At 34.1% G+C, this 56,325-nt stretch carries 47 protein-coding genes; 19 read left to right on the plus strand and 28 right to left on the minus strand.

Annotated features, from left to right (window positions below; translation table 11 throughout):
* On the plus strand, positions 1–898 hold an 898-nt coding region (locus tag IC221_RS22820), incomplete at its 5' end, for a sulfate adenylyltransferase subunit 1 (RefSeq protein WP_188171163.1).
* Positions 899–1,059: 161 nt separating this feature from the next.
* On the opposite strand, the gene nirD is transcribed toward IC221_RS22820, so the two are convergent.
* Complete coding sequence (gene nirD / locus IC221_RS22825) at positions 1,060–1,434, minus strand: nitrite reductase small subunit NirD (protein ID WP_044204817.1); 375 nt, start codon at positions 1,432–1,434, stop codon at positions 1,060–1,062.
* An 81-nt stretch (positions 1,435–1,515) separates the two neighbouring features.
* Complete coding sequence (gene nirB, locus IC221_RS22830) at positions 1,516–4,005, minus strand: nitrite reductase large subunit NirB (RefSeq protein WP_188171164.1); 2,490 nt, start codon at positions 4,003–4,005, stop codon at positions 1,516–1,518.
* A gap of 477 nt (positions 4,006–4,482) precedes the next feature.
* Between nirB and cobA the strand changes: the two genes are divergently transcribed.
* The 3 genes from cobA to IC221_RS22845 all read left to right on the plus strand — a co-directional run bounded on the left by cobA (position 4,483) and on the right by IC221_RS22845 (position 6,484).
* Complete coding sequence (gene cobA, locus IC221_RS22835; protein ID WP_188171165.1) at positions 4,483–5,235, plus strand: uroporphyrinogen-III C-methyltransferase; 753 nt, start codon at positions 4,483–4,485, stop codon at positions 5,233–5,235.
* A gap of 191 nt (positions 5,236–5,426) precedes the next feature.
* Positions 5,427–5,834, plus strand: a complete 408-nt coding sequence (locus IC221_RS22840; protein WP_188171166.1) for a DUF4345 domain-containing protein — start codon at positions 5,427–5,429, stop codon at positions 5,832–5,834.
* A 104-nt stretch (positions 5,835–5,938) separates the two neighbouring features.
* On the plus strand, positions 5,939–6,484 hold the full coding sequence (locus tag IC221_RS22845) for a hypothetical protein (protein ID WP_188171167.1): 546 nt from the start codon (positions 5,939–5,941) through the stop codon (positions 6,482–6,484).
* A gap of 39 nt (positions 6,485–6,523) precedes the next feature.
* Here the strand turns inward: IC221_RS22845 and IC221_RS22850 are convergent, their stop codons facing one another.
* The 3 genes from IC221_RS22850 to IC221_RS22860 are packed head-to-tail and all read right to left on the minus strand — an operon-like array spanning position 6,524 to position 8,905.
* The gene (locus IC221_RS22850) at positions 6,524–7,162 is read right to left on the minus strand and encodes a class I SAM-dependent methyltransferase (RefSeq protein ID WP_188171168.1); all 639 of its coding nucleotides are present in this window, start codon (positions 7,160–7,162) and stop codon (positions 6,524–6,526) included.
* Positions 7,162–7,986, minus strand: a complete 825-nt coding sequence (locus IC221_RS22855) for a hypothetical protein (RefSeq protein WP_188171169.1) — start codon at positions 7,984–7,986, stop codon at positions 7,162–7,164. Before IC221_RS22855 ends, IC221_RS22850 begins: the two co-directional genes overlap by 1 nt.
* A gap of 16 nt (positions 7,987–8,002) precedes the next feature.
* Positions 8,003–8,905, minus strand: coding sequence for a DUF4835 family protein (locus IC221_RS22860; RefSeq protein WP_188171170.1), 903 nt, complete (start codon positions 8,903–8,905; stop codon positions 8,003–8,005).
* A gap of 162 nt (positions 8,906–9,067) precedes the next feature.
* Here IC221_RS22860 and IC221_RS22865 point away from each other — a divergent pair, with 162 nt between their 5' ends.
* From IC221_RS22865 to IC221_RS22875, 3 genes are all read left to right on the plus strand, one after another.
* Complete coding sequence (locus IC221_RS22865; protein WP_188171171.1) at positions 9,068–9,625, plus strand: TetR/AcrR family transcriptional regulator; 558 nt, start codon at positions 9,068–9,070, stop codon at positions 9,623–9,625.
* 69 nt (positions 9,626–9,694) lie between these two features.
* Entirely contained in the window at positions 9,695–10,570 is an 876-nt protein-coding gene (locus IC221_RS22870; protein ID WP_188171172.1) for a pyridoxamine 5'-phosphate oxidase family protein, read from the plus strand.
* A gap of 11 nt (positions 10,571–10,581) precedes the next feature.
* The gene (locus tag IC221_RS22875) at positions 10,582–10,836 is read left to right on the plus strand and encodes a hypothetical protein (RefSeq protein WP_188171173.1); all 255 of its coding nucleotides are present in this window, start codon (positions 10,582–10,584) and stop codon (positions 10,834–10,836) included.
* A gap of 64 nt (positions 10,837–10,900) precedes the next feature.
* Here IC221_RS22875 and coaBC read toward each other — a convergent pair whose 3' ends face one another.
* The 3 genes from coaBC to IC221_RS22890 form a co-directional block, all read right to left on the minus strand.
* Positions 10,901–12,106 carry a bifunctional phosphopantothenoylcysteine decarboxylase/phosphopantothenate--cysteine ligase CoaBC gene (coaBC, locus tag IC221_RS22880; protein WP_188171174.1) on the minus strand — a complete coding sequence of 402 codons (1,206 nt, stop codon included), beginning with the start codon at positions 12,104–12,106 and terminating at the stop codon, positions 10,901–10,903.
* A 174-nt stretch (positions 12,107–12,280) separates the two neighbouring features.
* A complete protein-coding gene (locus IC221_RS22885; protein WP_044204845.1) occupies positions 12,281–12,589 on the minus strand; it encodes a DNA-directed RNA polymerase subunit omega in 309 nt (102 codons plus the stop codon).
* Between the two features lie 596 nt (positions 12,590–13,185).
* A complete protein-coding gene (locus IC221_RS22890) occupies positions 13,186–13,416 on the minus strand; it encodes a hypothetical protein (protein WP_044204846.1) in 231 nt (76 codons plus the stop codon).
* Positions 13,417–13,602: 186 nt separating this feature from the next.
* Here IC221_RS22890 and IC221_RS22895 point away from each other — a divergent pair, with 186 nt between their 5' ends.
* Positions 13,603–15,003 (plus strand): hypothetical protein, encoded by a 1,401-nt coding sequence (locus tag IC221_RS22895; protein WP_188171175.1) that lies wholly within the window; start codon positions 13,603–13,605, stop codon positions 15,001–15,003.
* 77 nt (positions 15,004–15,080) lie between these two features.
* Here IC221_RS22895 and IC221_RS22900 read toward each other — a convergent pair whose 3' ends face one another.
* The 6 genes from IC221_RS22900 to IC221_RS22925 are packed head-to-tail and all read right to left on the minus strand — an operon-like array spanning position 15,081 to position 23,751.
* Positions 15,081–17,081, minus strand: coding sequence for a lamin tail domain-containing protein (locus IC221_RS22900; RefSeq protein ID WP_188171176.1), 2,001 nt, complete (start codon positions 17,079–17,081; stop codon positions 15,081–15,083).
* 12 nt (positions 17,082–17,093) lie between these two features.
* Positions 17,094–18,395, minus strand: coding sequence for a hypothetical protein (locus tag IC221_RS22905; protein ID WP_188171177.1), 1,302 nt, complete (start codon positions 18,393–18,395; stop codon positions 17,094–17,096).
* Between the two features lie 10 nt (positions 18,396–18,405).
* A complete protein-coding gene (locus tag IC221_RS22910; RefSeq protein WP_188171178.1) occupies positions 18,406–19,959 on the minus strand; it encodes a M14 family zinc carboxypeptidase in 1,554 nt (517 codons plus the stop codon).
* An 11-nt stretch (positions 19,960–19,970) separates the two neighbouring features.
* Positions 19,971–21,305 carry a porin gene (locus IC221_RS22915; RefSeq protein WP_188171179.1) on the minus strand — a complete coding sequence of 445 codons (1,335 nt, stop codon included), beginning with the start codon at positions 21,303–21,305 and terminating at the stop codon, positions 19,971–19,973.
* Positions 21,306–22,676, minus strand: a complete 1,371-nt coding sequence (gene dcuC / locus IC221_RS22920; protein ID WP_188171180.1) for a C4-dicarboxylate transporter DcuC — start codon at positions 22,674–22,676, stop codon at positions 21,306–21,308.
* Positions 22,677–22,701: 25 nt separating this feature from the next.
* Positions 22,702–23,751: a hypothetical protein gene (locus IC221_RS22925; RefSeq protein ID WP_188171181.1), complete on the minus strand. Its 1,050-nt coding sequence runs from the start codon at positions 23,749–23,751 to the stop codon at positions 22,702–22,704.
* A 203-nt stretch (positions 23,752–23,954) separates the two neighbouring features.
* Here IC221_RS22925 and IC221_RS22930 point away from each other — a divergent pair, with 203 nt between their 5' ends.
* Positions 23,955–24,770 (plus strand): alpha/beta fold hydrolase, encoded by an 816-nt coding sequence (locus IC221_RS22930; protein ID WP_188171182.1) that lies wholly within the window; start codon positions 23,955–23,957, stop codon positions 24,768–24,770.
* A 14-nt stretch (positions 24,771–24,784) separates the two neighbouring features.
* On the opposite strand, the gene IC221_RS22935 is transcribed toward IC221_RS22930, so the two are convergent.
* From IC221_RS22935 to IC221_RS22945, 3 genes are all read right to left on the minus strand, one after another.
* The gene (locus IC221_RS22935) at positions 24,785–26,617 is read right to left on the minus strand and encodes an ABC transporter ATP-binding protein (protein ID WP_188171183.1); all 1,833 of its coding nucleotides are present in this window, start codon (positions 26,615–26,617) and stop codon (positions 24,785–24,787) included.
* A gap of 145 nt (positions 26,618–26,762) precedes the next feature.
* Positions 26,763–30,398 carry a SpoIIE family protein phosphatase gene (locus tag IC221_RS22940; RefSeq protein WP_188171184.1) on the minus strand — a complete coding sequence of 1,212 codons (3,636 nt, stop codon included), beginning with the start codon at positions 30,396–30,398 and terminating at the stop codon, positions 26,763–26,765.
* Between the two features lie 212 nt (positions 30,399–30,610).
* Entirely contained in the window at positions 30,611–32,818 is a 2,208-nt protein-coding gene (locus tag IC221_RS22945) for an FUSC family membrane protein (protein WP_188171185.1), read from the minus strand.
* Positions 32,819–33,014: 196 nt separating this feature from the next.
* Here IC221_RS22945 and IC221_RS22950 point away from each other — a divergent pair, with 196 nt between their 5' ends.
* Together IC221_RS22950 and IC221_RS22955 are read left to right on the plus strand one after the other, a co-directional pair.
* Entirely contained in the window at positions 33,015–33,551 is a 537-nt protein-coding gene (locus tag IC221_RS22950; RefSeq protein WP_188171186.1) for a DUF4625 domain-containing protein, read from the plus strand.
* 77 nt (positions 33,552–33,628) lie between these two features.
* The gene (locus tag IC221_RS22955) at positions 33,629–35,248 is read left to right on the plus strand and encodes an IS1182 family transposase (RefSeq protein ID WP_188171187.1); all 1,620 of its coding nucleotides are present in this window, start codon (positions 33,629–33,631) and stop codon (positions 35,246–35,248) included.
* Positions 35,249–35,373: 125 nt separating this feature from the next.
* Here the strand turns inward: IC221_RS22955 and IC221_RS22960 are convergent, their stop codons facing one another.
* The 5 genes from IC221_RS22960 to IC221_RS22980 form a co-directional block, all read right to left on the minus strand.
* A complete protein-coding gene (locus tag IC221_RS22960; RefSeq protein ID WP_188171188.1) occupies positions 35,374–36,384 on the minus strand; it encodes a cytochrome-c peroxidase in 1,011 nt (336 codons plus the stop codon).
* Positions 36,360–37,142, minus strand: coding sequence for an MbnP family protein (locus tag IC221_RS22965; protein WP_188171189.1), 783 nt, complete (start codon positions 37,140–37,142; stop codon positions 36,360–36,362). The genes IC221_RS22960 and IC221_RS22965 overlap by 25 nt, the downstream gene beginning before the upstream one ends.
* 1 nt (position 37,143) lies before the next feature.
* Positions 37,144–37,680 (minus strand): dCTP deaminase, encoded by a 537-nt coding sequence (gene dcd, locus IC221_RS22970; protein WP_044204883.1) that lies wholly within the window; start codon positions 37,678–37,680, stop codon positions 37,144–37,146.
* 126 nt (positions 37,681–37,806) lie between these two features.
* Positions 37,807–38,991, minus strand: coding sequence for a class I SAM-dependent rRNA methyltransferase (locus IC221_RS22975; RefSeq protein WP_223241464.1), 1,185 nt, complete (start codon positions 38,989–38,991; stop codon positions 37,807–37,809).
* Between the two features lie 6 nt (positions 38,992–38,997).
* Entirely contained in the window at positions 38,998–39,792 is a 795-nt protein-coding gene (locus tag IC221_RS22980) for a glycosyltransferase family 2 protein (RefSeq protein WP_188171190.1), read from the minus strand.
* Positions 39,793–40,016: 224 nt separating this feature from the next.
* On the opposite strand from IC221_RS22980, the gene IC221_RS22985 reads away from it, so the two are divergent.
* The gene (locus IC221_RS22985) at positions 40,017–41,933 is read left to right on the plus strand and encodes an arginine--tRNA ligase (protein ID WP_188171191.1); all 1,917 of its coding nucleotides are present in this window, start codon (positions 40,017–40,019) and stop codon (positions 41,931–41,933) included.
* Between the two features lie 78 nt (positions 41,934–42,011).
* Here the strand turns inward: IC221_RS22985 and yciA are convergent, their stop codons facing one another.
* Positions 42,012–42,416 carry an acyl-CoA thioester hydrolase YciA gene (gene yciA, locus IC221_RS22990; protein ID WP_188171192.1) on the minus strand — a complete coding sequence of 135 codons (405 nt, stop codon included), beginning with the start codon at positions 42,414–42,416 and terminating at the stop codon, positions 42,012–42,014.
* A 373-nt stretch (positions 42,417–42,789) separates the two neighbouring features.
* On the opposite strand from yciA, the gene IC221_RS22995 reads away from it, so the two are divergent.
* The 3 genes from IC221_RS22995 to IC221_RS23005 all read left to right on the plus strand — a co-directional run bounded on the left by IC221_RS22995 (position 42,790) and on the right by IC221_RS23005 (position 46,112).
* Positions 42,790–43,128 (plus strand): RNA-binding protein, encoded by a 339-nt coding sequence (locus IC221_RS22995; protein ID WP_188171193.1) that lies wholly within the window; start codon positions 42,790–42,792, stop codon positions 43,126–43,128.
* A 146-nt stretch (positions 43,129–43,274) separates the two neighbouring features.
* Positions 43,275–45,038, plus strand: coding sequence for a mechanosensitive ion channel family protein (locus IC221_RS23000; protein WP_188171194.1), 1,764 nt, complete (start codon positions 43,275–43,277; stop codon positions 45,036–45,038).
* Positions 45,039–45,092: 54 nt separating this feature from the next.
* The gene (locus IC221_RS23005) at positions 45,093–46,112 is read left to right on the plus strand and encodes a hypothetical protein (RefSeq protein ID WP_188171195.1); all 1,020 of its coding nucleotides are present in this window, start codon (positions 45,093–45,095) and stop codon (positions 46,110–46,112) included.
* A 44-nt stretch (positions 46,113–46,156) separates the two neighbouring features.
* On the opposite strand, the gene IC221_RS23010 is transcribed toward IC221_RS23005, so the two are convergent.
* A complete protein-coding gene (locus IC221_RS23010; protein WP_156152325.1) occupies positions 46,157–46,330 on the minus strand; it encodes a hypothetical protein in 174 nt (57 codons plus the stop codon).
* Between the two features lie 173 nt (positions 46,331–46,503).
* Between IC221_RS23010 and hemB the strand changes: the two genes are divergently transcribed.
* The 4 genes from hemB to IC221_RS23030 all read left to right on the plus strand — a co-directional run bounded on the left by hemB (position 46,504) and on the right by IC221_RS23030 (position 51,652).
* On the plus strand, positions 46,504–47,478 hold the full coding sequence (gene hemB, locus IC221_RS23015; protein WP_188171196.1) for a porphobilinogen synthase: 975 nt from the start codon (positions 46,504–46,506) through the stop codon (positions 47,476–47,478).
* A 96-nt stretch (positions 47,479–47,574) separates the two neighbouring features.
* Positions 47,575–49,191: a M61 family metallopeptidase gene (locus tag IC221_RS23020; protein ID WP_188171197.1), complete on the plus strand. Its 1,617-nt coding sequence runs from the start codon at positions 47,575–47,577 to the stop codon at positions 49,189–49,191.
* A 117-nt stretch (positions 49,192–49,308) separates the two neighbouring features.
* Positions 49,309–50,625 carry a lipopolysaccharide assembly protein LapB gene (locus IC221_RS23025; protein WP_188171198.1) on the plus strand — a complete coding sequence of 439 codons (1,317 nt, stop codon included), beginning with the start codon at positions 49,309–49,311 and terminating at the stop codon, positions 50,623–50,625.
* Positions 50,626–51,340: 715 nt separating this feature from the next.
* A complete protein-coding gene (locus IC221_RS23030) occupies positions 51,341–51,652 on the plus strand; it encodes a hypothetical protein (protein ID WP_188171199.1) in 312 nt (103 codons plus the stop codon).
* 200 nt (positions 51,653–51,852) lie between these two features.
* Here IC221_RS23030 and IC221_RS23035 read toward each other — a convergent pair whose 3' ends face one another.
* From IC221_RS23035 to IC221_RS23050, 4 genes are all read right to left on the minus strand, one after another.
* Entirely contained in the window at positions 51,853–52,977 is a 1,125-nt protein-coding gene (locus tag IC221_RS23035) for an MraY family glycosyltransferase (RefSeq protein WP_188171200.1), read from the minus strand.
* A 225-nt stretch (positions 52,978–53,202) separates the two neighbouring features.
* On the minus strand, positions 53,203–54,147 hold the full coding sequence (locus IC221_RS23040; RefSeq protein ID WP_188171201.1) for a GDP-L-fucose synthase: 945 nt from the start codon (positions 54,145–54,147) through the stop codon (positions 53,203–53,205).
* An 86-nt stretch (positions 54,148–54,233) separates the two neighbouring features.
* Positions 54,234–55,346: a GDP-mannose 4,6-dehydratase gene (gene gmd / locus IC221_RS23045; RefSeq protein WP_188171202.1), complete on the minus strand. Its 1,113-nt coding sequence runs from the start codon at positions 55,344–55,346 to the stop codon at positions 54,234–54,236.
* 84 nt (positions 55,347–55,430) lie between these two features.
* Positions 55,431–56,325: sulfate adenylyltransferase subunit 1 (locus IC221_RS23050; protein ID WP_188171203.1), on the minus strand; the 895-nt coding region annotated here is incomplete at its 5' end.

Here is a 56,325-nt window from a genome sequence, read left to right on the forward strand (position 1 = left end):
AGTGGATGCTCGTAATGGTGTGATTGAGCAGACAAGACGTCACACTTACATTGCTTCTTTATTGAAGATCAAGCACATCATTGTTGCTGTAAACAAGATGGACTTGGTGGATTACTCTGAAGAGCAATTCAATAAAATCAAGAAAGATTTCTTAGAAATGTCTTCAAAGATTGGAATTGAGGATATCCGTTTTATTCCAATTTCAGCATTGAAAGGAGATAACGTTGTGGATGATTCTGAGAGAACGCCTTGGTATACAGGTGGTGCTTTACTAAGCAACCTTGAATCAGTGGAAATCAGCAATGATCACGATTTAGAGAACGGTCGTTTCCCAATCCAAAGAGTCATTGAAGCGGAAGATTTCAAAGGATTTGGCGGTAGAGTTGATGGTGGTATCATCAAAGTTGGAGATGAAGTAGTCGCTTTACCTTCAGGTGAGACTACAACAATCAAGTCGATTGAAACAATGGATGGTAAGATTGAAGAAGCTTTCCCTCCAATGTCAGTAGTAGTCACTCTTAATGAGGATTTAGACCTTTCAAGAGGTGAACTTTTAGCGAAGGCTGACAATCAACCTAAAAGCGTTACTGAATTTACAGCTACTTTATGCTGGATGAACAAAAATGCATTAGTACCAAACAATAAATACATTTTAAGACATACTTCAAACGAAGTGAGTGCAGAGGTTGCTTCTATTGATGATAAACTAGACATCAATACAATGGAAAGCTTAAATGATGTAGAAGATCTTAAGATGAACGAAATTGGTAAGGTAACAATCAAAACTTCAGAACAAGTGATGATTGATGCTTATACTAAGAACAGGGCTACAGGAAGTTTGATTCTGATTGATGAAGAATCAAATGAAACGGTAGCTGCAGGGATGATCACTGCATAAGGAAATAAAAAAGCGGAACCTCAAAAATTGAAGTTCCGCTTTATTTTTACTATCTGATCGCTCTTTCTTTTGATAGAAAAGAGTTTGGAATTTTAATCAAATAACTGACTAAGAGAGAAAACACCCCCATATGGAAGTGTTTTCAATTATTTACTTTTCACCTATTTTTCCTCTACAAGACCTACGAATACGGTATCATCTTCTATCTTTATCGGAAATGTAGTGATAGAATCCTCGCATCCGTTCAGGTTTTCACCTGTCTCCAGAGAAAAAGTCTTTTTGTGATAAGGGCATGCCACTTTAGGTGTCTGTTCCTCACCTTGTGTACCAATGATTCCTCTAGCAAGAATCATTTGTTTTTTATGAGGACATAAATTTTGTGTAGCGAACCATTTATTAATGGTAGTGAAGTTAAAAACGGCTATTTGTTGATCTTTATAAAGTATAGATGAACCACCGTCTTCTGGAAAGTCACTTACATGTCCTGCTTTGACCCATGTAGTAACTTGATCTAATGTATTATGTTCGAATGTCATAGTATTCTATTTTTAAGGAATGGGAAATAGAAGTGCAGTATTTCAAAGAATAATGCACTTCTTTTGTTTTGTCAACTTACTTTACCAAGCAACTGGGAAACGTTGACCTCTTTCTCTCTTGAATTTTTGCGTTGGATCATGAGAATCATCGTTGCTGAAGTGAGTAAATCTCTTTCTCATCTCAGGATCATTGATTGCTGCTTTCCACTCACAAGTGTAATGAGCAATTAAGATCTTCATGTCATTTTCCAATTGTTCGCCAATTCCAAGAGAGTCTTCACAGATTACTTGTTTTAAGTAATCAATACCACCCTCTAATTTCTCTTGCCATGGAGCAGTTCTTTGTAATGGCTCAGCAGTTTTGATATAGAACATTAAGTATCTATCTAAGTACTTAATTACAGTTTCCTTATCAATGTCACCTGCTAATAGAACAGCGTGCTTAGGATTTGCACCACCGTTACCACCAACGTACAAGTTCCATCCTTTCTCCGTAGCGATGATACCAAAATCTTTACCTCTAGCTTCAGCACATTCACGGATACAACCAGAAACACCACCTTTCAATTTGTGAGGCGATCTTAAACCTTTGTATCTGTTTTCCACTTCAATAGCAAAACCTACTGAATCGTGAAGACCGAATCTACACCAAGTACTACCTACACAACTCTTTACAGTACGAAGTGATTTACCATAAGCATGGCCACTTTCGAAACCAGCGTCTACTAATCTTTCCCAGATTAATGGAAGGTCATTTAGGCGAGCACCGAATAAGTCAATTCTTTGACCACCAGTGATTTTAGTATATAAATCAAACTCTTTTGCAACTTCACCAATAACAATCAGTTTGTCTGGAGTGATCTCACCACCTGGAATACGAGGTACTACAGAGTAAGAACCACCTTTTTGGATATTTGCTAAGAATCTGTCGTTTGTATCTTGAATTGTTGACTCTTTTAAGATCAAGTCATTCCAAATACTTGCTAGAAGTGAACCAACTAAAGGCTTACAAGTTTCGCAACCTCCGCCGCTACCATACTTCTCTAATAGCTCAGTATAAGATTTGATTTCATTTACTTTGATCAAATCAAACATCTCTTGACGAGTGTAAGGGAAATGTTCACAAATTTCTTTACGAACTACAGTACCCATTGATGCAAGTGTATCTTCAAGGATATTGTTAACCATTGGTAAACAACCACCACAGCCAGTACCTGCTTTCGTAGCAGCTTTGATGCCGTTGATGTCTGTTACACCATCGTCTTTGATACTACAGCAGATGTCGCCTTTTGATACGTTTTCACAAGAACAAACCTGAGCTGTATCAGGAAGAGCATCAACACCCATTCCAGCGCCACCTTCTTCACCTGAAGATTTGATGATTAAATCTTGTGGATGTGGAGGTAAAGCCATTTCATTGATAAACATCTGGTGAAGCATGTTGTAATCATCAGCATCACCGATTAGAATACCACCTAATAGCTTTTTACCTTCTAAATCAACATTGATTCGCTTGTAGATACCGTTTTTCTTATCATTGATTGAGATTGGATAATGTGGGATATTATCACAGAACGGATCACCAAAGCTCGCTACATCTACACCAATTAATTTTAATTTGGTAGACATATCACATCCAGTAAATGTATATTCTTTATTATCATTGGCTATTTGCTCAGCTACAACCTCTGCCATGTCGTAGCCAGGAGCAACTAACCCATATATCATATTTTCATAAGAAGCACACTCTCCAACTGCAAAAATCTTTTCATCTGAAGTTTGCATTAATGAGTTCACTACGAAACCGCCTCTTTCGGCAACTTCCAAACCTGCTTCTTTTCCTAATTCATCTCTTGGTCTGATACCTGCTGAGATAATTAGCATATCAACATCTAAAGAAGTACCATCAGAGAATGCCATTCCCGTCATTTCTTCTTCTCCTTCAATATTACTAGTCGCTTTTCCTAATAAAATGTCGATACCAAGATCTTCCATTTTATTTTTTAGCAAAAGACCACCTTCTTCATCAATTTGTCTTGGCATTAAACGAGGAGCAAATTCTACTACTGAAGTTTTTAAGTTCATGTCAATAGCTGCTTTCGCTGCTTCCAAACCTAAAAGACCTCCACCAAGAACTGCTGCAGATGATGCTTTTTTACCATAAGCCATCATCATTTCTAAATCCTCAATAGTTCTATAAACAAAAACGCCTTTTTTCTCCACTCCTTTGATAGGAGGGACAAATGCTGAACTACCAGTTGCTAATACTAAGTAATCATATTCGTACTTTGCATTAGTGTGCGTAGTCACATATTGTTCTTCTCTATTGATTTGAGATACTTTTTCGCTAGTGATGAGATTGATACCATTTCCGTTGTACCAATCTTTAGGTGCCATAGTAAGTTTGTCTGCATTTTCGTCCTCGAAATAAGCACTTAAATGTACTCTGTCGTATGCCGGACGAGGTTCTTCGCCTATGACAGTAATGGATGCGGATGAATTTTTCTCAACAAGCTTTTCACATAGCTTATAACTAACCATACCGTTTCCTACAATAACTATTCTTGCCATAATTGATTCTGTTTAATATTGATTTTAAGTAAAACTACGTATAAATACTGAAAAATCAATATTACTTACTTAAAAAATTAATTTTAGGGTAAAAAAAGTCATTGTTTAGATTAATTCTAAGTATTTTCAAAGGGTTAGTACGTATTTTTGGTCTAGCGTTTAACTTGATTTTAGAGTTGAAATTTCCTTTTCCATTAATAAGGTATAAACTCTAAGTAAAATTACGATAAACAATACTGTTGAGTGATATCACGATTTTGCCCTTATTTAGAGAAATATAATTTTATTGTTTAATAAATGTGTCTGGTCATTGTTATATTTTAAGTTATTATTTAAATATACAATTATATAAGAGTCTTACTTTTTACCTAAAAATGAGTATAAGTTAGGTGGGTTACTTAAAAATTACGTAAAAATGTTGTAAAAATAAGTATATATACGTAGTTTTGTTAAACAATTCACCTAAACACTAGAATTATGACACCATCTTTTTACTTAATCGGAGCAGGTCCTGGAGACGTAGAACTACTTACTTTAAAAGCAGTACGTATTTTAAAAGAAAGTAAAGTAGTATTGTATGATGCATTGGTATCGGAAGATATCTTAGCACTTATTCCTGATCACGTAGATAAGGTTTACGTTGGGAAAAGGGCTGGTGCACATCACCTTAAGCAGGAAGAAACAAATGAACTGATTGTTGAGAAAGCATTTGAATATGGTTCTGTAACAAGACTTAAAGGTGGCGATTCTTTTGTGTTTGGTAGAGGTCAAGAAGAAATCGAACATGCACAACAATTTGGAATTGAATGTGAAGTAGTGCCTGGTATTTCTTCTTCATTGGCTGCACCTACATTAGCAGGTATTCCTGTTACGAAAAGAGGGATTAATGAAAGCTTTTGGGTGGTAACAGCTACAACTTGTTCAGGTGGACTTTCAAAGGACCTAACGCATGCGGCATCTTCTTCAGCCACTATCGTAATTTTGATGGGAGTAGGAAAATTGGAATTGATTTCTCAATTGTTTTCTATGTACCGCAAAGAAGATGAACCTATCGCTTTGGTACAAGATGCGTCATTGCCTACACAAAAAATTGTGACAGGTACTCTAGGTGATATTGTAGAGAAAGCGAATGAAAAAGGAGTGAGACCTCCAGCGGTTATCGTAATTGGTGAGGTAGTGAAGTTGGCAGAAAAACAATCATTAGTTTCAATGGTAAAGAACTCTATATAACTCTATTTAATAATGTGTTTAAAATAATATTCTATTTCTCTGGCAAAAAGAACTAGAACAGAAAAAGCTCCAATATTTGGGGCTTTTTTTATTTTAAGTTGAATGTTAAACAATGTTCACGATGATTCGTTTTATTTCATTGATTTGGAAATTACATTTGCATAAATGTTTAATAACCAACAAAAACTATTATGAACCTAAAACAGATTTATTTAGCGTTTTTTTCAATCACATTGTCAATCATTGCTTTAATGTATGGAGTACAGCCTAATTGGTTTGCTGTAATGTTCTTAGAAAATGCGAGTATCACAACGAATGCATCTCATGTCCTGAGAGCAGTAAGTGGTTTATACTTATCCTTATTGACCTTCTTTGTGTATGGAATTGTTAATCCAAAATATACGGATACTGCAATTGTCATCACCGCGATCTTTTGTCTAGGATTAGCAATGGGTAGGACGGTAAGCATTCTCTTTGATGGTTTACCTTCCCCAATATTACTCGTTTATGTGGGGATGGAATATGCAATTGTACCGATAGCTTATTTTTTATTGAAGAAAGATAAGTTACATCAAAAATTGAAGTTTGAAAATATATAATTCATTAAATTAATAAGGTTGAAAGGAAAATAGAGGTTTTACTTTCAACCTTTTTTTGTGTTTTGTAATTTTAGATTATCAAAAAATAACTAACCGACTATTACATGAAAAAGCATATTTTCATTTTTACTTTTCTACTCTTGATTTTAAACGCTTGTAATGATCCTGATGTGGATCCAAGTGCTTTTCAAGAGATTTTTTTGAGACAGGAAAATATAAATATTGATCTTCCTGATGTCACGAACGAAACAATTGATGTGCAAGTATTACTAAATGCCAGACCTAACGCAGAGCGACTAATTTTAATATTGAAAGGTAAAGGTGAAGTAAACGGTACAATACAAGATTTGATGGTGGAAGTGAATGCTCAGATTTCTAACTTATTTTTAAATCCAGATTTTTCTTATTCATTCATTATTGAAGAGTCAACACCGATTATCACGTTGGTGAATTGTGATAGCAACAACCCTTTTTCTGATATTGAAGAATTGACTTCTATTATTGAAAGTGTGGATACTTTTAAATGGGATCAGGAAAATCAGCAATATTACATGGATTTAAGTGATTTGAATGAAGTTCTACCAGCTCTTCAATTACCTTCTCAAACAATATATCAATCAAAAGGTATATTAGAAAGGGGGTGTAATTAAGTGTGTTTTAAGTAGATGCTTAATTATACTTTAGGTATTCTATATTTTTCGTTTTTTAAAAATACTACTAAACATCATGTGCATGTAAGCGTATTTTTTGCTTTCTGCTTGAAAAAAGCGACTCTCATGAATTAGTGTATGGTAATTGAAAAGTGTTGTATTTTGAAGGTTTACAGTAACTTTAAAAAACGAAACCATACTAAAATGAATTAACTTGTGTAGAGATCTTAAAGGGAAGCGTTCATGAATTCTGAAATCAGTAACAATCCACTTTCCATTATCATTAAGCAGTGAATAAATAAATGGAATAAAATTTTGAAACTGCTTTTCATTCAACAAGTCCACAAAAAAATTGGTAATGATCAGATCAAACCGACCATAGTCTTTGGCATTTTCAAAAGACGTATTGATAAATTTTACAGGAGTTTTAGTTTTGATTTTCTTGGCTAAAGCAGTCATTTTAGGTGATTTTTCGATGTAAATAACCTCTGAAGCAATACCTAATTCATCAATTTTTTTTAGAATTTTTCCAGATCCTCCACCAATGATCAATACTCTACTTTTCTTTTTTATTTTTGGAAGGTGTTTTAACTGAATTTCTTGAATTGCTTTGCCAAAAACAATGGCCGCAATAAAGTCATAAAACTTTGCTATATAGTCGAATTGATCTTTGTTCATTATAAAACCCATAACACCGGATAAAGGAAGACAAAGTCTCCTAAAATCCTAAAATAATCATCTTTTGAGAAGAAATCTGACTTAATATAAATTATAAATAGGGATAAACCCATTAAAAAGAAGATTATTTGTGGAATAATATAGTCTAATCGCAGCCAAATAAAACTAATCAGAAACAATAATAGGAAAAGTGCAAATAGTATTTTTAACCTGAGATTGATTCCATCATAACCCAATTTTAATGCTCCCGACATCATTTTATCCTTTTTGTCTGACTCGAAATCAAATAGAGAAAACTCTAATAAATTAATGGTAGCTAAAATAAAGATACTTACACTAAAAAAGTGAAGTGCAGGATGATAGGTATCACTCAAACTGTACACCGGCAATGCTACTCCAAGTGTGTAAATTAAAGCTACGGTAGTTTCTTTAAAGGTAGAAAAAGGAACAAATTTTAGATTAATGATCAAAAGGTAGGCACCTACAATGATCATCAAAACTATTCCATGATAGAAAACGGTGAGAGGGAGATAAGTTACAGTAATAATAAAACCCACAAAAGCCAATATGGAACAAGCTGTAGATAATGCTTTTTTATATTTCTGATGAAAAGCATGTCTAAAGGTATGTGCAGTATGTTGGATAGAGAAAGCATCCATCAAGTGATCTAATGTGTAAATCACCCAAACGGCAATTCCAAGGGAAAAATATATGGGAGTTGGGATTTCAGTATTATTGATCTTACCTAAAAACATAGAGCATACTATAGCTCCAAGTGCTACATCTATGCTCAAGGCTTGTATATAGTGATAAAGTTGCTTCAACGAAGAAAGGTTAAAGTTATGGGGTTAATAATTTTTTATATTGACTCGAACGAGTAGGATCTAATTCCAATAATATTCGCCCTACTTGATCAGCCATCTCTGTAGGCGCTTTTGCAAAAAGGTTGGCGATTTCAACTCCTTTTGCTGCAAAGAAAACATCCATAGTTACTGAAATTGGAATGTTTTTTCGAACAATCTTAAGGTTATTCAATCCCTCTAAAATATTGGTTCTTGCCTCTTCAGGGTTTTCTTCAAAAATATCCAATCCCTGACGGTGATAAGTGTATAAGAACTCTCTAAACTTTTCAAATTGAGGATCCATAAAATCTCTTGCCAAGTAATAGCGGTCTCTTTTGTCTCCAAAAGCACTCCATCCAGCTCTTCCGTTTTGTTCAGAATAATTGGCAATTTCTAGTGCTTTCTCAAAATAGGCAGAGCCACCTTTTGGGGAAAATGTATCATAGTCAATTCCTAAAACAATATACGCATAGTAGCTCATTAATGCCACAATTTCAGTGCTATAGATGCCTTGAGAGTAAACCATTCTATCTGAAGCATTGTAATTGAATTGCCATTTTGTATCTAGAAAATTTAAAGTTGTAGTTTCAAAAGATGCTCCGTAAACTGGACGAATACTTTGTATCTGTACATCCGCCGTATAATTTTGTGCAGCAATGTCAGTATTAGAACTTAATGTTACTAGGATATTCATTTTGATTTTTTCAGCATCTTCAAACTGATCGTCAGTCCATTCTTGACCATTAATAAACTGTTGCATATTATTTTGTAGGTCATCAAATAGTTGTGTCTCATTGGTTTGCACTCTTTCTCCATTTACTGCAATGGTAGCATTAAGTTCTTGTGCATAACTTTTCGAAATGATAAGTAAACCAAAAAAGAATATAAGAAGTTGTTTCATAATGGACTGCTTTATAAGCAACAATAGCTTATTGAAAAAATACTATTCACGAATATACAATTCCTAAATTTTTCTTCAACATCTAAACTAAAATATCATAGAATTAGTTTTATAAATTTTATTTCTTAAATTTACCGAACGAACGGTAAAATACTATGTCATATGAGACCTCAAAAAATTAATGACGACGAATTGATCAAGAGTATATTTCAAAGTATTCGTTCTAAAGGGTATGATGGTGTGAGTATTCGAGACCTAGAGCAATGTTCTGGTTTGAAGAAAGCAAGCCTATATCATCGTTTTCCGAACGGAAAAATTGAAATGACTCAAAAGGTCATAACCTATGTAAGAACATGGTTGGATCAAAATGTACTTTCTGTACTGAAAGATCAAAATAGGGCAGTAGAGGAGAGATTGGCGAAAACGTTAGAAAGTATTCGACTCTTTTATAATAATGGTGAGTATACTTGCTTGTTTAAAGCCCTTTCTTTGGAAAATAGCTATTCCATATTTGAGAAAGAACTTGAACAAGGGATGAATCACTGGTTAACTGCTTGGGAAATTTTTGGAAAGGATAAAGGATTTTCTCCTGACGTTTCAAAAGAAAAGGCTTTGCAGGTCATGATAAAGATACAAGGTGCCTTAACGGTGGCTAAAGTGATGAAGAAGAATGAAATTTTCATTCAAGCACTTAAAGAAATAGCACAATTATATGACTAATAATAGATTTAATGAGCTCTCCATGATATAAAACTTTAAATCATTTTATAAACCCTAAACTTTTCAATTATGGAACTATTTCACGAAAAAGAACGCTATTTACAGGAATTATTAGAGTCGAATATTAATTATGATTTGGCTCATAAATGGATTTCTGATCAAATTGATGAACGAGCTTCCCGTTTTATTCGAAGCTTGAATTATGCCTTTTTAAGTTACCAAGATCAGGAAGGTTATCCTCAAATAATACCTTTGATAGGGGAGGGAATTGTTCGAAACCCTTCACCGACGACTCTTATTCTAAATTTAGAACAGCACCCTTACTTGTTGGAGATTTTTAAGATTGACTTTACCACAATTGAGAAGGTGGGTTTATTGTTTATAGATTTATTATCTCGTAGACGGTTTAGGGTGAATGGAATAGTGAAGTATCATGCTTCACAAATTGAAATACAAATTGTACAAGCATATACAAATTGCCCAAAATATATACAATCAAGAACCCTTGAGTTTAATTATACTCCTCAAAACAATAAGATTCAAAAAGGAACAAATTTGACAAAAGAACAAGTTTCCATGATCCAAAATGCCGACACATTCTTTTTAGGAACGAGCAATGCTGATTACGACATGGACGCATCTCATAGAGGAGGTAATAAGGGTTTTGTAAAGGTAGATAACAACGTATTAGAGGTGCCGGATTATCAAGGAAATGGCCTATATAATTCTCTTGGAAATATGCTTGACTATCCTAAAGTGGGGTTAATGTTCTTGGATTTTGAAAATTCTCAGTTGTTGCAAATATCAGGTACAGTGACTGTAATTTTTAATCAGCAGAAAGATAAAATTACAGCATGGAAGTTAGCAGTAGAGCAGTGGACACAATATGATCACGTATTTGAGCTTCAGTCAATATTTTTTGATGCTTCAATTTATAACCTTTAAATAAAATCGATATGCTACTATTAAAAATTAACCCAACAAGAAAAGAGGATCTTTTGATCAAACAAAAACTAGACGAAATGTTTCTGGCTAAGAAGGTAGAAATTATAGACACATTAGAAGTACCGATCATTTTACAAGGTAAAGAAGAGTACAAAGGCAAAGAACGAATTCAACAGTTTTTTGAAGAACTCAAAGTACTTTATAATGGTTGGTATGAAGATCGTTGTGATAAATATGAGAAAGAAGATGGAACTCCAATGTTTTGATTACATCTTGGTTTCTCGAAAAAAACAGGATAGATATGTGTTTCTACCCTGTTTTTTTATGGAATTAGAATCTTTCAATGATATTTTGAACCACGGTTGTTGCTACCTCTTTTTTGGTCATTAAAGGTAAATCCGTAACACCTTCTTTGGCAACTAAAGATACCTTATTTGTATCATGACCAAAGCCAGCGCCTTTATCATTTAGGCTGTTTAATACAACAAAATCGACATTTTTTCTAATCAATTTTGCTTTTGCATTATCCAGTTCATTATCTGTTTCAAGGGCAAAACCAACGGTAACTTGTCCTTCTTTTTTCTTTTCACCCATTGTTTTAGCAATGTCGAAAGTCCTTTTCATATCAATTTGAAGGTTTCCTTCTTCTTTCTTGATTTTAGAATTAGAGACTTCTGCTGGTGTGTAATCTGCAACTGCGGCGGTGAAAATACTAATATCAGCGTTTTCAAAACGTTCTTCTACCGCTTCATACATTTCTTGAGCAGAAAGGACATTGACTACTTTTACGGCAGTGGGTGCAGGAAGTAAAACAGGACCTGAAACAATAGTGACATCAGCACCTTGATTTCTAAGTTCCTCTGCAATAGCGTAACCCATTTTCCCGGTTGATCCGTTGGTAATATATCTTACAGGGTCAATTCTTTCTCTTGTAGGTCCAGCAGTTACAATTGCTTTTTTACCATACAAAGGCAAATCTTCTTTAGGTTGGAAAAAATCTTGGACAGCATCAATAATGTGTTCTGGTTCGGCCATTCTACCTTTACCAACTAGTCCACTTGCCAACTCGCCTTCTTCTGCATCTACGATAATGTGACCGTAAGAAGTAAGTGTATTGATATTTCTTGTAGTTGAGGGGTGGATAAACATATCCAAATCCATTGCAGGAGCGATCATCACGGGGCAACGAGCAGAAAGGTAAGTAGCCATCAATAGATTGTCGCACATACCGTTGGCCATTTTTGCCATTGTATTAGCAGTGGCAGGAGCAATTATCATTAAGTCAGCCCATAAGCCAAGTTTTACATGACTGTTCCACTCTCCAGTTTCTTCATTTGCATAATGGGTCAATACGGGGTTTTCTGATAGTGTAGATAATGTAACAGGAGTGATGAATTGTTTTGCTGCTTCGGTCATGATTATTTGAACTTCCGCTTTTTGTTTTTTCAATAAGCGAGTCAATAATGCAATTTTATAAGCTGCAATTCCCCCTGTAACACCGATTAATATTTTTTTTCCTTTAAGAATGCTATCCATTTGTTATGTTGATTCAGTTATTTTTTTGAGCGATTATAGCTGTACTTTCCCAAAAATAGGTTTTAGGTTTTCCTTCGATACTGCTCTAAGCAGTAAAAATAAAAAAAAAGAACTTCCAATTCTACTTAAATGTAAACTTGGAAGTTCTTATATCTAATAATAGTGTCCGATCAATTAGTATGATCTGTCTTCTACATTAGTAAAAAAGATCTTATCCTCAATCAACTCCTCAACAGCAAGAGTCGTTGCTTTAGGCATACGCTCGTAGAAACGAGAAATTTCAATTTGCTCACGGTTTTCTTGAACTTCTTCAAGGTTATCAACAGTGGTAGCAAACTCTGACAATTTTGCTTGTAACTCATCTTTTAAACGAGATGAGATTTGTCTTGAACGTTTTCCCGCAATAACAATTGACTTATAGATGTTATCTGTCTCTTTCGTCAAATCCGTTAAATCACGAGTTATAAGTGATGCTTTAGGCATTGATATATATTATTTATAATCGAATACTACTTACAAGTTCGCTAAATTATTGTTTTTTTGTGATAATCCCAAAAAATGGTTTTGAATCTATAAAAAATAAAACTTAATATAAGTTGAAGTAATTTTTTTGAAATCACAATATCAGAGATTTAGCGTACTTCAATGCTTTTATAGCCTACTTCTTAGCCACTACAAAAAGTGATAAAGTGACGTAGTTCTTGGGAATTCGAAAATGTTGATGATAGATTGTTATAAGTGCTCTTGATATAGAGACCACCAACTAAACAATTTATATCTCTCAACTCCCACATTAATTTTATTAGTGTGGGTTTTATTTATGGTAAAATAAACCTTAACTTCTAATCGATCTTTCTACCAGCTTTTATAGGGTTTATAATGATCTTCTAAAGTGCAGTGCTGTAGGGGCGTTGCATTGCAACGACCTCACGAACCATAATACATCGCTATTTACTATTTATAATTTGTGGTAGTTTACGAAAACTTAGTTTGCAAATTATTTGCATTAAGCAAAAAAATAAAGCCACCTTTTCTAGAAAAAAGTGGCTTCATCAAAAGATCGATAGTTAAACTATGACCTAGTTAGGAAATAACTGATTGCGAATGTCGTTGATTCTTAGACGTAATTCAGTGTCAGCGTCAGCGTATTCATTTTTCAGTTGATTTGGTTCAGCATCTCTGCTAGGACCATAAATTCTTTTGCTGTTTAAATTTACACCTGGGTTAGGAGCGTGATTGTGCTGTCCAAAGCACGAAGTCAAGGTTGCTAGAATTGCAATTACGCTGCTATAAATAAAAAACTTTTTCATAAACTTCTCTATAGTGTTTGTTTGACTTAATGCGCATAGTCATCGCAAAATTAACCTTTCAAAGTAGAAACACAAGAAAATCTTTAAGGATTCCTTAAATAAAAGACAAGACAATGCAAACTTTTTAGTAGATTTGATTAACAGACGTTATATTTCGTCTTATAATATTCTTCGACCTCTTTATTTATGAATAAAAAACCGAATTTATCCGCAATTGAAATTTATGCTGAGAAGGTAGCTGATGCAATATGCGATGACTTTTTCTCAGAGAACGACTATATTACAGGTATCCAAATTACTAAGTTAAGCTCTATACAGAGTATTAATCTATTCATATTAAAAAGAATTTTTGAGAATTGGCAGAAAGAGGCCGTAAGGATTCAAAGTCCTTATTTTGATTATTCTGCTGAAAGCGTTAGGTCATCTTTAGAACAATTGATGAATGCTCTTTCAAAAAATATTCATATCTCAAGACTTCATTTCTTACCATTATTACAAAAAGCAATTAGAGATGTCTTAATTCTGACTTTTGCCCCTGAGATCTTTTACGAAGAATTTTTTGGGTTACAAGGTATTAAAATACCAATGAAGAATTATTTGGTTCCAATGTTTGCCTACATTAAAATTCATCCAAAATTAGCGGCAGAAATATTAACTGCTCTTGAAGATGAGGCTGGGGTCAATATCAAAAGAAATGAGGCCATTAATATTACCAATAACATTATAAATCATCATCAAGAATTACAAGATGATCCAAAGGAAATAATAGCACTTTTTAATGAGATAGTACCTGTTGGTATTTTTGAACTTCATCCTAATTACCTTGATGAACCACCTGTAGCGGAAGAGTCGTCTTTTGAACCAAAAGATGTAGCAGATATTGATATTGAAAAATTATCAAGTGATATCGTAGGTTTTGATGTAGAAGAAGAAACTGAAGAAGTCGCAGCACCGACTTCTGAGCCTGTTGAAGAAGAAGTAACCCCGGAATTAAAAACAGAAGAGGAACCGAAAGAAGAAGTAGAAGATAATTTTGGTTTTGAGACGATTGTAATTGAGGAGCCAACTTTTGATGACCCTGTTGTAGAAGATAATATAGATGATGTAGTTGAGAGCTCTTTAGAGAGTTTTAACTTAGATGAAATCAATAAAGAAGAACCGCAAGAGGAATCAGTGGTAGAAACTGAAGAAGAGCCTATTGCAGTGGTAGAAGAAGAAATAGTAGAGGAACCAAAAGAAGAAGAGGTTACTGTAGAAGAAATTGAGCCTACTACATTACAGGATTCTTTAAAATCTGATGCAGAGGAACAAGAGGGGGTAACTTTGTTGGATAAATTACAAGGAAATACATCGTCTTCTGAAAGTATAAGAAGTCAAATGAGTATCAATCAGAAATTCCTATTCCAAAAGGAATTATTCGGAGGAGATGCTGAAGTAATGGAAGATGCAATCAAGCTAATTGACGGAAGTAAAGATTATACAGAGGCGATCAGTTTTATAAAAACACATTACGCTCAACAGTATGATTGGGATTTTACCTCAGAAGCTGTAATGAATTTTATCTCTTTAGTTGATATGAAATTCTAAAAAAAATATTCATTTAATAAATAGGCGACCATGAAAATGGTCGCCTATTTTTTTACTTTTAGAAGTTGAACAACTGTTTATTCTGATGGTACAGAGTCATCTGTCGGTGACCCAGCATTTCCATAATCTTCTTTTACGTTTGAAACGATCCATTCGGAATCCGTAGCATTAGTTCCTCTTGAATCATCCCAATCTGTATTACCATGAGTTGTGCCTTGTTTTCTCCAAAGAACAAAATCTACAGTGGCGTGAGTCACCCCGGCTACATCCCATGCAGTATCAGGCCTGTCATCTTCACCAATATAATCAATTGGAGTACCGTTTTTAGAAAGACGAATTGCATCGTCACCATTAGCGGTTAAGTCAGTCCACTCATAATCAATGGTGATTTTACTTGGGTCAACACCTGAACGACCAATCACATATACTTCACCATCTGCAAGCGTGCCAGATAGTGCTTCTTCATCTGTCCAAGGATCGTTATTTGAACGATATGCAATTGAATAATCGGATAAGTCAATTGATGCTCCTGTGTTGTTATGAACTTCAAAATATGTATTTCTAAATCCGTCTACGGCGTTAGAAGAACAAGCATACTCTGAAATAAACAAATCTGGATCTTGAGGAGTTGGTCCTCCTCCGCCTTCATCCACAACATTTCTACCTTGAGATTCAGTACTTAGTGTAGACCAAATATGGGTTGGAATTGTAAATGTTGCTTCCGTTCCTGCTGGATTACTCTGAAGATCTAAATCAACTAATACTGATCCATCTCCAGTATCCCACCAAGTAATATCACCATCTTCTAATTGATTTCTATACAAATAAATGTCTTCCAACTTACTGTTGTTGGATAGATCGATGGTTTGAATACCACCACCATCAGTCCATGCACTACCGGAGTTGGTATGACGAACTCTTAAGACTTTTAACTCCGTATTGGCTGACAAATCAAGATTGTCAATTTTGCCTTGTTCAGCAATGAAATATTGTAAACCAGTAAGAGGGCTTAGATTAATAGTCGCTAAGCCTGTTTTATTCATAGATAATGAATCAAGACCAGAGGGGAATGTTATAGTAGTCACAGTACTAAAGCCTGAAGCTTGATCTAAATTTAGAGCGATAAGGTTTACAGAAGTGCTTAAGTCCAAAGTCTCAATTACATTATCTGCTAAGTTCAATCTTTCTAAAGCAGTGAAATACGACAACTCTTCAACATTAGCAATACCTTTATCAGAGATATCAAGAGATGTAACGCCTTCGACGTCTTTTGGTATTAAATAGTATTCTCCAGTTGAAAGAGGTCCTTCAGCATGTCCTAGTTCCTTTAAGGCCTCACCAAAATTGTTGTCTTGTATCAAAACTCCATCATCAGGTAATTCTCCACCTGCTTGTTGTCTAACAACGCCGTTTCGTACTGTAAGTTGATCATAAATTACAGAGTCTATTGTGATAGGGTCTCCAGTGTTTTCAGAAACATCGATTTCTCTTAAGTTGATATTCTTAGAGACGTCAAGACTGGTTAAATCATGTTTTTCAAGCTCAAAAACAATCAGGTTTATATTATTGGTCAGATTAATAGACGAAACAAGGCCAGGTGCTCTTGACGAAGCACTGAATTCTATTTCTTCCAATAATTGAAGAGAATCTAAGTTTAGGGAATCTAGCCAGTTGTTATTAATGTAGATCCCTTTCATATTGGTACATTTCGAAAAATCTAGAGCAGTAAACTCATTGGAGGTGGCTCTAAAAGTTTCTAATCCGGTGAAGTAAATCAATTCTTCAAATTCGGTTAATTTTTCAGGAGAAAGAATATCTACATTCGATCCTGAACTATTTTTGGCAACATCCAGTTCTCTTACCCTCGCTACTTCATTAGGAATGATATAATATACAGTGTCGGTACCATCGATTTCTCTATGTCCATAATTCAAAGCGTATAAGTCAAATCCAAGAGTAGGATTATCAAATAAGTAAATTTTCTGACCTCCACCAGAATTAGAGTCTTCACCAACTTGACTTTTACAGCCAAATACAGCAATTATAATGAGGAGGGAAGTGATTAATTTATGTTTCATGTTGTTTGAATTTTAGAAAATAATTTGAGCGACCACTTGTACTTCATATCTGTCGTTGGATAAAGTAGACTGATCAGTAGGATGAGTACTGTCTTTTCCATCTATATATGATCCCATTGCTTGTATTTTTAATGCGTCTTCCTTGAAATACTTTCCAACTCCAAGGGTATACCAGCTTTCTTTTTTCAGTATACTTTGATCATAATCTTCATATTCAGGCATCAAGGACGTATACCTGAAATTGACTCCCCATTGATTACTAAAAAGGTAGTCAATTTGTGTATTAAAAGCTGTTCCCAATACATACCTTGAACTTACTTCTTCACCAGTAAAACGTATCACAGCCTGTTGTGATGAATAGATATCTTTGTTTGAATAGGCAAAGCTATTGACGAAGTCAGCAGAGAACGAGATACCTTTATATTTTAATAATAAATCGATATAAAACTTTCCATAATTAGGGAATTTTTCATTTCCATCTTCATCAAAAAGTTCAAACTCTCCATGACCATCTCCGGTTTGTTCAGAAGCTCCTACATTATAGCTAAAAGAGCCATTGATGGCGAGTTTCAATTTTTCTTCTCTATGAAAATCAACCACATGTTTATGGCCCTCTTTGCCAGTAAATGCACCCAAAGGGAGTATCTCCAATCGTCCACCATATTTTAATCCTCCTTTATCAACATCTATGGAATTGTCACCAAAAGAATTCATTCCGTCACCAGAAGTAATCGCAACAAGTGGGTTGATAATGACATCACCAAATTGAAATGAAGATTCATAGAAAATACCGAACTCTCTACCATTACTAGTGAAGCTATTGGAGAGGGCACTTCGATTGACCATTGATAATTGTGATTCGTTGAGTGAGTAGGCTCTGTCATTGGTGAAAGTAAGTTTCTGCCCAACAGAGAGTTTCATTTTCTTGTTAATATGAAAGGCTACAAAAGCTTCAAGTAAAGTGAATGAAATGACAAAATCTGCTTCAATAAAGAAACTTACCTTTTCCTTTACTGCAATTCCTTCAAAATTTGCTCTTGCCGCTCCAATAAAGAAGTAGTTATTGGCAGCAGTGTCTAAATCGAAGTTTTCATAACCATATGATGGCCTAACCATTCCACTAATTTTAAAGGAATAATCACCTTGATTCATATTCAAGTTAAGTCCCTTCCCTAATTCAAAATGAGAATTATTTGTGTTTTCGAGTAGATCAACATCATTCGTTTGATCATCATCAATATCTTGAGCAAATAATAAGGTTGGCAACAACCCTATCAACGCTAGGAAAACTATTTTTTGTTTTATTTTTTTCATTGTTGTCTCTCTATATTTTTTGCTTTATCATATATCTATAAACTGGGAGCTCACTTCCTTCTTTGAAATTTCCATCGATGACTCTAAAGGTGAAAAATGAATTGTCATTTTCGGGTTCCAAAGCGGGAGGTAACACATTGGCGTGTTCTTGTGTGAGGTATACAACATAGGAGCCTTCGGGAAATTCTTTTGAAATTTTGGAAGTCTTTGTCTTCAATTTTCTTAGGTATATATTTTCCCATTTTACGATTGAAACTGTATTTCTTTCCACCTCATAAGATTCTACTTGAAGGGTTTTAGGAGTACTTAACTTCTCTACTTTACATCCTAAAACCTCTAATTTTTGAATTGCTTTTTCTTCATTTGGAAGCAGTATATAGGCAAAAGGTCTTTCCCTAGTACTTTTAGCTTTCATCTGTAAACCATCAGTCATCACAACTTGAATGGTCTTCTTTTCTTCGGTCGCTAAATCAATACATGTATAATCAGTCTTAATGGTCCCTTTTTCTTGTTTAATCACAACACTTTCCTCAAGATCTGCCGTTAATTGATTCGCTTTCTTTATAGCTTCTCTAATTTTATCACCATTTTCGTAAGCCGTTTTGAGGTAAGACATGCCCGCTAAATAAGTGGTTTGGACTCTTCGTTTAAATGAAATTCTTTCAAGATTTACACCCCTAATTTCCATGAGAACAGATAGACAATTGTTCAGTGCAAAATTCGTAGAAGTAGATCTGGCACTTGATCCTCCTTGATTAAAATGAATATGTCCTTTCTGCATTTTGGTACTAGAGTAATCCGATACATTCCTACCATTTTTACGAAGTGTCTTCTTAGCGTTAGCTACCAATAAATCTTTAGTTGTACTGCGTATCACTGAATTGACATTTAGATTATTGGAGTACAAAAAGAAAGCATCGTAGTAAGTAGTAATTCCTTTTTCTCCGAAATAAGAAAAGTGAGCCCTATAGGGATTGTATTCATGGAAATCGATAGCGACTTGGGGAGAAAATGTAGAAAAAGCCGTTCGAATTGCATTCGTTTCAGGAGTGGACAATTTCATGAAATCTCTATTTAGGTCAATACCATTAGCAGATAAACGGTTTTGTACATTGTAGCCATCAGCGTTTGCCATAGGAAGTATTATAATATCAAGCCGGTCTAATAGATGAATGTAATTTTGATCATTAATTAAAGTATGCAATAGGTATAGAACCCCTTCAGTACTCGCAGGCTCATTACCATGCAATCCACCCTGCATCCAAACTTTAATCTTTTTTTGATCGGAAGGTTTGTTTATTCTGATTCGTATGATCTTTTTACCTTTTTGACTTTCCCCAATGTGATCAATTGTGATGTAATCAATACCCTTCGTCAAATCGTTTACATATTTGACCATTTCCTTGTACTTCGTAAAACCTTTCCATTTTGCTTTTTGGAAAGCAGGAGTTGGAATCTCAATATTGGGTTCAGGGAAGAACTTTTCTTCCATAGCTCTAGACTGTCCAAGAGTCTGGTAAACAGTCATGATGCTTATAATAATATATACTATTGTCTTTTTCATGTACTGTTGGATTAAAAGGAAACTTGAAACATTAACCTACCGAATAGTTCGGCGTTGGCATCCATCACTTCCCCATCACTTCTTTTTGAGCCGGGAAGAGCATCCACATAAGTCATGGATACTTGAACCTTTGCAGCGTCGTTCATAAGGTAGCGTGAAAAGGCTAGGGTAATATATTTTTCTCTATTGTAGAATTGTTCATTATTTAGAAAAGAATTAGTGTCCGGATCCAAGTATGTAAATCGGCCATCAATGGAATAACCTTGTTTGAAAAGATACCCTCCTTGAATATTATATCCTCTTCCGACCATCATTCTAGCAGAAACGTAATCTACGATTGTAGAATTGTTTAAACCGTCATCAGATCTTAGATTAGCCGAAGTGCCATTGTTTCTTACTCTATAAAATATTTCAGGTGAATACACTCTGGAATATGCCCACGTAAACTCCCCAAGTACTGTCCAGCCTTGATACTTAAACATAAAATCACTGACAAGCTTACCGTAATCGGGTAAAGTTTCAGTAACTCCATCACTTCCAAGGTAGATGATGTCTCCACTTTTTCGCCCTCTTCTACTACTCATTCCTACATTGTAACTATAAGCAGCTCCGAAAACGAGTTTTGGAGTAAGCTGTCTTGCGTGGTCGACTTCAGAATATTCTCCCATGCCTCTAAACAGACCAAATGGAAGAAAGTCAATTCTACCACCATATTTCAATCCACCTCGATTTCTGAATGCGTTTTGTCCATCACCAGCTGAAATCGCCACTCCTGGTTTTACATACCAGCTCCCGATTCGTTGTTTTCCTTCAACAAAAAGCCCAAAATCTCTTACTGCAGCAAATGCAGAAGTGACCCTAGAACGTTCTACAAATTGCATGGCATCGGAAGGAATTCTCATTTCTCTATTGTCAGTCATAGTTGAACGCTGACCGAAAGTGACTTTCCAATTTTTATGAGGTTTATAAGTTACAAACGCATCCAAGAGGGTACCTGAATAAAGATCTTCTCCATCAGAGTTGTTTGGAATAGCAAAATCTACGCGTATACGATAACTGAATTTTTCTTTTGCTGATTTTCCTTCTATATCAAATCTAGCTCTACGAATACGGAAACGTGATTCTACTTCATCCCAATTGTCAGTAGTTCTCATCTCCATCGTCGATTGAACGTAGCTTCGTATTTTCATAAAGTACCCTCCATTGGGGCCATGAAAGCGTATTCCTTTCCCTAATTCATAATCTTGAATATAAAATGGGGGGGAGGAGGATTGTTGAGCTTTTAAGCTAATGGCAAAAAAGGTGAACAATAATGTTCCTACTATAATTTTACATGTCTTTCTCATTTAGAAGACGGATTTAATAATGAACATTGAAACCAATCCTGACAGAAGAGGTATAAGGTTTCTTTTAGCGAGGTCGAAAGATGAAATTCCAGCAAGTTCTGAAGTGGCAATGATTACTCCTGCAATAGGAGATGTAGCTCTGCCCATACTAGAAGCAAGTTGCATTGATAAGATCATTCCTATTTTATTTCCACCTAATTGTGCGGCAATGTGTGGTACCAAAGGACCAAAAGAGAAGAAGGAGGCATTACCACTTCCCATTAGCATAGAAGCAAAAAAGATCATTGTGGTCATCAAAATTGATATGCCTTCAAAACCTAAACCGGCACCTTGTGATGCGTTGACAAGATGTTCTATAAAACCTAATGAAATTAGACCTTTTGAAAACATTTGAGCACAGACAATTAGTGTTACTACACTTGCGAATACTTTTCCCATGCCTTCCCAGAATATTTTCATTGAGCTCATCATATCTTTCAGATCTCTTTTTCTAATCAATTCCAACACCATTCCCACTATAGTACAGGTTAACATGGCGGTTGTAGTATCTAAAGTGATAGGAGGTTCAAAAAGGTCAAAAGTTGGGGAAAAGATCATCAATAGCATTAATGGCATGACAGGTAATACTGCATAATACAAAGGTGCATTTACGGTAAATTCACCAGCATCTTGTTCGTTTTCCTTGTCAAGGTATCCTTCTTTTTTATCGTAGTATTTGTTGACAAAAAAGTAGACAGTCATCAATACAATGGTTAGAGGAATAGTAAGTGGTAACTGATGATGAAGAAAGTAGTCCACTGCTTCAAGTTCCACCTGATGGGAAGCTTGGGCTGTATTGGCAGAGGCAGGTCCCATATCAAACACTGTACAAGCAGTGATTACTGATACTACTGATACTCTACTGATTCCAAGTTTGGTGAGAACAGGGAAAATAGATGCCATTAATAATAGTCCAAGCCCTGTAGCTGATGGGGTAGACATAAACAAGAACTGGCCTATTGGGATAACACAAGAAGCCGCAAAGTAAGGTGTCTTTTTAAGAAAAGTAATGGGTTTTGTACATACATATACTAAAGCATCACTAGCACCAATATGCCGCATATAAGCTACAAAACCACCTATGGTCATAATCATTAACCCTACCTTTGAGCCTTTGTCAGATAGAATTTCAGTGATCATAGCAAATAAATCAAAAGCACCTAAACCCGTACTTTTTTTCATATCTGGTAGATCATAGCCCATCATCAATGCAATTCCCATCATGGTCAAACCACTAAAAAGAAGTACAGCTTGTGGATTGTATTTGTTGGTTAAAAGATAAGCTACAATACCGATCATTATCAATGTAATGATCACGCTTAGAATAGTCATTTAATTCGTATTTGGGTGTTTTGAATTAATTTAAGTTGACACTTAGCCAATTCATAAATTCAATAGAACGATAGATGCCTGTTGCATTATGGTCAATACCTTGAATTGTGAATAGCTGATGCTTGTGTTGATCACCATATAATGAGTCATAAAACATCTGCATATATTGAGCTCGTTTATGCCTTGAATTTTGACTGCTACTTGTAATGTCTGATCCGCCTCCTTGCCAATTGGCTTGACAACTATTGTCTGAATTGTCAAGATCTTCTGTACCGGTGACATATGTGACAAGACGATCAGTGTTTTGTGTGACTATTGTTGTAGAGTCAAGATCATTTCTGTAATCAGTAAAAGAGGTGATATCGGTAAGACCATATGCATAGTCATTGTATCCTTCACAATCTGTAGGGATTACAAATTGATTATCACTGTCAGAAAATCGTTTATTATTAATATATAAATAGGATGAGGGATCACTGACTACATACTTAAAAGTGTAGTTTTCATATTGTTGTTCAAGGTTGTTGAGTGCTGCGTACCTTTGAGTAAACTGTCCGCCAGCAGAGTGACCTATCAATACTATATTTTTGAGGTTAGGGAATTTATCAATAAATACGTAATCCTTTAAAAACTTCTCTAAAAGTAAATAAGAACTTTGTCCATCTTCAGAGTTGGCTCCTATTCTCCAAATAGCTCCAGACCAGAAAATGTTATTATCTGCAGCATTGTTGCTATAAAAAGGTGCTACGATGAGTGTTGAACCTATTTTACCTACATCAAAAACGCTATTGTACATGGATTGAAACTGATTTTGGTAATCATAATTGAGCCCGTGGACAACAAGTGTCATTGAAGTGATTTGTGGTAGAGTTGTATCGTCATTTAAATCAATGGAAGTGAAAAAAGTAGTCGTTCTCGTTGAATTGGAGTTTTCCAAGTTGACTTTCACAAATGTATCAAGGTTGGTGCCGTCTGATACTACATAATTTGGTGGTGCATCGGGCTTGTACTGACAGGAAGAGAGAAGAAATAAAAGAAAGCTTGTTAAAGCCAAAAATAGTATGCGGTTGTTCATAGTAAGAAAAGAGTGAATAATGAGTCATTATATATTAATTTAATAACGTGTATTGATTAGTAGTGAATTTGCTCTTTAGATTATATTTATTCTGACATAAAATCTAGATATAGTGCAATTGTATGTTTTTATTATTGCTTAAACTTGAGGAAATTGAAGATCTAAATTACCTATTTGTCAATCAGTTATTCTAATTATTTCTTATGGAGGTTATTTATGCTCGTCGACCCAAAAAAACGGGACAAGGCTATATTGAAAGAGAGGGAGAGAAAATTTACTATGAAAGTATTGGAGAGGGAACGGCTATTGTCTTTGGACATGGTTTAGGTGGAAGTCATGCTATCTTTTTTCAACAAGTACCGGCTTTAGCAAAGGATTATAGAGTCATTACGTTTGATCAACGTGGTTTTGGTAATTCTACTAATATTCACTTGAAACACTCACCACATACAGCCGCTGAAGATATGAAAGCTGTTCTTGATCATTTAGGCGTCGAGAAAGCTCATTTGGTAGGGCAGTCAATGGGAGGTTGGTGTATGCTTGACTTTGCAATGAATTACCCTGATAGGGTATTGTCGATTGTTTTTAGCAATTCATTGGCAGGGATTTATCAAGAAGATATCAAGCATTTTTATGCTATTCCTGCACCAAGACCACCTCTTTCAAGTCTACCTTTAGGAAAACATTTTGGGTTAGCAGATCAGTTTTATGAGAAGAAACCAGAGATCGCCTATTTATACCTTCAAATAGGATCAATGTGTCCGCCTGCACCTTCTGATATGAGAAAGTTAATCAGAGAAACTTTTTATGCTGTAGAAGAGGTCAATGCATTGAATCAAAAAATACCCATGTTATTTTGTACGGGTTCGGAAGATATTACTTTTCCTCCTGAGTGGATTAAAAAGCTCCATTCTTTAATCACTAATTCAGAACTTAAAGTTTTTCAAGGGACGGCACATTCTCCTTATTATGAATTACCAGAAGAATACAACGAAACGATAAGAGCTTTCTGTAAGTGAAAAATAAAGGGACTTTATTTTGAAGCCCCTTTTTCTCTTTCGATTCTATTTCTTAAAATATTTTGTTTAATCTTATTGAAATCTGCCGTTGGTATGGCATTGATGAGATTTTTAGTCGCCTCGGCTTTCGGGTTATTGTAAACCTCGTTGGCTAAATCCCACTCTTGAAGTTTTCCTTTTTCCATGACTAAAATTCGATCAGCAATAAATTTTACTACTGCCAAGTCATGGGAAATGAATATGTATGTAAGATTAAATTTCTCTTTTAGATCACATAATAGGTTGAGTACCATTGCTTGAACAGAAACATCCAAGGCAGATACTGATTCGTCACAGATAATAAACTTTGGTTTTGTTGCTAACGCTCTGGCAATACAAATTCTCTGTCTTTGTCCACCAGAAAACTCATGAGGATAACGGTTTAGATAGGAGCTGCTTAACCCTACTGTTTCAAGTAAACGGATGGCTTCCTTCTTTCTCGCTTTATCATCTGAAAGAATATTATGAACTTTCATAGGTTCAATAATAGATTGTCCTACAGTCGTTCGGGGATTGAGAGAAGTATATGGATTTTGAAAAATAATTTGAATATCTCTTCTCAGGTTGTTCATTTCTCTTTTAGGAATAGTCGCTAGATCTTTTCCTTCAAAATAAACATGCCCATCTTTAGGTTCTATCAGCCTGAGTATGCATCGTCCCAACGTAGTTTTGCCACAACCTGAGCGACCAACAAGCCCTAGTGTTTCCCCTTCATTTACTTGGAAGCTTATATCATCCACAGCTGTAAACGATTTAATTTCTTTGCCCCATATATTTTTCTTGATAGGGAAAGATGCTGTAAGATTTTTTACTTCTAAGATTGGAGGTTTATCAAGGATCTTCTTTTGCTTTTCATATACCTTGCTCTCATCTTGGGCATTAAGAATCAGTGCTTGCCCTACAGACATAAACTTCGCTTTTGATTTCCCAGTTTTTGAAACGTCTTCTAAGAAGTCATCCAGGGTAGGTAGCCTTTTTAAAGTGATATCAATTCTAGGTCTACAAGCTAAGAGTCCTTTTGTATAGGGGTGCTGAGGATTATTAAAAACATCAAACACAGTACCGTATTCAACAATAATACCCTTACGCATTACTATGATCTTATCAGCCATTTGTGCAACAGTAGATAAGTCATGGGATATAAACATGCAGGCCGTATTTCTTGTTTCTTTAAATTGATAAAATAGATCAAGAATACCTTTTTGTGAAGTGACATCCAATGCCGTTGTTGGTTCATCAGCAATTAAAAGACTAGGATTACAAGCCAATGCAATACTGATCAATACTCTTTGCTTCTGTCCTCCAGAAAGCTGATGGGGATAACTGTGAAATACTTTTTTTGGGTTTTTGAGCTGTGCTAAATCAAAAGCTTGAAGTGCTTTTTTTCTTGCAGCAGCGTGGCTGATCTTTTTCTCATGTATTTTAATGGTCTCAATTAATTGATAACCACAAGTAAGAACAGGGTTTAGTGAACTCATGGGGTCTTGAAAAATCATTCCGATTTCACTACCACGAATATCCCTTATTTCTTTTTTATTTAAAGCTAAAAGATTAAGCGTACCCTTTGTTTTACTATTAAATAGAATTTCTCCTGAGTTGATGGAGGCATTATCAGATAATAATTGGAGTAAGGATAGGGCAGTGACTGATTTACCTGAGCCTGATTCACCAACGATGCCCAAAGTCTCTCCAGATTTAAGAGCAAAGTTTATACTGTGTACGGCAGTGGAACTACCTCTTTCTTCATTATTAAAAGAAATTGATAGGTCTTTTACTTCTAAGAGAATGTCAGCCTTATTTTTCTCCATAAATTAGTATCTCAGATTAATTGAAGTCGTAAATTAGTAAGAGGAGCGTTTAAACAATAATTTTAAACAAAAAAATATTAAAAAATGGACAAACTCCTATTCTGAAAAGCTGAATTTTCATCAAAATAGAGGTTTGTAAAATGCTTTAAAGCTCTATGCCAAGTACTGTAATATCATCTCTTTGTGGAATGTTATTTTGATGTACATCTAAGGCCGCTTCAATTAAATCACCTAAATCTTCTAAAGGTTGATCAATATGCTTTCTGATATAGGTCTCAAAATATCTTCGACCAAACTTATCATTATTTTCGTTGTTTTGATCTAATATTCCATCGGTCAACATCAGTAAATAATCTCCTTCTTCAAACTCAATCTGCTGTGTTTCAAATTCTCTACCTACTTTTTGTTTACCTCCAATCGCTTTTTTACTTCCTCTGTGTCTTTCTAATAAACCATATTTTTTCCTTACGATATAAATATCACTTTTGGCTCCTGAGAAAAACATTTTAGGAACGCCATTGATGGTCTCGAATTTACAAAGAGCGATGTCCATGCCATCATTAATGGTATTTTCTTGTTGACGTAAATAAGTGATCACCCTTTGGTTTAACATTTCAAGAATGATAGAGGTGTCTTGAGTTAACTTTTTATCCACAACTTCTTGTAGGATAGTTTTTCCGATCATAGACATTAAAGCACCTGGTACACCATGGCCCGTACAGTCCACAACGGCAAAGAATTTTACAAGTGAGCCGTCCATTTTCTTGGTTTCACCATACCAATAAAAATCTCCACTAACAATGTCCTTTGGTCGATAAATAGAAAACAACTTCTTGAATTTACTTTCCAGTAAACCAATAGGAGGTAGGATTGCATATTGAATGGTTTGAGCGGCCCTAAGACTATTCGTAATTTTTATATTTTGATCGTTTACTTGTGTCATGGCGTCATCAAGTTCCTCTTTCACTAGTTCCACTTTTCTTTTTTGAAGATAAGCTCTTCGGATAATAACAATCAAACCGATGACAAGTAAAAGGAGGCCACACATTGCCAAGAAGTAAGTTAAAATCTCTTTTTGATGTTCAGCTTCAGAGATTTGATTTTCTTCTTTGAACTTCATCATTCGATCTTCCTTTTCTTGAAGCTTGTTTCTTAAAACACCAATCATTGCAAGAAGAGAACTGTCTTGTGAAGAGAAAATGGTATCTGTCTTGGCGGTTAATTTACTTTCGAGTCTACTTAATTCCGCATTCAGAGAGTCAATTTCATATTGAGCAATTAACTCTTTATTCTCTGCTTTTTCATAAACACTTAAAAAATCATTTCTTAAAGAAAGTTCTTCTCTTCTCTGCTCAATGGTTTTTTCTGTCGCTCCCTCACCTAAAACAGCAACCTCAATATTTTCAATCACTTCCTCTTCTTCTTCAATATTGACAGTGATTGTTAAAGTCTTTTGGATATTATCATAAAATCGATTGATGATTTCATGGGCGTGGATATGTACTAAGCTGATCGATCCTTCAAACTCAGAAGGAGTCATTTCTACTTTTAGGTCGGTATAACCTCTGCTGTTGGTTGAAGCAAATTTGCCATCAGCAAGAATTAGGGCATCACTTACAAAATTTCCATCTTGATCAATTACTCTAAAACCGATGTTAGAAATAGATTGTTCGTTTGAAACCTTCATTTTGATATACTGAGAGTATTCTCTTCTTTCTTGTGCAAACGAGCGCAAGCTTCTACCCGGAACCATAACCTCAAAGTTGGTCTTTAAACGAATACCAATAGGAAAGGTAATTGAGAATTCACCGTTTTGATCAGTAGAAGTAGAGAATAATCGATTATTTACAAAAATATGCAATGCTTTATTGGTAATAGGATTATTATCTTCATTGATTACTCTTCCTTCTAGTACATCTTGTAATTTATCTCTAAGTAAAATGATGATTTTATCATTTTCAATGAACCATGACTTGAGTTCCATGTCCTCTTTAGCCACCGTGACTACTCTTGGCGTACTGAAAAGCCCATCATTTATATTAATATGATAAGTAAATTCACCATTGCTGTCTGATTTAAAAGGTTTGTTATTGACAGTGATTTCAGCATTGCTTATTGGTAATCCTCTGTAGGAAACTTTCCCTTTCATCGTGGGTGCTTTTGTTTCCTTGATGGTCATTTCTATGCCTTGATTCGAACCAAGCATAGGGTTGATGTCAAAAGTGTTATGGACTTTAACAGGAATTACATTGGGAGGAGCACTTGCTAAAACAACACCATCTTCATTACTGTTTTCCTTAATAACATAAAAATGTTGTTCCTCTTCTTTTTCATTTCGAATTCCAATTTTGATAGAATAAGTACCTTCATGAAAAATGTTGGAATTTTTCTCCACTTTGATGTAAAAATTATTGTCAATATCAGCCAATAGAGAGTAGGCTCCTTTTTCATTGGTGACCGTTTCATAAAGCTGTTCTTTGGATTCTAAACGAACAGAAGCATTGACTAAAGGCTCTCCATCTTCTTTCTCAACGACACCATTGATACGAACTTTGTCAAAGAAAAATACTTGGAAAATATCTAATTGACCTATTGATTCTGCTCTAGCGGAGGAGAAGTACCCAATTTTCCCATACATACTGAAATACGTATCATCAGAAGTGGAATTAATAGGTACACCAAGGTTTTGAGGAGCTGTCCATTGGTCGGTCTGATCATCATAAACCGATCTAAAAATATCGTAACCTCCCATGGAATGATGTCCTTTTGAAGAGAAAAATAACTCACCTTCTGCATTGATAAAGGGGGAATCTTCATCTTGTGGGGTGTTCAGTTCAGTAAGCTCTTCAGGTTCATTCCATTGTCTTTTTCTTTTATTCCAAGTAGAATGAAAAAGGTCAAGGTCATCTGTATCATTGAACCCTCTAGAGGCGAAATATAAATGTTGTAGATCTTCAGTGATGAATGCATGTGTTTCTTGAGCAGGTGAATTGATGCCTTTTACAAGGTACTCACCTCCCCAGCTATCCCCGGTTTTTTCTCTTTGATAGATGTTTCCATCTCTGTAAAGCAGGGCTTTAGTGTCATTGTCAAAAAGTTGGATTGTGGCTGCATGACCGTCAGCAGAAAGTTCCTCAACTCTGGCAGGATTTGCCCATTCGTCATTGGCATCCATGTACGCATGGTAAATTTGCTCAAAACGACTGCCCTTAGAGCTTTTCTCATCTCCAAGTTTTGTTACTCTTGTAAATAGGAAGGATTGATGGTCTTTGGTAAGTGTTATGCTATGTTCATTGAATTTTGAATTGACCTTATCTCCTAAATGCCTAACGATTACTTTATTCTTATCTGAAAGAATCACTTTGGCATTTTCAATCTGTTGTTTTAGAATATCTACATCTTCTACTCCTTTTGAAAATAAAGTAGCTTGATAGATCGCATCTTCAGCAAGGTGAATCTTCCCAAGTGCTAAATATCCTTCAGCAATGTAATAATGAAAGTCTGCACTCTGAGCTGCTGAAGATTTTTTGATAGATTCCAATAGTTCAATACCCTCTTTAGGAAGGTTGGTTTTGATATAACAAACAGCCAAACTATAGATGTAGGATTCATTATTAGGGTACAGGTTAACAAGTGGCTCAATGTATTGTAGAGCCTCTGCATAATTATGTTGGGTATAAGCCTTACGTGCTTGTTTCTCTAATTGCTTGGAGTCTTGAGCAAACAGTTTAAAAGGGATAATTAGCAGTAGTAAAGTAATATATTTAAGCAAATTCTGCATAAATAGCTTTAGGTAGTAAAAGTTTAATCTAATAAAGTAAAGAGTTACGAAAAAAGTTACAAGTAATACATTATGAAATGAAATTAATACTTAAATTCTTTCTAGGATATTTTTGAGTAAATTCTATCATTACTAAAAATACAACATTTACATTTATTATAAAACTTTGGAAATTGAAATATTTGTTTAATACAGAGCAGTCAACGTTTGATTTATATACGTTGGAGATTGTAAGTGTATTGTTTTAGGCAGTTGACATTTTCTCCTATTCTTCTAAATTGATTGTTAATAATCACAATATCAGATAGTTTATTGATGTTTTCTGACTCTTTAATACCTAATTGTAGTTCTTTTTCTCGGATTTTTTCCAAATTTTCAGTCTCATTATCTATTGTAGTTAGAAATCTGTTAATGTCCTCATCCTCAAGGATGTTACTTTTGCCTTGAATGTATAATGCAAGGTGTTCTAATGTGTTACAAATACTATCAATAAAAAGTTCCAACTCAGAATATTGATATTTTTTCGAAAGACGTTCCACATTTGCAGAAAGTGTGGCGGTATGGGAAAAAATCATGCGTATAGTAGCAATAAATTCATAGAGGTCAGTGGAGGGTACTTGGTTGGATTTCGGGTCATTGAGCATAGTTTGAAAGCTCATTGCAAGGTTAGCATTTGAAAGTTGAGCTCGCTTTCTTGCAAGCTTATAGTTGTTGTGGTTCAGTGATTTAATTCCTGTAAAACCAATTGCTACCTCTCTAAAATAATCGCTATTAGCTCTAATAGATTCAACAATTCTTAATTTGATTTTATTCTTTTCGAATTCCGGCAAAATGGCGAAACTGATGACATAGGCAATAATTCCACCGAGTGCTGTATCAATAATTCTAGCAATAGCAATTTCAAAATTTGTAGGGGTATTAATCGCAATCAACAATAAAATAAAAGGAGTGAGAAGCGTCATCCCCAATCTGTAATCTTTCGCTAGTGTCCCGAATGTACCAATACCTAAAGGAATGAGGACAATGAGATACAAAAAAGGATTATCTGTCACCCACATAATAATAGAGGCAATGACGATTCCGAGTGAAGTTCCTACAATTCTTGCAATCATTCGTTGTTTAGTGATAGCAAACGAAGGTTTCATAATCACTGCTATTGAAAGCCAAATCCAATACCCTCTATCTAAGTCAAAGAAGAAGGCAGATGTGTAGCCCAACATCATTGCCATAGCAATTTTTATGGCGTGTCTGAAGTGACCTGAAGAGAGTGTTAAGTTATCTGATAAGTTACCTTGTTCCGGCTTAGTTAGAAAGTTAGGGAGTCTTAGACCATCTGTATGAGAACGGTCACTCATCTTTTTCCAATCTGTAAATTCTGCTACTTCAAAGGTAAGTCGGTCTATCCTTTTGAAATTTCTAAGAATATTTTTTACCTCTGCAAACCAAGAAATAGGTGTTTTACGGTTGTCTTGGTCTCTTAAGCTTTCAAATAATTGATTGACTTCATCAAAAGATTGATCTAAAGAAAGTAGTTGTTCAACCGCTTCTCTTTTTTGAATAGATCGAGCAAGAATAGACATATTTCCACCCAGTTGATAGAAAAGCTTTTCTAAATTGTAGGGGAGTAGTGTATTTTTAAATTCCTCATGTAGAGAAGAGTATTTGATGTGCGTTGCACTTGTTTTTTCAAAAATATCAATGGAAAATCGCATTATTAATATCAGGGAACGACCGTGAGGAGTTGCACCTTGTAATGCAGAACGCTGTGTCAGGAGAAGGTTTCTGATTTCTTCTTGTTTATGCTCTATTTGTGTTTGTATTGCAAATAGTTTTCTTTCATTTTCTTTAGAATTGGGATTAGTGAAAAGTCGGGCTTTTGTTCTCATGTATTCAGCCATCAATTCATAATTTTCACCAAGAAGTTTCTCTATTGTAGCATATGGTCTTACTTGCCATAGCAAAAGTGAATTAAAACTATACCAAAGTCCGCCTCCCAGCATGGCAATAAACGTTGGAATTAATTCACGATTATCCAAACCAAAGCCCAGCCCCAAACTTACAGAAATAAGAACACTATTTCCGATCATGGTAGATCGGTTTCCAAATATTGAGAGCAGTGCTGCTAGGAAAGAAACTGTACCAAGGTACACTAATCCCACTGAAGGCCATGTGATGGTAAAAGCCATGCCTAGTGCACAAATTGTATTCAGAAAAGCACCTCCAATTAACCCTTTTGCTTTTTCATTCCAATTTCCAGGTGAATCGGATAAGCCTACAGTTAGTGCTCCTATACTTACGGCTGTAGCTATTGAACTGGTATTGGTGAGAAGCCCCAATAGTAAAGGAAACAAGATAGACCACGTGAGTCTTAATCCATTTGAAAATTGGTTACTTCTAAAAAATGAGCTGATTTGATCCATTATGAAAGGATGAGGTGATAATGTGGCTTTGTTAATGACTATATACGATTGTCGCATATATGTGAATCAAAGCAAAATTATGAAGAATAAATATAAAAAGCTGTCATAATATCTGAACATCGCTAGATATTATTGCTTTTAATTTAAAAGATTTGCTACTTGCGACAGTATTGCACAAACACAACTAAAAATAATCATGAAAAAGAATTTTGTACTAATTTCACTATTATTAATCGGCTTATTTTCTTGTGACAACGACACTGATGAGCAAGGCCCACTACCAACAATCAGCAACTATACAGTTGAAGGTGAGCACGATCACGGTTCTCATGAAAGATCATTAGACGAAGGTGAAGAGACAGAGTTAGAGATGGGTGGCGAAGCTCATATTGATGCTGAGTTAGCAGGACAAAACCTAAAAACAGTTTTATTAGATATTCACTGGGGTGAAGGTCATACACACGACCGTGTTCAAAGTGTAGAAGATTCAGTACAATGGACAGAAAAAATTGAGTGGAACTTTGGTGTAGAAGGTGGTTTAACACCTGAAGGAATTTTCCCTAGCAATCACGATTTCCACCAACACATTGATGTTCCTTCTGAAATCGATGGCAAGCCAGTAAAAGAAGGTGAGTACCACTTTGTGTTGTTCTTATGGGATCAAGATGGTAACGAAACTCAACAAGCTTTAACAGTTCATGTTCACGCTCACGAAGAAGAAGAAGAACTTTAAGAAGTTGTCAAAATAGAAAAAAAGAGGCTGTCTCATAATTGAAAAAATGAGTCAGTCTTTTTTTGTATCTTAGAAGTATGGCAAACTCTGAGAAAACATTTAAGTCTTACGATCAACACCAAACGCTCTTATTTCCTACCAATCTTTCATCAATGATAGATCAATATCATCCCGTGCGTTTTGTGAGTGATATTATAGATAATTTAGATCTTTCCCTTTTAATCACCGATTACTCCTCCAATGGAGCTAGTGCTTATCATCCGAAAATGATGTTAAAAGTATGGATCTATGCTTACCTAAACAATATTTATTCAACAAGAAAATTAGAGACCTTTTTAAAGGAAAATATCCATGGAATGTGGCTTTCTGGTATGCAAACACCTGATCACAATACATTAAGCCGTTTTCGCAGTGGGAAATTGAAGCCACATATCAAAAAGGTATTTTTCAAAATTGTTAAATTTCTTATCGATCAAGATCAGCTTGATCTTACTGTTGCCTACACCGATGGGACAAAAATTGAAAGTGTTGCTAACAAATACACATTTGTATGGGCTAAAAAAGTCAAAAACGCCCAAATCAACATTTCAAAAGCACTAGAAAAAATCTGGGATTATGCCGAAGAATTGTCCACAGATGAGTTTAAAAACAAAAGACCAGACTCCTTGGTACCGATCTCAGGTGATCATATGCTAGACTTGTTAACTGACATAGAAGAAGAGTTAAAAGACAAAGAAGTATCTAAAGAGATCCAAAGAAAAATCACTTATGCAAAAACAACACAAGCACCGAAAATAGATCAATACAAAAAGCAAGAAGAGATTCTTGATGGAAGAAATAGCTACTCTAAAACAGATCATGATGCGACTTTCATGAAAATGAAAGATGATCCTATGAAGAATGGGCAGTTAAAACCTTCTTATAATACTCAAGTTTCAACTGAAAACGAATATGCGATAAATTATTCCATTCATCAAACAGCAGGAGATTCTACTACTTTTAAAGAGCATCATGATGAAATTAAAGAAGAGTTGGGTAAACATACAGAAATAGCCGTAGCAGACTCCGGGTATGGGTCTGAAGAGAATTACAACTATTTAGAAAAGAATGATATTGAGAATTTGGTAAAGTATGCAGGGCTTCATAGCGAACTGCGTACACGGAAAAAGGAAGCGTTTAAGTTTACTCCTAACTCATTTTATATTAATGAAGAACTCAATTTTGCTGTTTGTCCAATGGGACAGAAAATGGAGTTTATTGGGATAAAAGAACAAAAAAGTACGACAGGTTTCAAACAAGAAATTCATAGATATGCAGCAAGGAACTGTAAAAACTGCCCATTACAACCAAGATGTTTTAAAAGCAAATACAAAGACAAAAACAAGGTACTTTCAATCAACTTAAAAGTAATAAGGTACCGTAAAAAAGCGAAAGAAAACCTCACAAGTAAAGAGGGTGAAGAGCTAAGAAAAAGACGATGTGCAGAGGTTGAACAGTTTTTTGGACAAATGAAAGGCAATAAAAAGTTTAAGCGATTTCTGATGAAAGGAATTGATAAGGTGAGTATTGAATTAGGGTTACTATTCATCTCTATGAATATACAGAAATACGTCAGAAAGAAGCTGGCAGAGGCTAAAAGTGCCTTATTTTATGAGTCTGAAGCACTGATTTATTCAAATTACGGTTGTGTAGCATGAAAGAGTTACTTTTTAAGGCTAAAGAACTATTATTTCTGATTGCTTTAAAAAAAGGGAATAAAAAAGAGGCTGTAACCATAACTGTTGAGTTATGAGACAGCCTCTTTTTTTTTATACCTTGAATTTTAATTCAATTCCAAAAAAGAAGAATCCATCAGTGTCTCCAGAAAAGCAATTAAGTTCTCTCTTTCACTCATTTCAAAGTGAATACCATTAATTAATGCTGAATCAAGAGTAGGGGTAATTTGAATCTTCTTTTCGTAATGATCCAATACCTCGTTAATTGAATTAAAACGACCGTCATGCATATAAGGAACAGTTGCAAAAAGATTACGAAGTGTCGGTGTTTTATACTTCAAAATATCTTCTTCTACTCTCGTAATACGACCTCTTCCTTTATTTATTCCTTCATGTTGATCAGAATAAGTGGTGTCTAACCCATTATTATGATATTCAAAGTCGGTGAAAAAAGGCTCTTTGTGACAGCTGCTACATTTTTCTTGATAGACCTTATAACCTAAGCTTTCTTTTACAGAGAATTGATACTTTCCATTTAGATAAGAATCATATTTACTTTGGTTTGAAATCAGTGTCCTAACATATTGAGCCAATGCCCTCGCCAGATGTGCAGAATAAACTTTATCAACACCAAAAGCCTTTTTAAATTCTTCTTTATAATAAGTGGAGGTATTAATGTTTGATATTAGAAGTTTTAAGTCAGTCCCCATTTCATCTTCATGGGTCAAAGGCCCAAAGATGAGTGACTCAATATTTTTAGCTCCACCGTCCCAAAACCAACCACTTGCCCAAGCGATATTGATTAATGCAGGTGAGTTTCTCAATAATGGTTTATGACTTACACCTTGAGTAGATAGAGAAACGTTTTCACCAAACCCATACTGAGGTTGGTGACAATGTGCACAGGATACAGTTGAATCCTTTGATAAGTGTGGATCAAAAAAGAGTTTTCGGCCTAATTCAACTTTTAAAGGATCCATTTCATTATGCTCAGGAGCGGGTATATTTTGATATGAAATGACAGAAGCTTGTCTATTTTCTTCACATGAAAATAAACAAGCTCCTATAAATATCGTGATACCGATGAGTGGGACTATTTTGAGAAAATATCTTTCCATTCGAACATCTGAGCGTAATTGTCAGCGATTAGTTGAGTATTAGGTCCAAACATGGTGTCCTGATCAGTATCATTATTGAAATCGATGAAATTTGTCTTTCTTTGATCTTCAGGAACTAAAGCTTCTTTTTTGTCACCGAAGATGAAATCCACATGTACATCTAAAACGATTTCTTGTTTGCTGTTTTGATTTAGAAAGATTTCCTTCCCGCTAAATTTGACAGTTCTATAATTTGCATCACCCCCAATATGGTATACAAGTCCTTTCGAGTTGGTATCATCAATTAATCGAAGACCTTCCACTAACATAAACTTATAGCCAGTATCCCAATTCCAAGCCATTCCATTGGCAGGGTCTAAATCTCCAATTTGATCAGTATTGTAGTTTGCTGAGTTATCTACACCTACAGAAAATTCCAACTCAGAAAAAGCACGATTGGGAAGTCCTGTAAGGACAATACTTGTATCTGCTTGATCAATCATTTCAATCAAATGATAGCTTTCAGGAATTTTATAATAATTGGTGGCTGAGGTGTCTCTTAACACAACATTGGACAAGTAAAAACGAAAATCACTAATGGTATAACTTTGACTTAATGCATTAATATATTCTTTATTGTAAGTCAAAGAAGAATCATCGTGAATTAGGTTAAATTTGATTGTTAATTCTCCTGTTCCTGCGGCATCAAAAGTTTCTTTGTGAGAATCACACCCAATTAAAAAACAGGAAAATAAGAGTAATAAAAATATTTGCTTCATGCTAAAATTTGTTTTTATACATCATTGATTCAACAGGTTTCATAGTTCTATCGATGTATTTTGCATCTTTCTTAATATGGTAATAATTTGTGATATCTCCTTCAACTTTAAAATAAAATAACTGCCCAATAGGCATATTTTTATAAAGTCTAACTGGTTGTGCTACACTGATCTCCAAAGTCCATGTATTACAAAACCCTACATCACCAGCTCTGGAGTTTGCATTGATACTGATTCCTAGTCTACCAACACTCGAAAGTCCTTCTAAAAAAGCAACATGTTCAAGTGTTTCGGTATATTCTTTCGTCACACCTAAATAAATTTTTCCAGGGTGTAGGATGATACCTTCATCTGGAATTTCAAACGTTTCGATTTCGTTATGGGCTTTAGCATCCAAAACCTCGTTTTTATAAACAGCAAGATGTCTACCCAAATGAACGTCATAGGAGTTTGTTCCTAAACATTCTTTGTTGAAAGGCTCAATCAAGATGGAACCTTTCTCTATTTCTTCTAATATTTTAGTGTCTGATAGTATCATTTATTTCCAATGATAGGACTGTTGTTTTAAATTGGAAAATCTGTAATTTTTTTCACAAATGAGATGCCATGACGTGTCGAATGACTATCCTATGGCATTTTATTTTATGTAAAGAAAAATTTAGACTTACTCTACATAAAGAACTAATCCTTTAAGATATTCATTTTCAGGGTAAAATATATTAATTGGGTGGCAGTTTGGTTGTGTAGTTTGATGTAAAATTCTTACGTTCCTATGTGCCTCAGCCGCAGCTTGGAATACAATTTTTCTAAACAGCTCTTTGTCAATCTTCTGAGAACATGAGAATGTGAAAATAATACCACCTGGCTTAATTTTTCTCAATGCTTTTAAGTTAAGCTGTTTGTAACCTCTTGCCGCAGCAGTTACGGCTTTGGCAGATTTAGCGAAAGCAGGAGGGTCAAGAATGACTACGTCATAATCATCTCTTTCCATTTTTGTTAGATGCTCAAATACATCGGCACAATAACCTTTATGCTCACTATTGTCGAATCCATTCAATAGAGCATTTTCATCACAAAGATCAATGGCGCTTTGAGAGGCATCTACGGAGTGTACTAAAGTAGCACCAGCTTTGAGGGCATACATACTAAATCCACCACTATAGCTGAAAGTATTTAATACTTTAGCCCCTTTAGAATACTTTCCAACTAACGCTCTAGCATCTCTTTGATCCAAAAAGAAGCCTGTTTTTTGTCCAGTTTCAACGTTCACCCAAAACTTAACACCGTTTTCTAAGACCTCTACTTTTGGAGATCCTTGTTGCTCTGTTAACCAACCTTTAGGTGTTTCTACATTTTCAAGACGCTTAGAAATTTCTTTACTCTTGTTGTAAATTCTTTCAAAGCCTAATTCTTGAAATGCTTTTACAATCATAGGAGCGATACGGTCCACACCTTTGATCAGGATTTGAAGTGAAATCAAGTCATTGTAGACATCTGCAATTAAACCAGGGAAAAAGTCACCTTCTCCATGTATTAAACGGTAACAATTGGTTTCATCAGAAATTACATGAGCTTTTCTTAGAGCATAAGCTTTTGCAATTTTATCCGACCAATATTCTTGAGTATTTGGATCAAGTTCTTTCCTTGTATACTCAAAAACTCTACAAACAATTTGGTTACCTGGTGCATAAAAACCATAACCTAAACGTTTGTCATTGCTATGAACAATTTCAACGATGTCTCCATCGTTTAAACCTTCTGGCATTTTTGCTACAGCTCCAGAGTAAACCCACGGGTGTCTGTTTTCTAAGGCTTTTAGCTTATTCTTTTTTATATGTATTTTTTCCAATTTCTTCTATTTAACGTCAGCTCCTTTCATTATATTTTTTAACTTCATCAACTTTTCAAAAGCGAAGTTAGGTATAGTTTTCCTCAACAAGTTGACGTATTTTTCATACTTGATCAACGAAGTATAATACTCATCTACTTCAGGTGTATCCATTTTTTCTTTGACGATTTTCCAAGTCTCCATCTTAGAATCAATAGACCCTAAGTCAGACAACCCGCCTGCAGCAAATTTTGCTACGAAGATATCAACATGTTGAAACGGAGCACCTTCGTACCATCTGTTAAAGATAAAATGAAAATCTGCTGAAATATTCCATTTTTCCCACTCAAAAGGGAACTGAATTAAAAGGTCTCTTTTTACAAACAAAGCTTGGTGACTGCAAACCATACCTTTCCAAAGTTGGTTGGGCCCCACTGCTTTTTTGATTTTGGTTAGGTGTTCGTACACTACTTCATGATTACCATACAATAGTTGTATAGCAGGTTGTAACTGAGCAAACATTTGTGAGATGGTAGAATCCTCGTAGAAAATGTCTCCTGCATTCATATAAATGACCCAATCTCCGGAAGCTAATTGAGCTCCTTTGTTCATTGCATCATATATGCCTTTATCTTTTTCAGATACAGCTACATGAATGCTCTCTTTGTATTTTTCAATGATTTCAGGAGTCTTGTCTTTGGACGCTCCATCAACAACTATATACTCTAAATTGGGATAATCTTGTTGAATAACACTTTGTATGGTGTCTTCAATTTCATTTTCACAATTATAAGAAATAGTGATCACGCTTATTTTAACCATAAATACAAAGATAATAATCAAAGAATATCTTTCTGAAAAATTGTATTATAAATTAAGTGTTGTTGGGTAATTGGAGTGCTTAATGTAGTATTTTGATTCAATAAGATGACTTCAAAAAACGAAAAAAATACAACTATTAAGGATGTATCTTTTGACTTTTATCACAAAGGAGTAATTTTGCAGATCAATTTGCTTTTGAAAGCAATAAAAATCTTAATTAGAAAATGGAGCAACAAATTATAAATGGTATTGCCGAAGCAGTAAAGGCAATTTATGATGTAGAATTACCTACTTCCAGAATTGTATTACAACCTACAAAAAAAGAGTTTGAAGGTTCTTTGACTTTCGTGACTTTTTCATTGACAAAGCAATTGGGTAAAAACCCAGTACAAATTGGTGAGGAAATCGGAAAGTACTTAAAAGAAAATACGGAGGCAGTTGCCGATTATAATATTGTAAAAGGATTCTTAAACTTAGTCATCAGTAAAGGAGTTTGGGTAAATACTTTAGCGGAAATTGCTGAGGATAAAAATTATGGCCACTTACCAAGTAATGGTGAGAAGGTGATGGTAGAGTATTCTTCTCCAAATACAAATAAACCGCTTCACTTAGGTCACTTGAGAAATAACTTCTTGGGTCACTCAGTATCTTTAATTTTAGATGCAGCGGGTTATGATGTACAGAAAGTAAACCTTGTCAATGATAGAGGTATTCATATTTGTAAATCAATGTTGGCTTACACTAAGTTTGGAAAAGGTGAGGAACCTAGTGAAACTTTGAAGGGTGATAAATTGGTGGGTAACTACTATGTAGCTTTTGATAAGGCTTACAAAGAAGAAATAGCTCAATTAATTGAAGAACAGAAATCGGACTACCCTTCATTAAAAGGAGTTGAGGACTTAAAAGCATTGAAGAAGTCAATTGAGGCTAAAGGTGCTTCTAAGAAAAATAAAATTCCTTTAACAGACGAAGAGAAAGTTCAGATTAAAGATATCAAAGCATTATTTGAGTATGCAGAAAAAAATGCACCTCTTTTATTAGAGGCTCAAGAAATGTTGAGAAAGTGGGAAGCAGGAGACGAAGATACCGTTGCCCTATGGAAAAAAATGAACGATTGGGTATACGCAGGTTTCGCTCAGTCTTATGAAATGATGGGCGTTGAATTCGATAATGTATATTACGAATCTCAAACTTACCTTTTAGGTAAAGACATCGTTCAGGAAGGTTTAGATAAAGGTGTTTTCTTTAAGAAAGAAAATGATTCTGTTTGGATCGATCTCAAGGCTGAAAAACTAGATGAGAAGTTAGTACTTAGAGGTGACGGTACTGCCGTTTATATGACTCAAGATATGGGTACTGCTGATTTGAAGTACAAAGATTTTGGAATGAATAAGTCTGTTTATGTTGTGGGTAACGAGCAAGATTACCACTTCAAAGTATTACAGGCTATCATGAAAAAAATGGGTCGTTCTTATGCTGATGGAATTTACCATTTATCATATGGTATGGTAGAATTGCCAGAAGGTAAAATGAAATCTCGTGAGGGAACTGTAGTTGATGCAGATGATTTAATCCAAGAAATGATTGACACTGCTCAAGAAAGAACAGAAGAATCTGGTAAAATCGATGGTTTTACTCCTGAGGAAGCTAAAGTATTATTCAAACAATTAGCTCTTGGAGCATTGAAATATTACTTACTGAAAGTTGATCCTAAGAAAACAATGCTTTTCAATCCTAAGGAGTCAATTGATTTTCAAGGTGATACAGGTGTTTATATTCAATACAATCATGCTAAAATTCAAGCTTTATTGAGAAGAGCGGATAAGGATGGTATTGATTATTCTGTTGCAGCGTATAAAGGATTGACAGAAATTTCAGAAGCAGAAGCTGATTTAGTGGCATTATTATCAAAACTAAACGATAAGATTGTTGAATCTGCAGATGCATATGCTCCTTCAATTATTGCAAACTACGCTTTTGATGTGGCAAAACAATACTCTAAAGTTTACTCTGAATCACCAATTTTCAATGAAGAAGATGATCAGAAAAAGGCATTTAGAATTGCATTGTCAAAACAATCTTCTGATGCGATCAGAATTGCATTGAGCTTGATTGGTGTTCAATCTCCATCAAGAATGTAATCTCGACTATAGATAATTTAAAAGGCTACTTTTTCACTGAGGAAGTAGCCTTTTATAGTTTAAGTAGGTCTAAGAAACTTACGCAACAGTTGTTGGAATAGGCTTAGGCTTCTTATCGTCATCAATAGAAACATAGACAAAAGTCCCTTCTGTTACAAGGTAGTTATGAAGGTCTGTATGTCCTTTTAATAATGGTTTAGCCCATACTTCTAAATGAATTTTTAAAGAAGTTCTACCTGTTTTTACTACTTCACCATATACACATACAGCGTCTCCAACACTAACAGGTTTGTGAAATGTCATTCCATCTACGGCTACAGTTACTGTTCTACCAAGTGCTGTTTCCTTCGCTAAAATTCCCCCCGCAATATCCATTTGGGACATAATCCAGCCACCAAAAATATCTCCATTTGCATTGGTGTCAGCAGGCATAGCTAGTGTACGAAGTAATAGATCTCCCTTGGGAGTATTATTGTCCAACATAATTAAAAAGTTTAGGTGTATATCTGCGAATATATGAATATTTATTTTCTATTATCTTGAGTTTAAAAAATAAGATTTTAGTGTATTCTTTACAGGTGAAATATTATTATTTTAATGTGTTGTTTTTTGTGTCATTGTAAGGTGTTGAAAATCTGAGAATTACGTTGAATTCATTCTAAATAATAAATTAATATAGATTTTTTAATATTTTAATGCATACTTCTAATATTTTTGGCTACCTTGCATATATATGAGTTGAGTTTCTTATTTATAACTATTTAAAATACGGTAGTTTCCAGTTTTGGATCGTTTTTCACATTTGATATTTCATCTCAATATTTGTTTTTTTTATTACCATTTTTATTTGTTGAAGATGAATATCTTTGTAGCAAAATTAAATTACAATACTCAAGAAGAATCATTAAGAGTATTATTTGAAAACTTTGGGGAAGTTTCCTCTGCTAAAGTAGTATACGATCGTGAAACAGAGCGTTCTAAAGGATTTGGTTTCGTAGAGATGCCAAATGACGAAGAAGCAACAGCTGCTATCGAAAATTTGAATGAGTCAGAATTAGATGGCCGTACTATTGTAGTAAAACAAGCTCGTCCACGTGAAAACAACGGTGGAAACCGTGGTGGTGGATACGGAGGCGGTAACCGCGGTGGTGGTTACGGCGGAGGCGGTTACAATAGAGGTGGTGGAAGATACTAATTCCACAACATCTAAGTAATTATATCCAAAGGTCTAACAATTAAGGTTGTTAGACCTTTTTCTTTTGCCCAAAGAATTTACTATCTTATTATTTACCCTTAATTATTTAGTGATTAAGTACACGAATACCCAAAAACAGTCAAGAAATGAAATTTAAAAAGATCATTCTATTCGTCTTATCTTTTTTTACTCTAGCCCTAATATCCAATGCACAAAATACTACTATAGCAAAAGAGCAGTTACAAATGTATAAGGAAATTCAGAGCCTTATCGTAGCAGACTCCATTTACAGAGATTTTCTAAGACGTCAATTATCAAAGTTAGATTCACTTTCGAATAAAGGAGTCAAAAAGAAAGCAAAATTTCTAGTCAAAGGAAAGCCTGTAATTCCATTTGAAGATACCTTATTTTTTGTTCATAGAAGAAATAATATATCGGCACTTCAAAGAGCAACAACACTTTCTGATTCCATTGTGGAGATTGCCGAAAACACACTTTATTTAATTGATTCAGTTGAGTTGCAAATTTTCGATACAAATTATCAATTGGTTTATCAAGAGATTGTACTTCATACTATAGATTCTATTGATGCTTCTTTAAGTTCAATGTCTACAATTGAGTTAGCAAAATTTCGACAAGAAAAAATCAATCATGCATTAAGGGATAAGATAAATTATCAAGGGCAAGTATCAGGTATTATCGCTTTGATTGGATTAGTGATTTTAATGATTCTGATTGTAGTCATTAATAGAGTATATAAAGTGACTATGATTAAGGTAATCAGAGATGAAAAAGGTTGGTTTAGAAGCAAAACAGTCAAGAATGTAAGGATCTTAACGGAAGAAAACCAAATTCTGATTGCAAGATATATTTTAGCTGGAATCCGAATAGCTTTCATTGTAATTTTAGTGTCTTTATACCTTCCTATTGTTGGTCGTTTTTCACCTCCTTTACGTGATTTTTCAGATGAGGTTTTTGGCTATATCATAGATCCATTTGTTGAGATTATTTATGCTATAATTGCCTATACACCAAGCCTTTTAAAAATCATTGTTATTATTCTAGTTTTTCATTTTACGATCAGAATAATTAAAACATTTGCTAAAGCGATTGCAGAGGGACGATTAAAGATACATGGTTTTTATCCAGATTGGGTACCACCTACTTTGAAAATCATCAAGTTCGTTCTTTATACTTTTATGGTCATTATGATCTTTCCACTATTACCGGGTGCCGAATCTCAAGAGTTTAGAGGTATTTCTGTATTTGTAGGTGTTTTGCTCTCCATAGGCTCGACCTCAGTGATTACAAATGCTATAAGTGGAATTGTGATTACCTATATGCGAAGATTTAAGATTGGTGATTGGATTAAAATTAACGATGTAATGGGAGAGGTGGTAGAGCGTTCATTGTTTGTGACTCGTTTGAAATCTTCCAAAAATGAAATAATAACCATCCCTAATAGTAAGATATCAGAATCGAATACCATTAATTATTCTCAACCCATTAATCGATACAAATTAATAATTCATACTACTGTTACAATTGGTTATGATGTGCCATGGAGAAAAGTTCATGCTATGCTGAAAGAAGCAGCAGAAATGACTGAGGGATTGATCGCAGGTGAGATTCCTTATGTGTTACAAACCTCTTTAGATGATTATTATGTGAGCTATCAGCTTAATGCACATACTAGGCAACCTCAGAAAATTCCAAGAATATATTCGAAATTACATCAAAACATACAAGATATTTTTGCTAGAGAAAAAGTGGAAATAATGTCTCCACATTATAGAGCAAATCGGGAGGATAATGAAATCACTATACCTGACTATAAATTAATGAAAGATGAAGAGGTCCCTGAAACAAAAAATACTGAAAAAGACTCAGACAAGGACACTGATAAATAGAGAAGATTTGACATCATAATTGATGGTTTCAAAAACTTTTGTCATTTTCGCCTTATGAGTTTATGGCCTAAATTTTTCAAACTTCTTTATAAAGTGTTTTTTGTGGGTAGTGCCGTATTACACCAGAAATATTTTATAAAGAGACATTTAATCCCTCAATTAAAACCCTTTTTTGAGAATTCAGATCACACATTGACAGTAGTTGATTATAATAAAATAACGAGATACTACGGATTGATAGTACCTGCTATTTTAGGAGAATTAATATGCTTTCTGAGAGAAGAGAAAATGACTTTTGAAGAACGAAAATACAGTACTTATCAGTGTAGTTTGACAGGCTTGGTAGATGATTTTTTTGATGTTCAAGAATATACTTTAGATGAAGTTAGAAAAATGGTGTCTTTTGAAAAACCTCCCAATAATTCTTCTGAAAAGTTATCAGAATTTTTACACCGTGAAAGTTTCAAATTTTATAGTAATAGAAATGGGTTTCTTAAAAGTCTTGATGATGTATTGCTTGTTCAAGAAGACAGTAGGCAACAATTTCAGCAAGGATTGTTGAGTAGGGAACAATTACTGGACTTAACCATACGAAAAGGGGGAGATTCATTTCTGTATTTTATTCGACTTTACCTAAAAAAAATAACTCCTCAGGATGATGAATTCTTTTATTTACTAGGCGGAATAACCCAGTTTAGTAATGATATTTTTGACCTTTATGAAGACTTACAAGAAAATGTAGATACACTACTGACAACTTCAGCTTCCATCAAGGAAGTAAAAGATTTATATTATAGTTTAATTAGGCAACTTTTTGAGAAGTCAACTCAAACGTCGTTTCATAAAATAGAAACTTTCTTAGAGTTTTATAGTATAGGTGTTTTCAATAGATGTATTATTTGTTTGGATCAATATGAATCTTTACAAAGAGCGTCATCATCGGGTATATTCCAACCTGGTTTGTACAGCAGAGATGAATTGATATGCGATATGGAAAAGCCCTCTAATCTATTGAGATCGTTGATAATGGACATAAAAAAAGAGATCAATTATGCATCAATCTCTTCAAAGTAATTATATTTTCTGGATCAAGGTTAAATCTGTTTTTTAAGCAGTACTTAACTATTCTTAATCATAGGAATGGACAAAACAGTTACAGCTGAAACCATAACAGCAACAAGTGATGCCATAATAACACCAAGTTCAGTATTAGCATTAATGGCTGTTTGAATTACTCCAATATCTAAAATTAGAAAAACAGTAGGTACGATAAATAGCAAAAACTTTTTCATGATGATTGTTGTTTTAAGTGTGTGTTATTTAGTGTATTATGTAATTAAATACGTATTTGAAAGGCAGTTAGATAATGACATTAACATTTGATACAAATCTTTCACTTATTAAAAAAATAATCACTTGATTCTTGAATTTCCATATAATAAATTGTGAAAAATTTGAATAATCGATGTTAACAAGAAGACCACGCCGTAATAGAAAGTCAGCAGGAATTCGTCAAATGGTTCAAGAAACTTTATTGACAGTAGATGACTTCATTTTCCCTTTGTTTATGATTGAAGGAGAAAATAAAAAAGAAGAGATACCATCAATGCCTGGTATTTATAGATATACATTAGATCATTTAATGGTCGAAATAGGGGAGTGTTTAGATTTAGGTATCAAATCTTTCTGCCTTTTCCCTTCATTAGGAGAGGATAAGAAAGATAGTATGGCAACTGAAGGAAGCAATCCAGAAGGTTTGTATCAAGTTGCTTTATCTACAATCAAAGAAAAATATCCTGACGCTGTCTTAATGACAGATGTAGCAATGGACCCTTATAGTTCTGATGGTCATGATGGAATTGTTAGAGATGGCGAAATCATTAATGATGAAACTTTAGAGGTTTTAGGTAAAATGGCGTTGGCACAAGCAAAAGCAGGTGCAGATATCATTGGTCCTTCAGATATGATGGACGGTAGAATAGGATATATTCGTGAAGTATTAGATGATAATGGATATACGAATGTTTCTATCATGTCTTATTCTGCAAAATACGCTTCTGCTTTTTATGGCCCATTCCGAGATGCGTTAGATTCAGCACCTAAATTTGGTGATAAAAAGACTTACCAAATGGATCCAGCCAACGTAAAAGAAGCTCTAATTGAAGCAGAGTTGGATTATGTAGAAGGAGCTGATTTCTTAATGGTAAAGCCAGCTTTAGCTTACCTTGATGTTATTAAAACATTGTCAGATAATTTTGATGTTCCAATTACAGCCTACAACGTTTCAGGAGAGTATGCAATGCTTAAAGCTGCAGCTCAAAATGGCTGGTTAGAAAATGATAAAACAATGATGGAGATGCTATTGAGTATCAAAAGAGCAGGTGCAAGTGCTATTTTAACTTACTTTGCGAAAGAAGCTGCTGTACTTTTGAGTAAATAGTCTTTCTTTAAGTTATTTTTAAAGCTTTCTATTAGACAATGTAAAATTGCTGGTAGAAAGCTTTTTTATTTATCAAGGTTCAAAAAATACTATTAGATGCATTATTCGATAAAAATTAACGAGTCACACCAATATTTTCTTTCCATACAATTAACTTTTAAAGCAGATGATGACCAAATGATCATTAAGTTACCTTTGTGGCGTCCCGGTAGGTATCAAGTTCAGAATTTTGCTAAGAATATTAGAGGATTAGATACTTCGAAGGGAAAAATACAAGTAAAGGGTAGAAATGAATGGCTACTTTCAGATATAAAGAAAGGAGAGCAGGTCACGGTATCTTATGATTATTATGCTAGACATCAAGATGCAGGAGGTACATGGGTAAGCGAACAATTTTGTCTGATCAATTTTATTGGATGTGCATTAGTTCCTACATCGCAGTTAAAGGATAAAATTGAAGTTGAACTCCTTTTTGATAAGGCTTTTAAAACAGCAACATCTGCTAAAGTAGAAAATGGAACCTTTATTTTTGAAGATTTTGAAGAGTTAACAGAAACACCGATCCTTTTAGGTAAACAACTTCATCATGGAAGTTTTATTGAAAACGAAGTTACTCATCACATTTGGTTACAAGGGGGGATAACCCCTGATTGGGAAAAGATAATCAAAGATTTTAAGGCATTCACTAAAGTACAATTAGAGATCTTCAAATCTTTTCCTCATAAAGAATTTCACTATCTCTGCATACTTCCAATTTTTAAACATTATCACGGCGTTGAACACCATAAAAATACAGTTATCACATTAGGGCCATCAAGTGATTTTCACCAGGATGATTTTTATAATAATCTTTTAGGTGTGAGTTCGCATGAACTATTTCATGTATGGAACATCAAGCAAATAAGGCCCAAAGAGTTATTACCCTATGACTTATTTAAAGAAAGCTATTTTGATACGGGTTATGTGGCTGAAGGGGTGACGACTTATTATGGAGATGCATGTTTGTATAGAGCGGGTGTGTTCAGCGAAACTCAATATAAAAAAGAATTGAATACATTATTAGACAGACATTTTGAGAATCAAGGAAGGTTTGTAAAATCAGTGACCGATTCCTCATTGGAATTATGGGTTGATGGGTATGAAAAAGGAATTCCTTCAAGAAAAACATCTATTTATGTAAAAGGTGCGTTAGTAGCGTTAATGCTGGATAGTGAAATTCAAAGAATAACAAATAATAGAAAAAGTTTAGATGACGTAATGTTTTTATTCAACCAGCAATATGGTGGACAAAAGAAAGGTTATACTTCAAAAGATTTTCAGGAGATAGTTCAGCAAGTTTGTGGTGAGGATATGGAACGTTTTTTCTCTGATTATGTTTATGGAATTAAATCACTTGAACTTCAGTTGAAAAAAAGCTTAGAGTTTTTAGGATGGGAAGTTGAACAGACAAATGCTCAAAGTAAATGGATGAGTGATTTTGGAATTAAATTATCTCCTAATGGAGAAGTTGTAGATATAGCTTATAATAACAATGAAGACATTCAAGTAGGAGATGTCTTTAAATATTGTGAGCAACAAAAAGTGACATCTTGGGAAAATGTCTTAATGAATAAAGAAAAAATAGATATTTCTATAGAAAGAGATGGACAAATACTTGCAAAACAGTTGGTTGCAAAGAAAAAAATGTATTATTCGAAGTTAAGTATAATTTAATATACTTATCTTTGAAGGATAATGTTAAAGCACGATTTTGGAATTTTAAATAAATACATAGCTGTTGCTTCTCTATTTAAATTTTTATGTAAAAACTCAATTTCATTTCACACTGACATGAAAAATTTACTCTTAATTTTTTTATTTCTTACTTCAACCGCTGTTTTCTCTCAAGAAAAAAATCCTATAGAACTATTCTTTAAAAACGCTGAAAAATTCAGAGTAGCTAAAGATTACCATAGGGCTATTGTGGAGTATGAACAAGCTATATCTTTATCAGATACCGTAGCGAAAGTACACTATTGGAAAGGCGTATGTAATTTGATGATTAAAGATACCACAAGGGCACTTCAAGATTGGCAAAAGGTAATTGCATTGGATAATAATTATCTGCCAGTCTACCCAGCTCTTTCAAAGGTGTATCAAAATCAGAAAAAATATTTTCAATATAAAAAGTATGTCGATGTCTGGTTGTCAGTAGAGAAAGATCCAATTAAAAGAATAAACCTTTGTGTTGAGACCGCAAACTTCTTTTTCTACCAAGACCGTTTTCAAGATGCTAGAATCTATTCTCAAAATGCACTTGGTATTGCACCTGATCATGTAGAGTCACTTTATCTAGATGCTCAAATCACAAATAACCTTGGGAAATACAGTGAATCTATAATAACGATTGATAAGATTTTAAGTCAATTTGCTGCTAATGCTCCAATTAATCAAACGGCAAAATACTATTATGAAAAAGGCATGGCTTATTACTTACAAGAAGACTATAAGAATGCAATGCCAATTTTAAGTAAGGCAGATGTAGGACCTTATAAACCGTTTATAACAAAGCTAAAACCAGATTATTTCTTTGCAGTAGCTTCCGCTTTAGAAGATATTTATAATTTTGATCAAGCTAAAACGATGTTAGAAAAGGCGATGAAAGTTGATCCTACTTATATTAAAGCGAATATATTGTTGGCAGACATTATTGTAAAAGAAGAGCATCACCATAAAGGAATCCATTTATTTGAGCTTGGTCTAAAGGATTATAAAGGGTTTGATAAACTTTATTTAAAAGCTTATGATCAATTTATTGATATACTTATTTGTGCTAAGAAATATGAGAAGGCTTTAAAGTACGCAGATGAGTGTTTGGCAAACTTTCAAGGTGCTAGGAATATTTTGTACTATAAACTTGTTGCCCAATATAAATTGGGTAAAAGAGAAGAGGCTATTAATACAGGAGTTAATTTATTGAGTAATTCAAACGTATCACCTCAAGAGTTTGTGAAATATAGCCTATTGATGGGATATGTATATAACAATCAGGATTTACAGAAGTGTATTCAATCTTTTCAAGATGCACGTAAAGGGCCTTATTTCCCTGCTGCTACTTATTCGATAGAATTTTTCAGTACTGAAAAAAATGATGGTGCTCAAATGTAGAAAGCACTTTAAAATATAAAACATTAATGCCTTGTACATTACAGTTCCATTAAGTACTGTAATGTACAAGGCATTTTTATTATTAATGATTATTAAAATAAAAAACAGCTCTTTAAAATTAATTCCTTGTTAAAATTTAAGATTTGTGTCAACTTGTCTGATAAAATGATGATATATTTGTACATTAGAATTGATCTAAACTACAATGTGTGTACTATTTATTCATCGTTTCATTTCATGAAAATTATTTATCATCAAAATATCTCTTTCAATAACATTTTTTTTAGACACATCTTAAGTTCCTGATGTGTTATTACAGCTAAGCGGTTGAACTAATAAAATCGGAAGTTTTGGATTTTCTTTTTCAGTCTACTCTTCGTTAGAATATCATAATGTAGCTACAGCTATGCTCTTTTATTCTGCCTTGATTAGGTAACTCATCCCAATTTCGAATGTGCAACAGCTTAATTAAACTCTTAATGTAATCTGATTTTTATAATACATAATCGAAAATAACAACCTGTAATAATTTGTTACAACTCATATTTTCATTTTCTTCGATTATTTGGCTAATTAGAAATTATAAAGATTCTTATTAAGAATACTAATTAACAGTAGAAAAAATATAACCTGTTATTTATTTTTTTTGATGTCTAGTTGTGTAAAGACATTATCTAACAACAAACAATTATTTAAAATACAAGATTATTTTACAATGCCTAAATTTAATTTACTGAGGAAAGTTGACAGAAATATATCAAACGACAATACAATTGATAAAATGAAGGAATTTGAATCACTTTCTCATTCTATTAATTCCTTAATGAGAAAAAAGAAAAATATTGAGAATTTCTTAGAAGATCCAGAGTCATTTAATAGCGTCTCACTTCATATACTAGGTGATCATAAATTAGGGTTCCAAGAAGAGCTAAACTCAAATGATATTATTGGTGTATTGTCGAATAAGTTAGAAAGTATTGAGGAAGAATTATCATTTGAGAAAAATAAGCTTAAGAATTTATTATAGTTCAATTGGTTTATTTTTTAGAGGTTTTAAAAGTTCATTTTCGATTAATATTGGAATAGTAGTGTTTTATCGATTTTATGGAGTAGGGGGTATCATAAAAAAATCACTCACTAAATAAGATTTATATTCTTAATTTTAGTGAGTGTCATAATGTTTTAGAAAAATATTTAAGATGTGTTGTTTATATATCGATATGGAATTTATCCTGTTTTTTCAATCTTAAAAATCTTATGTTTTAATGTTTTCTCTTTTGCTGTGAAAGGAGCTTTTTGATAATGCTCTTTATAATAACTTACTCTCAATTTTAGGAACAAAGGGATAAAATATAGAGAAGATAAAATCATTACTAATAACATTACATCATTTACGAAAGAACTTACACCTAATACTAAGATTGTGAAAACTCCAGAAAAAACTAAAATTAAAGAGCTAGCAGAAGCATGAGTAAGGCCAGTTCTGATTAGAATGTGATGAATATGTTTTTTGTCAGGTGAAAAAGGAGATCTCCCTGATAAGATTCTAATTGTAAATACTCTTAAAGTATCAATAAACGGGTAAATGAAAAGAGCTATTGCAAGGCTAATTGGAGCATTTATCTTATATGGATTTGTCAAATCAAGAGCAAAATCAATATTTACAAAAATGATTAGGGATATAGATAAAAAGAAACCTAAAAATAAAGATCCCGCATCCCCCATAAATATTTGAGCTTTACCCCAATTATAATACAAAAAGCCTAAACAAGCACCAGTCATCGAGAACATAGCTAATGAAATAGTAATTTCGTCCACTAAATAGAACCAAATTCCTAAGCTAAATGTTATGAAAGAGGCTATACTACCTGATAAACCATTGATACCATCAATTAAATTAAAGGCATTAGTAAGGCTAATAATGACAAATATTGATAACCCGTATGAAATTAAAAGTGGTAGCTCAGTGTCTGGGTAAAGGGTGTAAAGTGAGCTAATGCGAACATCTCCAAGTACTACTACAATAAATGTAGCAAGGAATTGTATGATTAGTTTATTCCTTGGGCTCAAAGGAAGCATATCATCTCTTGTACCCATAAAAAGCATGAGTATTAAACCAAAGAAAAGGAAGTTTAGGTTTAGAGAAGAAGTGTCTTCTCCCCAAAGACAAAATGATAACACGAAACCAAGGAAGATTCCTACTCCTCCCATCGCAGGTATAAGTCCTGTGTGAATTTTCCTACCGCCAGGTGAATCTAAAAGACGGCTTTTGATAATTACTTTTCGGACTTCGGGTACAGCGATTAAAGATATAGTAAGAGACGTTAATAAGGATAAAAGTAATATGAGCATAATTTATTTATTTAGTATATCATCTTTTCAGCAAGCATTAAGCCAAAAGAGTGAATAGAAGAATTTGAAAGTACTAATTCATGAAAATATAACTTAAACTTAAAATATTAGTCTTATAGTTCATATTATACTAGAAATAATACAATCACATCTGCCTATTTATTTTTTGCAAAATAGGTTGATGTGATTGCATTTAATCCTTACACAAAAGTAATTAAATTAAATCTAACGTTCTGCTAGAACAGAATAATTTTTTAAGAAATCTTTATAAGTTAATTCAATTCCTTGTTTTAAATCAATTTTATGTTTCCAACCTGAGTTGTTGAGAAGAGAAACATCCATTAATTTCCTTGGAGTACCATCTGGTTTTGAACTATCCCATACTAGCTCGCCTTCAAAACCAACGACTTCTTTAATCGTTTCTGCTAATTCTTTTATACTCAAGTCAACACCTGTTCCTACATTGACAAATTGTTTCTCATCATAGTTTTGCATTAGATAAAAGCATGCTTCTGCTAAATCATCAACAAACATGAATTCTCTAAGAGGAGAACCAGTACCCCATACTTCTACTGTAGGATCATTATTAACTTTTGCTTCATGGAATTTTCTTAATAAAGCAGGGAGTACGTGTGAGTTCTTAGGGTGATAATTATCATTGTAGCCATACAAATTCGTGGGCATTGCAGAAATGAAATTACAACCATATTGATCTCTATATGCTTCACACATTTTAATACCGGATATCTTTGCTATTGCATATGGTTCATTTGTTTGCTCTAAGGTATCTGTCAAAAGATATTCTTCTTTTAATGGCTGAGGAGCTAATTTTGGATAAATACAAGATGAACCTAAGAACATTAACTTCTTAACTCCTTGAACATAACTTTGATGAATCACATTATTTTGAATCATCAAATTTTCATATAAGAATTGACCTCTGTAAATATTATTAGCAAGGATACCCCCAACTTTTGCAGCCGCTAAAAAAACATATTCAGGTTTTTCTTCTTCGAAAAAGGTTTTGACAGCTAATTGATCGGTTAAGTTTAATTCAGAAGATGTCTTAGTGATAATATTTGAAAAACCCTCTTCTTCTAGTTTTCTAACTATCGCTGAACCGACCATACCTCTATGACCAGCGACATATATTTTTGATGTTTTTTCCATTATGTTTACGTTTTTTAAACGCACTAAATCATCAAAAGCCTATGAAATAATTCATAGGCTTTTGATGATTTGTAAAATATAAAATTCTATTCGTATTGATTTAAAATATCATGACCACCTTCTAATAGGTATTTCTCTTTCTTAAATAGTTTTAAGTCAGATTGCATCATATCTTTCACTAAACCATCTAAATCATATTCTAATTCCCAACCTAATTTCTCCTTAGATTTAGTAGGATCACCAATTAATAGATCTACTTCAGTAGGACGGAAGTATTGAGGGTCAACCTTTAATACAACTTGTCCAACTTCAACTTTATATTCAGGATTACTACAAGACTTGATTTTTGCAATTTCATCAACACCTTCTCCCTCGAATTCAAGTTCAATCCCTACTTCAGCAAAAGACATCTTCACAAAATCACGTATGGTTGTAGTAACACCAGTAGCAATTACAAAGTCTTCAGCAGTATCTTGTTGAAGGATTAACCACATTGCTTTAACATAATCTTTTGCATGTCCCCAGTCACGCTTAGAATTGAGGTTACCAAGATATAATGTATCCTGTAATCCTAATGCAATCTTTGATACAGCTCTTGTAATTTTACGAGTTACAAAAGTTTCACCACGAATCGGTGATTCGTGATTAAATAAAATACCATTACATGCATACATATTATAAGCTTCACGGTAATTGACAGTGATCCAATAACCATAAAGTTTTGCAACAGCATAAGGAGAACGTGGGTAGAAAGGAGTTGTTTCTTTTTGAGGAACCTCTTGTACTAAGCCATATAGCTCTGAAGTGGATGCTTGATAGATTCTTGTTTTTTCAGTTAAACCTAATAATCTAACAGCTTCAAGAATTCTTAGCGTACCCAATGCGTCAACATTACCTACATATTCAGGAGTATCAAAACTTACTCTTACATGAGACATTGCACCAAGATTGTAAATCTCATCTGGTTGAACCTCTTGAATGATTCTAGTAAGGTTCATAGAATCTGTGAGGTCTCCATAATGAAGTTTTAATCTTACATTTGTTTCATGTGGGTCTTGGTACAAGTGATCAATTCGATCTGTATTGAAAAGTGAAGAACGACGTTTTATACCATGAACTTCATAACCTTTTTCAAGTAATAGTTCGGTTAAGTATGCTCCATCTTGTCCAGTGATGCCAGTTATTAAAGCCTTTTTCATTTTTTTTTATTTCTTGACTTATTACAAAGGTTCAAATATAATTAACTTTGTAATATTATTTTTGTAATTAAGTAGTATTCTTTTCTAAAATACCATCCCTGCCGCTACCGTTTCATTTGATTCTTCATCAATCAGAATCAAACTTCCTGTAGCCCTATTCTTAGTATAAGCATCAATCATCACTTTATCAGAAGTTTTGATCGTCACTTTACCAATTTCATTCATCTTAAGATCTTCTACATCATTTACACTTTCCATTGTATTGATATCTAATTTATCATCAATGGAAGCAACCTCTGCAGTTACTTCATTTGAAGTATGTCTTAAAATGTATTTATTATTAGGAACTAATGCGTTTTTGTTCATCCAGCATAAAGTAGCTGTAAACTCAGTAGCACTCTTTGGTTGAGCATCTGTCTTTGCTAAAAGCTCTCCCCTTGATAAATCAAGATCATCATTTAACGTCACTACAACTGACATTGGAGGGAAAGCTTCTTCAATCTTACCGTCCATAGTTTCAATTGTTTTGATTGTAGTTGTATCACCTGAAGGCAAAGCAACTACTTCATCACCCACTTTAATGATACCGCCATCTACTCTACCACCAAAACCTTTGAAGTCTTCCGTTTCAATTACTCTTTGAATTGGGAAACGTCCGTTTTCTAAATCGTGGTCATTGCTGATCTCTACAGTTTCTAGGTTGCTCAATAAAGCACCACCTGTATACCAAGGTGTTCTTTCAGAATCATCCACTACGTTATCCCCTTTCAAAGCTGAAATTGGAATAAAACGGATATCTTCAATACCAATTTTTGAAGACATTTCTAAGAAATCCTTCTTGATCTTATTGAATTGCTCTTCTGAGTAATCCACCAAGTCCATCTTGTTTACTGCAACAATGATATGCTTGATCTTCAATAAAGAAGCAATATATGTGTGACGTCTTGTTTGCTCAATCACACCATTACGAGCATCTACC

The organism is Flammeovirga sp. EKP202 (assembly GCF_014534745.1).
In the GTDB taxonomy this organism is placed as follows: domain Bacteria; phylum Bacteroidota; class Bacteroidia; order Cytophagales; family Flammeovirgaceae; genus Flammeovirga.

Bases quoted from the DNA above. Each gene is read 5' to 3' on its own strand.
- IC221_RS22865 (WP_188171171.1), top strand. From the start codon at position 9,068: ATGAGACCTCAAAAAATTAATGACGACGAATTGATCAAGAGTATATTT.
- nirB (WP_188171164.1), bottom strand. From the start codon at position 4,005: ATGGCAAGAATAGTTATTGTAGGAAACGGTATGGTTAGTTATAAGCTA.
- IC221_RS22895 (WP_188171175.1), top strand. From the start codon at position 13,603: ATGAATAAAAAACCGAATTTATCCGCAATTGAAATTTATGCTGAGAAG.
- gmd (WP_188171202.1), bottom strand. From the start codon at position 55,346: ATGAAAAAGGCTTTAATAACTGGCATCACTGGACAAGATGGAGCATAC.
- IC221_RS23005 (WP_188171195.1), top strand. From the start codon at position 45,093: ATGAGTTTATGGCCTAAATTTTTCAAACTTCTTTATAAAGTGTTTTTT.
- hemB (WP_188171196.1), top strand. From the start codon at position 46,504: ATGTTAACAAGAAGACCACGCCGTAATAGAAAGTCAGCAGGAATTCGT.
- IC221_RS22900 (WP_188171176.1), bottom strand. From the start codon at position 17,081: ATGAAACATAAATTAATCACTTCCCTCCTCATTATAATTGCTGTATTT.
- IC221_RS22940 (WP_188171184.1), bottom strand. From the start codon at position 30,398: ATGCAGAATTTGCTTAAATATATTACTTTACTACTGCTAATTATCCCT.
- IC221_RS22840 (WP_188171166.1), top strand. From the start codon at position 5,427: ATGAACCTAAAACAGATTTATTTAGCGTTTTTTTCAATCACATTGTCA.
- IC221_RS23010 (WP_156152325.1), bottom strand. From the start codon at position 46,330: ATGAAAAAGTTTTTGCTATTTATCGTACCTACTGTTTTTCTAATTTTA.
- IC221_RS22965 (WP_188171189.1), bottom strand. From the start codon at position 37,142: ATGAAGCAAATATTTTTATTACTCTTATTTTCCTGTTTTTTAATTGGG.
- IC221_RS22950 (WP_188171186.1), top strand. From the start codon at position 33,015: ATGAAAAAGAATTTTGTACTAATTTCACTATTATTAATCGGCTTATTT.
- IC221_RS23030 (WP_188171199.1), top strand. From the start codon at position 51,341: ATGCCTAAATTTAATTTACTGAGGAAAGTTGACAGAAATATATCAAAC.
- IC221_RS22850 (WP_188171168.1), bottom strand. From the start codon at position 7,162: ATGAACAAAGATCAATTCGACTATATAGCAAAGTTTTATGACTTTATT.
- yciA (WP_188171192.1), bottom strand. From the start codon at position 42,416: ATGTTGGACAATAATACTCCCAAGGGAGATCTATTACTTCGTACACTA.
- dcd (WP_044204883.1), bottom strand. From the start codon at position 37,680: ATGATACTATCAGACACTAAAATATTAGAAGAAATAGAGAAAGGTTCC.
- IC221_RS23035 (WP_188171200.1), bottom strand. From the start codon at position 52,977: ATGCTCATATTACTTTTATCCTTATTAACGTCTCTTACTATATCTTTA.
- IC221_RS23025 (WP_188171198.1), top strand. From the start codon at position 49,309: ATGAAAAATTTACTCTTAATTTTTTTATTTCTTACTTCAACCGCTGTT.
- IC221_RS23000 (WP_188171194.1), top strand. From the start codon at position 43,275: ATGAAATTTAAAAAGATCATTCTATTCGTCTTATCTTTTTTTACTCTA.
- IC221_RS22980 (WP_188171190.1), bottom strand. From the start codon at position 39,792: ATGGTTAAAATAAGCGTGATCACTATTTCTTATAATTGTGAAAATGAA.
- IC221_RS22915 (WP_188171179.1), bottom strand. From the start codon at position 21,305: ATGAGAAAGACATGTAAAATTATAGTAGGAACATTATTGTTCACCTTT.
- IC221_RS22930 (WP_188171182.1), top strand. From the start codon at position 23,955: ATGGAGGTTATTTATGCTCGTCGACCCAAAAAAACGGGACAAGGCTAT.
- IC221_RS22985 (WP_188171191.1), top strand. From the start codon at position 40,017: ATGGAGCAACAAATTATAAATGGTATTGCCGAAGCAGTAAAGGCAATT.
- dcuC (WP_188171180.1), bottom strand. From the start codon at position 22,676: ATGACTATTCTAAGCGTGATCATTACATTGATAATGATCGGTATTGTA.
- cobA (WP_188171165.1), top strand. From the start codon at position 4,483: ATGACACCATCTTTTTACTTAATCGGAGCAGGTCCTGGAGACGTAGAA.
- IC221_RS22935 (WP_188171183.1), bottom strand. From the start codon at position 26,617: ATGGAGAAAAATAAGGCTGACATTCTCTTAGAAGTAAAAGACCTATCA.
- IC221_RS22960 (WP_188171188.1), bottom strand. From the start codon at position 36,384: ATGGAAAGATATTTTCTCAAAATAGTCCCACTCATCGGTATCACGATA.
- IC221_RS22890 (WP_044204846.1), bottom strand. From the start codon at position 13,416: ATGAAAAAGTTTTTTATTTATAGCAGCGTAATTGCAATTCTAGCAACC.
- IC221_RS22870 (WP_188171172.1), top strand. From the start codon at position 9,695: ATGGAACTATTTCACGAAAAAGAACGCTATTTACAGGAATTATTAGAG.
- IC221_RS22905 (WP_188171177.1), bottom strand. From the start codon at position 18,395: ATGAAAAAAATAAAACAAAAAATAGTTTTCCTAGCGTTGATAGGGTTG.
- IC221_RS22945 (WP_188171185.1), bottom strand. From the start codon at position 32,818: ATGGATCAAATCAGCTCATTTTTTAGAAGTAACCAATTTTCAAATGGA.
- nirD (WP_044204817.1), bottom strand. From the start codon at position 1,434: ATGACATTCGAACATAATACATTAGATCAAGTTACTACATGGGTCAAA.
- IC221_RS22875 (WP_188171173.1), top strand. From the start codon at position 10,582: ATGCTACTATTAAAAATTAACCCAACAAGAAAAGAGGATCTTTTGATC.
- coaBC (WP_188171174.1), bottom strand. From the start codon at position 12,106: ATGGATAGCATTCTTAAAGGAAAAAAAATATTAATCGGTGTTACAGGG.
- IC221_RS22845 (WP_188171167.1), top strand. From the start codon at position 5,939: ATGAAAAAGCATATTTTCATTTTTACTTTTCTACTCTTGATTTTAAAC.
- IC221_RS23020 (WP_188171197.1), top strand. From the start codon at position 47,575: ATGCATTATTCGATAAAAATTAACGAGTCACACCAATATTTTCTTTCC.
- IC221_RS22885 (WP_044204845.1), bottom strand. From the start codon at position 12,589: ATGCCTAAAGCATCACTTATAACTCGTGATTTAACGGATTTGACGAAA.
- IC221_RS22995 (WP_188171193.1), top strand. From the start codon at position 42,790: ATGAATATCTTTGTAGCAAAATTAAATTACAATACTCAAGAAGAATCA.
- IC221_RS22910 (WP_188171178.1), bottom strand. From the start codon at position 19,959: ATGAAAAAGACAATAGTATATATTATTATAAGCATCATGACTGTTTAC.
- IC221_RS22955 (WP_188171187.1), top strand. From the start codon at position 33,629: ATGGCAAACTCTGAGAAAACATTTAAGTCTTACGATCAACACCAAACG.
- IC221_RS23040 (WP_188171201.1), bottom strand. From the start codon at position 54,147: ATGGAAAAAACATCAAAAATATATGTCGCTGGTCATAGAGGTATGGTC.
- IC221_RS22925 (WP_188171181.1), bottom strand. From the start codon at position 23,751: ATGAACAACCGCATACTATTTTTGGCTTTAACAAGCTTTCTTTTATTT.
- IC221_RS22860 (WP_188171170.1), bottom strand. From the start codon at position 8,905: ATGAAACAACTTCTTATATTCTTTTTTGGTTTACTTATCATTTCGAAA.